The sequence below is a fragment of the Mycobacterium sp. 852002-50816_SCH5313054-b genome (assembly GCF_001667185.1).
GTDB lineage: Bacteria > Actinomycetota > Actinomycetes > Mycobacteriales > Mycobacteriaceae > Mycobacterium.
Genome location: NZ_LZIC01000082.1, coordinates 1 through 51,999 on the forward strand (window position 1 = coordinate 1; position 51,999 = coordinate 51,999).

44 protein-coding genes, 2 tRNA genes and 3 pseudogenes are annotated in these 51,999 nt (G+C 67.6%); 18 read left to right on the plus strand and 31 right to left on the minus strand.

Features of this window, described 5'->3' with window-relative positions:
* From A5787_RS17595 to A5787_RS28225, 14 genes and pseudogenes are all read right to left on the minus strand, one after another.
* Positions 1 to 529: pseudogene (locus tag A5787_RS17595) on the minus strand (type VII secretion-associated serine protease); the annotation flags it as partial.
* Entirely contained in the window at positions 514 to 2,043 is a 1,530-nt protein-coding gene (gene eccD / locus A5787_RS17600; protein WP_082977285.1) for a type VII secretion integral membrane protein EccD, read from the minus strand. The pseudogene A5787_RS17595 and the gene eccD, both read right to left, overlap by 16 nt.
* Entirely contained in the window at positions 2,040 to 3,068 is a 1,029-nt protein-coding gene (locus A5787_RS17605; RefSeq protein WP_156763996.1) for a MinD/ParA family protein, read from the minus strand. The genes eccD and A5787_RS17605 overlap by 4 nt, the downstream gene beginning before the upstream one ends.
* A gap of 126 nt (positions 3,069 to 3,194) precedes the next feature.
* On the minus strand, positions 3,195 to 4,025 hold the full coding sequence (locus tag A5787_RS17610; protein ID WP_066969262.1) for an ESX secretion-associated protein EspG: 831 nt from the start codon (positions 4,023 to 4,025) through the stop codon (positions 3,195 to 3,197).
* 118 nt (positions 4,026 to 4,143) lie between these two features.
* Positions 4,144 to 4,431 (minus strand): WXG100 family type VII secretion target, encoded by a 288-nt coding sequence (locus A5787_RS17615; protein ID WP_066969265.1) that lies wholly within the window; start codon positions 4,429 to 4,431, stop codon positions 4,144 to 4,146.
* 33 nt (positions 4,432 to 4,464) lie between these two features.
* On the minus strand, positions 4,465 to 4,788 hold the full coding sequence (locus A5787_RS17620; protein ID WP_082977286.1) for a WXG100 family type VII secretion target: 324 nt from the start codon (positions 4,786 to 4,788) through the stop codon (positions 4,465 to 4,467).
* Positions 4,789 to 4,916: 128 nt separating this feature from the next.
* The gene (locus A5787_RS17625; RefSeq protein WP_066969268.1) at positions 4,917 to 6,113 is read right to left on the minus strand and encodes a PPE domain-containing protein; all 1,197 of its coding nucleotides are present in this window, start codon (positions 6,111 to 6,113) and stop codon (positions 4,917 to 4,919) included.
* A 9-nt stretch (positions 6,114 to 6,122) separates the two neighbouring features.
* Positions 6,123 to 6,422, minus strand: a complete 300-nt coding sequence (locus tag A5787_RS17630) for a PE domain-containing protein (protein ID WP_066969270.1) — start codon at positions 6,420 to 6,422, stop codon at positions 6,123 to 6,125.
* A gap of 298 nt (positions 6,423 to 6,720) precedes the next feature.
* A complete protein-coding gene (gene eccCa, locus A5787_RS17635) occupies positions 6,721 to 10,935 on the minus strand; it encodes a type VII secretion protein EccCa (RefSeq protein WP_066969272.1) in 4,215 nt (1,404 codons plus the stop codon).
* Between the two features lie 2 nt (positions 10,936 to 10,937).
* Positions 10,938 to 12,425 carry a type VII secretion protein EccB gene (gene eccB, locus A5787_RS17640; RefSeq protein ID WP_066969274.1) on the minus strand — a complete coding sequence of 496 codons (1,488 nt, stop codon included), beginning with the start codon at positions 12,423 to 12,425 and terminating at the stop codon, positions 10,938 to 10,940.
* A 3-nt stretch (positions 12,426 to 12,428) separates the two neighbouring features.
* Complete coding sequence (locus tag A5787_RS17645; RefSeq protein WP_082977287.1) at positions 12,429 to 13,259, minus strand: transglycosylase; 831 nt, start codon at positions 13,257 to 13,259, stop codon at positions 12,429 to 12,431.
* Between the two features lie 7 nt (positions 13,260 to 13,266).
* Positions 13,267 to 13,587 (minus strand): DUF2710 family protein, encoded by a 321-nt coding sequence (locus A5787_RS17650; RefSeq protein ID WP_231994032.1) that lies wholly within the window; start codon positions 13,585 to 13,587, stop codon positions 13,267 to 13,269.
* 308 nt (positions 13,588 to 13,895) lie between these two features.
* Positions 13,896 to 14,816 (minus strand): hypothetical protein, encoded by a 921-nt coding sequence (locus A5787_RS17655; RefSeq protein ID WP_369829134.1) that lies wholly within the window; start codon positions 14,814 to 14,816, stop codon positions 13,896 to 13,898.
* 67 nt (positions 14,817 to 14,883) lie between these two features.
* Positions 14,884 to 15,534: a DUF5631 domain-containing protein gene (locus A5787_RS28225; RefSeq protein ID WP_156763997.1), complete on the minus strand. Its 651-nt coding sequence runs from the start codon at positions 15,532 to 15,534 to the stop codon at positions 14,884 to 14,886.
* Positions 15,535 to 15,790: 256 nt separating this feature from the next.
* On the opposite strand from A5787_RS28225, the gene A5787_RS28230 reads away from it, so the two are divergent.
* Positions 15,791 to 16,030 (plus strand): hypothetical protein, encoded by a 240-nt coding sequence (locus A5787_RS28230; RefSeq protein WP_156763998.1) that lies wholly within the window; start codon positions 15,791 to 15,793, stop codon positions 16,028 to 16,030.
* 124 nt (positions 16,031 to 16,154) lie between these two features.
* Here the strand turns inward: A5787_RS28230 and A5787_RS28235 are convergent, their stop codons facing one another.
* From A5787_RS28235 to A5787_RS17690, 6 genes are all read right to left on the minus strand, one after another.
* Positions 16,155 to 16,394 carry a hypothetical protein gene (locus A5787_RS28235; RefSeq protein WP_066969280.1) on the minus strand — a complete coding sequence of 80 codons (240 nt, stop codon included), beginning with the start codon at positions 16,392 to 16,394 and terminating at the stop codon, positions 16,155 to 16,157.
* 666 nt (positions 16,395 to 17,060) lie between these two features.
* Positions 17,061 to 17,591, minus strand: a complete 531-nt coding sequence (locus A5787_RS27410) for a hypothetical protein (protein ID WP_197507227.1) — start codon at positions 17,589 to 17,591, stop codon at positions 17,061 to 17,063.
* A gap of 71 nt (positions 17,592 to 17,662) precedes the next feature.
* On the minus strand, positions 17,663 to 19,519 hold the full coding sequence (locus tag A5787_RS17675) for an alpha/beta hydrolase (RefSeq protein WP_066969284.1): 1,857 nt from the start codon (positions 19,517 to 19,519) through the stop codon (positions 17,663 to 17,665).
* Entirely contained in the window at positions 19,486 to 19,815 is a 330-nt protein-coding gene (locus tag A5787_RS17680) for a DUF2563 family protein (protein ID WP_066969286.1), read from the minus strand. Before A5787_RS17680 ends, A5787_RS17675 begins: the two co-directional genes overlap by 34 nt.
* Positions 19,816 to 19,887: 72 nt before the next feature.
* A complete protein-coding gene (locus A5787_RS17685) occupies positions 19,888 to 20,397 on the minus strand; it encodes a pullulanase (protein WP_066969288.1) in 510 nt (169 codons plus the stop codon).
* A 24-nt stretch (positions 20,398 to 20,421) separates the two neighbouring features.
* The gene (locus A5787_RS17690; protein WP_066969290.1) at positions 20,422 to 21,864 is read right to left on the minus strand and encodes a CCA tRNA nucleotidyltransferase; all 1,443 of its coding nucleotides are present in this window, start codon (positions 21,862 to 21,864) and stop codon (positions 20,422 to 20,424) included.
* Positions 21,865 to 21,974: 110 nt separating this feature from the next.
* On the opposite strand from A5787_RS17690, the gene A5787_RS17695 reads away from it, so the two are divergent.
* The 8 genes from A5787_RS17695 to A5787_RS17730 all read left to right on the plus strand — a co-directional run bounded on the left by A5787_RS17695 (position 21,975) and on the right by A5787_RS17730 (position 33,007).
* Entirely contained in the window at positions 21,975 to 22,709 is a 735-nt protein-coding gene (locus A5787_RS17695) for an NUDIX hydrolase (protein WP_066969292.1), read from the plus strand.
* A complete protein-coding gene (locus A5787_RS17700; RefSeq protein ID WP_066969294.1) occupies positions 22,706 to 25,102 on the plus strand; it encodes a hypothetical protein in 2,397 nt (798 codons plus the stop codon). Before A5787_RS17695 ends, A5787_RS17700 begins: the two co-directional genes overlap by 4 nt.
* A 173-nt stretch (positions 25,103 to 25,275) precedes the next feature.
* Entirely contained in the window at positions 25,276 to 28,752 is a 3,477-nt protein-coding gene (locus tag A5787_RS17705; protein WP_369829135.1) for a murein biosynthesis integral membrane protein MurJ, read from the plus strand.
* Positions 28,753 to 28,815: 63 nt separating this feature from the next.
* Entirely contained in the window at positions 28,816 to 29,442 is a 627-nt protein-coding gene (sigM, locus tag A5787_RS17710; RefSeq protein ID WP_066969296.1) for an RNA polymerase sigma factor SigM, read from the plus strand.
* Complete coding sequence (locus A5787_RS17715) at positions 29,435 to 30,175, plus strand: hypothetical protein (RefSeq protein ID WP_066969298.1); 741 nt, start codon at positions 29,435 to 29,437, stop codon at positions 30,173 to 30,175. The genes sigM and A5787_RS17715 overlap by 8 nt, the downstream gene beginning before the upstream one ends.
* Before the next feature lie 133 nt (positions 30,176 to 30,308).
* Positions 30,309 to 31,310: a thioredoxin-disulfide reductase gene (trxB, locus tag A5787_RS17720; RefSeq protein WP_066969299.1), complete on the plus strand. Its 1,002-nt coding sequence runs from the start codon at positions 30,309 to 30,311 to the stop codon at positions 31,308 to 31,310.
* Positions 31,307 to 31,660 carry a thioredoxin gene (gene trxA, locus A5787_RS17725; protein WP_066969301.1) on the plus strand — a complete coding sequence of 118 codons (354 nt, stop codon included), beginning with the start codon at positions 31,307 to 31,309 and terminating at the stop codon, positions 31,658 to 31,660. The genes trxB and trxA overlap by 4 nt, the downstream gene beginning before the upstream one ends.
* 126 nt (positions 31,661 to 31,786) lie before the next feature.
* Positions 31,787 to 33,007: an N-acetylmuramoyl-L-alanine amidase gene (locus A5787_RS17730; protein WP_066969303.1), complete on the plus strand. Its 1,221-nt coding sequence runs from the start codon at positions 31,787 to 31,789 to the stop codon at positions 33,005 to 33,007.
* Between the two features lie 19 nt (positions 33,008 to 33,026).
* On the opposite strand, the pseudogene A5787_RS17735 reads toward A5787_RS17730, so the two are convergent.
* The 9 genes and pseudogenes from A5787_RS17735 to rpmH all read right to left on the minus strand — a co-directional run.
* Positions 33,027 to 33,758: pseudogene (locus tag A5787_RS17735) on the minus strand (acetyltransferase); the annotation flags it as partial.
* Positions 33,759 to 34,045: 287 nt separating this feature from the next.
* Positions 34,046 to 35,029, minus strand: a complete 984-nt coding sequence (locus tag A5787_RS17740) for a ParB/RepB/Spo0J family partition protein (RefSeq protein ID WP_066969304.1) — start codon at positions 35,027 to 35,029, stop codon at positions 34,046 to 34,048.
* A pseudogene (locus A5787_RS17745) lies at positions 35,026 to 36,008 on the minus strand (ParA family protein). The gene A5787_RS17740 and the pseudogene A5787_RS17745 overlap by 4 nt, the downstream one beginning before the upstream one ends.
* Positions 36,002 to 36,739: a 16S rRNA (guanine(527)-N(7))-methyltransferase RsmG gene (gene rsmG / locus A5787_RS17750; RefSeq protein WP_066969336.1), complete on the minus strand. Its 738-nt coding sequence runs from the start codon at positions 36,737 to 36,739 to the stop codon at positions 36,002 to 36,004. The pseudogene A5787_RS17745 and the gene rsmG overlap by 7 nt, the downstream one beginning before the upstream one ends.
* A gap of 86 nt (positions 36,740 to 36,825) precedes the next feature.
* Positions 36,826 to 37,401: a R3H domain-containing nucleic acid-binding protein gene (locus tag A5787_RS17755; protein WP_066969306.1), complete on the minus strand. Its 576-nt coding sequence runs from the start codon at positions 37,399 to 37,401 to the stop codon at positions 36,826 to 36,828.
* 79 nt (positions 37,402 to 37,480) lie between these two features.
* Positions 37,481 to 38,605, minus strand: a complete 1,125-nt coding sequence (gene yidC / locus A5787_RS17760) for a membrane protein insertase YidC (protein WP_066969308.1) — start codon at positions 38,603 to 38,605, stop codon at positions 37,481 to 37,483.
* A complete protein-coding gene (gene yidD / locus A5787_RS26810) occupies positions 38,589 to 38,894 on the minus strand; it encodes a membrane protein insertion efficiency factor YidD (protein WP_156764001.1) in 306 nt (101 codons plus the stop codon). The genes yidC and yidD overlap by 17 nt, the downstream gene beginning before the upstream one ends.
* On the minus strand, positions 38,891 to 39,247 hold the full coding sequence (gene rnpA / locus A5787_RS17765; protein ID WP_082977292.1) for a ribonuclease P protein component: 357 nt from the start codon (positions 39,245 to 39,247) through the stop codon (positions 38,891 to 38,893). Before rnpA ends, yidD begins: the two co-directional genes overlap by 4 nt.
* Before the next feature lie 23 nt (positions 39,248 to 39,270).
* Positions 39,271 to 39,414 carry a 50S ribosomal protein L34 gene (gene rpmH, locus A5787_RS26815; protein ID WP_077100535.1) on the minus strand — a complete coding sequence of 48 codons (144 nt, stop codon included), beginning with the start codon at positions 39,412 to 39,414 and terminating at the stop codon, positions 39,271 to 39,273.
* A gap of 583 nt (positions 39,415 to 39,997) precedes the next feature.
* Between rpmH and dnaA the strand changes: the two genes are divergently transcribed.
* The 9 genes from dnaA (at position 39,998) to A5787_RS17810 (ending at position 51,080) form a co-directional block, all read left to right on the plus strand.
* Positions 39,998 to 41,551: a chromosomal replication initiator protein DnaA gene (gene dnaA, locus A5787_RS17770; RefSeq protein ID WP_066969310.1), complete on the plus strand. Its 1,554-nt coding sequence runs from the start codon at positions 39,998 to 40,000 to the stop codon at positions 41,549 to 41,551.
* Between the two features lie 471 nt (positions 41,552 to 42,022).
* A complete protein-coding gene (gene dnaN, locus A5787_RS17775; protein WP_066969311.1) occupies positions 42,023 to 43,222 on the plus strand; it encodes a DNA polymerase III subunit beta in 1,200 nt (399 codons plus the stop codon).
* Entirely contained in the window at positions 43,223 to 44,380 is a 1,158-nt protein-coding gene (recF, locus tag A5787_RS17780) for a DNA replication/repair protein RecF (protein ID WP_066969313.1), read from the plus strand.
* Positions 44,377 to 44,931, plus strand: coding sequence for a DUF721 family protein (locus A5787_RS17785; RefSeq protein WP_066969314.1), 555 nt, complete (start codon positions 44,377 to 44,379; stop codon positions 44,929 to 44,931). Before recF ends, A5787_RS17785 begins: the two co-directional genes overlap by 4 nt.
* Before the next feature lie 253 nt (positions 44,932 to 45,184).
* A complete protein-coding gene (gyrB, locus tag A5787_RS17790; protein ID WP_066969316.1) occupies positions 45,185 to 47,218 on the plus strand; it encodes a DNA topoisomerase (ATP-hydrolyzing) subunit B in 2,034 nt (677 codons plus the stop codon).
* A gap of 33 nt (positions 47,219 to 47,251) precedes the next feature.
* On the plus strand, positions 47,252 to 49,762 hold the full coding sequence (gyrA, locus tag A5787_RS17795) for a DNA gyrase subunit A (RefSeq protein WP_066969317.1): 2,511 nt from the start codon (positions 47,252 to 47,254) through the stop codon (positions 49,760 to 49,762).
* Positions 49,763 to 49,840: 78 nt separating this feature from the next.
* Positions 49,841 to 50,716, plus strand: coding sequence for a DUF3566 domain-containing protein (locus A5787_RS17800; protein ID WP_066969319.1), 876 nt, complete (start codon positions 49,841 to 49,843; stop codon positions 50,714 to 50,716).
* Positions 50,717 to 50,782: 66 nt separating this feature from the next.
* Positions 50,783 to 50,856 (plus strand) — tRNA-Ile (locus A5787_RS17805).
* Positions 50,857 to 51,007: 151 nt separating this feature from the next.
* A tRNA-Ala gene (locus tag A5787_RS17810) sits at positions 51,008 to 51,080 on the plus strand.
* A 5-nt stretch (positions 51,081 to 51,085) separates the two neighbouring features.
* Here the strand turns inward: A5787_RS17810 and A5787_RS17815 are convergent.
* Entirely contained in the window at positions 51,086 to 51,304 is a 219-nt protein-coding gene (locus tag A5787_RS17815) for a hypothetical protein (protein WP_066969321.1), read from the minus strand.
* Positions 51,285 to 51,854, minus strand: coding sequence for a TetR/AcrR family transcriptional regulator (locus A5787_RS17820; protein ID WP_066969324.1), 570 nt, complete (start codon positions 51,852 to 51,854; stop codon positions 51,285 to 51,287). The genes A5787_RS17815 and A5787_RS17820 overlap by 20 nt, the downstream gene beginning before the upstream one ends.
* Positions 51,855 to 51,999 lie beyond the last annotated feature (145 nt).

The following is a 51,999-nucleotide window of genomic DNA, read 5'->3' on the forward strand; positions in this document are numbered from 1 at the left end:
TCCTGGGCGCTGTGATCGCCGGTCTGCTCGTGGTGGCCACGGCCGTGCGGCTGCGGAGGGCACGAATGGGTCGCGGCATCGGGATAAGCCCTTGCGGCGCAGCGCCAATGATCGCGCCCACGACCGTGCCGTGCGCGTCGCAGTCCGACAGGCCGTCCTCGCCCATGATGTAGTCACCACCGGGGACCACGGGCAATCGCGGATTGGGCGAAATCCCGGTGTCGATGACGGCCACGGCCACGCCGTTGCCGGTGCTGTATTGCCACGCACGGCTGATGTTGAGCAGGTCGAAGCCGGGCGCCATCTGCGAGACGTCCGGGGTCTTGACGGTGATCGGCGCCGAGCAACTGTTGGCGCGGCGCATCGGTTGGTCCGGCCGCGGCGGCCCGTCCGGTGGCGCCAGTGCCGGATCGACCTTGGGGGGTGAAATGGCGTGGGCGGCAGGGATGTTGCCGGTGATAACGATTAGGATCAGGGCCGCGGCGATCGCGGCGGCCCGGGTGCACGCTGGTTTCAGTGGCGAAGCCACGTGAACAGCCCTCCCAGCGCGGCGGCGGCCGGCAATAACACGATCATGGCCAACACCTCAAGCCATTCGACGGTCAACCGGATCAACGGCCTGAACCGCGTCTCGGGCACCAAAAGCGCTGCGGCCAAACCCAATGCGGCGAAGGCCACCACCAGTGCAACCGGCCAGATCAGCCCGGTCTCGAGACTCCTCGGGCCGGCCAGCGCGTACTTCACGACACCTGCGCACACCGCCGCGCAGGCGCCGCAGACCAGGGCGACCGCCTGGTACTTGGCCGCGAACCCGCGGCCCTGCGTAATGAAGATGCCTACCACCAGGCCGGCCACCACCAGCGCCAGCCACGCCCAACGCCGGCCCGGCGCCAGGACGCCCCACACCGCGACCGGCAGCACGGCCGACACCCCGACGCACAGGCCCACCTGAACCGCATTGACCAACCGCGCCGACGCGGCGATCGCCGCGCCGCGGGCGGTGATGTCGGTGAGTTCGTCGTCCTCGTCCTCGGTTTCGTTCGCGCTCACCGGCGATACGGTGTCCACCGGCATGCCCTCGCGCCGCGCGAACAGGTCACGCCCCGTGATGGATCCGAAGTGCGGCGGTCGAACGCGCGCCACCCACAGCGCGATCGTCGGCGCCATTCGCACCAGCACGAGCACGCCGAACAGCACGCAGATCGACAGCACCTGCACCGACACCGGGCGGAACATCCGTGCGGCGGCCACCGCGGCCACGATCCCGCACACGGTCACCACGGCGGTCGCCGCCGCGGTCTGCCATCGTTTCCGGGTCGCCGCGCTGATCGCGATGGCGCCCAGGATCACCACCACGAGCCCGATCAGCGCGTGGGGGGCGCCCAGCTTCCCAGGCGGTGCGCAGCCGCCCGCGGCGGCCACCAAAAGCACCGTGAGCCAGGCGAACCCGCTGAACATGTCGCGCCGCTGCGGCCATCCCGCGAACACCACGGCGGCGGCGATCGCCAGGAGCACACCAACCCCGCCCGCGACGGCGGAGGGAATCAGGCTGTCGCTGAGGGCGCGTTCCCGCAGGGTCAGGCCCACCACCACACCGACCGCCATGGCCGCGATCACGATCGCCGTGTGCGCGGCGGTCAGCGCCGTCACCGGGGCGAACATCCGATCCCCGCCGTCGCGGCCGAGCCACTTGCCCATGGCCGCCAATGCCGTCGACAGCGATTCGTATTGCGGCTCAAAGGATTCGCCGTCGACGCGGGGCACCAGAACCAGCGTGTCGCCGTCCTGGACGCCGAGCTCGTCGAGGCTCTTGTTGATGTCCAGGCGCACCCCGTTGACCTTGTGCAGCTCGTAGCTGCCCGGCGGCAGCGCCACACCGTCGAATCCCTTGCGCTTCAGGTCGTCGCTGAGCAGCTCGACCATGCCCTCGAAGAAGCCTTCCACCGGTGTTCCCGCGGGGAACACCTGGGAGCACAGGTGCTTGTCGTAGGAAATGTTGACCGCGCACCGGGCCGGGAAGGCAACCTTGTGGGGCGATGTCACTGCTGGGCCCTCTCCGCTCCGGCCTCCGGCACGTATTTGTCGGCCAGCCCGGCGGTGATCTCGAACAGCCGCAGCCGCGACTTCTTCTTCAGCTCGTGGACCGTGTCAATGATCCCGCCCTTGGCGAGGTGCGGATCGAACGGCATCACCTCCACGGTCGCGCCGACCTTGGTGAACCGCTCGGTCAAGTAGGCCAAGGCGTCCTTGTCGACGGCGCTGTCGGCGTGGTTGATGATCACGGTGCTGTGCGACACCAACTCGTGATAGCCCTGGGCGCTGAGGAAGTCGATGGCACGCAGCACCGGACGGGAACGGTCCGCGGTGATCCCCGAAACGAACACCAGGGTGTCGGTGTTGTCCAGGACGGTTTTCATGACGGGGTGTTCGAGGTCCGGGGCGGTGTCGACCACCATGACGTTGTGGGTCCGTCGCAGCCGCGCCAGCACCCCGGCGAACATCGCCGGCACCAGCGGCCTGGGTTGGTCGGATGTCCGGTTACCGGCCAGCACGTCCAGTCCGACCACGTTTTGCCCCAGGTGTTCCCGGATGTCCGCGTAGCCCTGCACGTCGGTGTCGTTGATGATGGCGGTGTAGTCGCCGGGCGGCGACTCGTCGATGCGGTCCGCCAGGGTGCCGAAGCCAGGAACCGCGTCGATCGCGATCACGTTGGTCGGCCGGCATTCGCGGAAGACGCCACCGATGCACGCGGCCATCGTCGAGACCCCGACCCCGCCCTTGCCGGAGACCAAGGTGATCACGAATTGTCGACGAATGTGCCGCCGGATGCGTTCTTTTAATTCGCGATAATGGCGTTCGCCCGGCGATTCCCCGAGATTTATTTTATGGAACGAAAGGTTATAAATGAATTTCCGCCAACCCGAGCCCGGGGGAATTTTTCGGGGCGCGGCTAAATCGGTAATACGCATGGTGTCCGATACCGAATCCCGGTGGCGCACCGCTGGCGGATCCCCCCGCCCAAGCCTCTCTTCGTCAAACATATTGGGGTCATTCCAAGGTGTCGTCACGACCGTCGATGCTAACACGATTCACGATAGGCCGTTTCCGCGATCACTAAACCTCGGAGTGCATTAGAACCGGGTTCGGCTTCACCATTCCCATGATTGGTGTAACGGTCACTTTTGCCGCGTGGATCAGACGACGCGCCGGTAGGAGTACCACTCCTCGCCGGCGGGCAGGTTTTGGATGAGTCGCTGCACGGCCGCCGCGATGTCGCTGCGTGACCCCGGTGAGAGGACCTGGTAGCGCCGCCCGCCCGAAGTCATGCCTTCCACGCAGACCCGGCCGGCCGCGGTGTCGACGATGGCCACCGCCGACTCCCCTATCGCGAGGCGGGCCGTTCTGTCCGGGCCGACACCGGCTTGCACCGCGACGATGGCCGCGGATGCCGACCGTCCGGGATCGGCGGCCATGGTGACGATGTGCAGTTGGTCGACATCCAAACGCTGCTTGAGCAGAAACGATTTCAGGCTGCCGGCGTCGTGCACCGACTCCAGCAGCTCCTTGGTGTCCACGGTGACCGGTCGGAGCGGCGCGGCTTCGGCGACCCCGCACAGCCGCTCGACCTGCCCCACCACCAGCTCGGTGGCAGTCGCCGACTCGCTGGCGGTACCGGCCGGGTACAGACGCACCAGGTTGCCGTGGCGTTCCAAAACCACCCACCAGGTGGCGAACCGGCAGACGGCCGCCCGCGTCGGATCCCGGCCCGGCACATTGATGTTCAGCAGCAAACCGAGGTCGCGCCGCAAGAGCACGGTCAACCATTCCCGAATCATCGGATCGGCGTTGCCGGCCTCGTCGAGGGCGCCGCAGGCTTTCAGTTCCGCGACCACCGGGTGGCGCAGCGCGAGCTCCGGGGTTTCCAGCCGGGGCAGCAAGGGCCGCAACCCCAGCTCGGGGCACAGCTGCTCCACCCCGGTCACCGCCTGCAATACCCACAGGCCATCGATCGTCGTTGTCAGCACGCCACTTTCACCTCAGACAGGTCGCCGGCCACACCAAAGGTGGGGCACATGCAAGGCGTCGGCGCCCCACCTTGGTCTTCGCCCCGACGACACGACAGTGCCGCTGGGGCAGGCGATTTCAGAAAAGGCGGCTGATGTTGGTATCGGTCTGGATCGCTGCATCGAGCACGTGGCCGGTCGTCTGACCGTGCTGGCGCACCGTGTCGATGAGGCCTTGCAGGCCCGACAACATCTGGTATTGCGCGTCGAAGAACCCCGTCGCGCCGTGCCCTGCGAAGAACTCCTGAAGCGAGTTGGTCTTGTTCGCCACGTCCGCGTGGATTGCGTCGAGCTGACCGGCCCGGGATCCGACATCGGCCGCGAAGTCGGCCACGGGGCCCGGGTTGTAAGCGATGGGACCTGTCATGGTTTTTCCTTTCTGAAGCGAAATGGGTTGCGACTAAGCGAGATTTTGGGCGCTGCCACCGAACAGCGCGCGGAACGCGTGCTGCGAGTCGGCCTCGTGGCCTTCCATCAGCGCCGCGGCCTGCTTGAGGCCCTCGGCCAGCCGGGTGCCGCCCGTCAAGACCTTGTTGAGGTCATTCGATACTTCGGACGCCGTCATATGGGAGGCGACCACGGCGTCGCCCGACCAGGTCGACGGGTTCATGACGTTTTCTTGGTTGGCCAGGTAGCCCTGGGCGATCGCAATCGCATGTTCCATGTGCGCTTGAATCGCATCACTCGTGCTTCGCAGCATGTTTGCATCGACAACAATTGACACGGTTGGTATCTCCTAATCCGGTTATGCGGTTTCCTGTTTTGTTTTGTCCCCGTTGGTTTCTCGGGGGGATGCGTCGAAGTGTATGGCGGCGGTCGCGATGTGTCGATTCACCCGCTGAGCAGGCCTTTTCAGACTCTTTCGTCGACCACGCGCACCGTGGCTGGTTGTTCGGATTTCTTGTGGGACCCGCCGTGGCCGCCGGCCGAATGGCCCACCGGCATGCCGCCGACGCCGCTGCCGCCCGCCGCCGTTGTCGTCGTCGGGGACCGCACCGAGTCGACACCCAGCGCCCCGCTGGGACGCAGCCCCACCGGGCGGCCACCGCTGCCGGACTCGAACGCGCTGACCGGGCGAGTGAAGGTGGTCGCGGGCATCCCGGCACCGCCGAGCGAGGCTCCGCCACCGCCGACGCCGCCCGCCGCGCTTGGCGCCGCGGATACCGCACTGACCGCCGAGGCCGGTGCCCCGGCGCCGGCACCCAGTGCGCCGGGGTTGGCGAACATGCCCATCATCGACTGCAGCGGCTGCATCGCGCTCATCGGCGCCTGCATCAGCTGCGAGGGAGCCTGCAGAGCCTGCGGAACCGCGCCCATCAGCGACTGCACCGGCTGCATGAACGTACCCAACTGGCCGCCGATGTCCTGGCCGCCCGACGCCGCATGGCCCGCGCCTTGGGTCCCCGACTGGACTCCCTGGTAGGCCGCGCGCATCCCGTCGCCGGCCGCGGCGTCACCCGCAGCCTGACCGATCGTCGCGGCCGCCTCCGCCGGAGCGGCCGGCGAGGCGCCCATCGTCGCCAACGGGGGCGGGATCGCCAGGCTCTCGGCCAGCCCGGCGAGGATGGCGCCGTAACTCGCGCCGACCGCCGAGTTGTTGGGCCACATCACCCCGAAGTACTCGGTGTCGAGCGAGATGATCCGCGGGGTCAAGGTCCACAACACGCTGGGATTGGCGATGTTGTCGGCCGCCTCCTCGTCACGGTTGGCGTTGCACTCGGGCGCCGGACGCATGGCGGAGTTCGCCATCTGGTAGGCCGACACCGCGGCCGCGACCACCGCCGGCTTGACGTCCACCCAGCCGGCCAGCCCGTGCAGCGACGCGTTGAGCGCCGTGGCGCTCGCGGCAGAACCCGCCGACCCCAGCCCCTGCCAGCTTGCGGAGGTCACGACGGTGTTGATCATCGACGCGCTGGCCGAAGCATGGTGACTGGCGCCCAAGGCCGTCCAGGCCGCTTGGTTGGCCAACACGGTGGCCACCCCGGTGCCGGTCTTGAGCAGCAGGTCGTTTGCTTCGGGTGGACGCGCCGCCCACCCCGGGTCGGGCATAAGTGCCGCTTACAGCCCGAGCGTCAAGGCGCGCGCGGCCTCGGTAGCGGTGTAGACGCACGCCGAGATGCTCTGGGTTCCGGCGAACAATCCGCGCTGCACGGCGTGCTCCTGGACGACACCTAGGTAGGCGCCGCCGCACGCGTTCAGCGCCGTGGCGAACAGTGCCGAGTCGGGGTCATTGCCCATCGGTAGGGTGCCAAGCAATGCCGGCGCGGCCGCCGCGGCCGCCCCTTCAACTTCTGCGCTGACCGCCGATTCGGCCCCCGCTGAGCTCAAAACGGCTTCGGGCGGTACGACAAACGACATGATTCCCTCCGAACATCTCGCAGCCGGTCTCTGCGAATGTCGGCCAGTCTAGTGCCTACCCGCAGATCGCGTATTCACAATTCTTATCTGCTGATCTGGCCGCTATCAAATTCGTGAAGGATCGGCGTTCTGGCGCAATTATACTGGCGTCGAATTAATGCCACTTCTACCCCAGCTGCCGCTGTCGCCACTCCTGCAACGACCGTCACGCTCTGTTGCATATGGTGGGTGACAACTGCTGGCAGGCTGCCACTTTCGGGATGCACACGCTGAAATTGCCATTTTCAGAATTGGCCCGCTATTCGCCGGCAACCATCGACGGAAGGCCGACCAAAATCCCCTCGACGTCGGATTCGTCACTTACCAACAATCCACGCCCCGGCGGCAACGTTTGGGCGCGAAGAAGCCGATTGATCTTATTTTGCGGATCGTTGTCCATATAAAGCTGCGCGACCTTCGCCGACGTTTGATAGCGCCACCACGGGTCCATTTGCAGAGTCGCCCAGTTGGTGCTGTTGCGCGTTGTGAACACGTGCAGACCGACCTGCCGCGCGCGTTCCATCAGCATCCACAGCGCCGCTCCCACCGGCGCCGTCGCGGGGTAGCTCTGCGCCTGCGCCGGCCGCAGGTCTTGCACGTCGTCGATGAGCACGAAATGCCGGGTCCCTTCCCACGGCTTGAGCGCCCGCAACTCCTCCTGACTCAACCCCTTGGGCGGCAGCCGGGGCAGCAGGATCTCCTGGGCCAGTTCGGTGATGACGCGGTCGATCTCGTCCTGGTCGTAGGCGTACGCACGCACATAGCCGGGGGCGTGCAGGTCGCGCAGCCCGTGCGGGGCGGCCTTGGGGTCGATCAGCGTGAGTTGGGCCTCTTCCGGGCTGAACCGGCTCATCACTGCTTCGCCGATGGCGACCAGCGACGTGCTCTTGCCGCAACCTTGCCGACCCAGAATCATCAGCCCGGGGCTCTCCGCCAGCCGGAGGGGAACCGGACCGAGCTGGTGGCGCTCACCGATCGCGAACGCGATCGACAGATCGTCCGCGCCGGCGTGAGCCGCCAGAATCGCGCCGAGCTCAACGCGATCCGGTAGCCGCTGCAGGACAGCGTGTTTGGTGACCCCGGCGACTTCGGCGACGCGGGCGCCGACGTTTGGGGTGCCCACCAGCGTGCGGGTCGCCGGATCGACCATCGCGGGAAGGCCGACCAACAATTCGTGCAGCGAGTCCGTCAGACCGAAACCGGGACGGTCCACGGTCCGACGGGCCGCCTCGCGCGACTCGATCGCCGACTGGCCCATCTGGCTCTCCCCCGGCTCGGCCAGCCGCAGCTGGATTCGCGCGGTGGCGTTCTGCAGCAGCTTCTGCCGCTGCCCGTGAATCCAGCCCCCGGCGCTGCACATCACGTGCACGCCGTATTCGGGACCGCGGCTGCTCAGCGAGATGATCCGATCGCCCAGCACCATGTCTTTGGTGTACAGATCGTCGTAATCGTCGACCACGACGAAGACGTCGCCGAACGGGTCGTTCGGGTCGGTGCCGCCCAGCCCGTCGCTGCCGGGGCCGAACCGCCGCTCGCGGAACCCGTCGAGATCGATGTTCGCGCGGCGGAACGCGTCCTCGCGGGCGTCGATCAACGCGTCCATGCTGCTCAAGATCCGCTCGATGCCTTCGGTGTCCTTGGGCGAGACGATGTCCGCGATGTGCGGCAACGACCCGATCTGGGCCATGGTCGCTCCGCCGACGCAGAAGAACGTCACCCGCGACGGGGTGTACATCATGGACGCCGAGCACATCAGCGTCATCAGCGTGGTCGTCTTGCCGCGCTGCTTGGCCCCCACCACGATGATGTTGCTGCGCAACGCGTCAATGGAATGCACGACCTGTTTGGATTCCTCGGGGATGTCCATGATGCCCACCGGGAACACCAGGCCCGGGTTGCGGCCGTAGTCGACGTGCCACGGCTTGCCCCGCCAGCCGGCCACCACCGCGTCGACGGGCTCGGGGTTCTCCAGTGGCTCCAGCCACGGCCGGCGCGGCGCCCGGTGCGGCACTTTGTGCAGTGACTCGCGCAGCACGTCGACGATTTTCTTTTTCTTGAAACCGTCCTCGTGCAAAAGGAATTCGTCGGGTTCATCGTCGGCCGCCGAAGCGGCCTCCAACGCCGCGGCGTCCGCCTGGTCCAACGGCTGGTATTGCCAGTTGTAGAGCCGGGGCTGGGTCAGGGTCATGTCGACGGTCCGGACCACTTCTGCCCTCTTGGGCACGACGAACGGCGCGGACAGGTAGAAGCAGCGGAACGGCTCCAGGTCACGCGGGCCCACCTTCAGCAGCGCAAAACCGTTTTCTTTCGACGGCAGGTGGTAGGCGGCGTCGGTGCCGATCACTTCTCGGCTGTCGTCGCCGGATTCGGCGCGCAGCGCGATCCGAAAGGCGATGTTGGACTTGACCTTTTGCAGGGAGGACAGGTCCAGCCGCTGCCCGCCCAGCATGAAGAACACATTGGCGCCGCGGCCCTCCTGACCGATGTGGATGATGAGGTTGATCCACTTGTCGTGGTTGGCGAACAGCTCGAGGTATTCGTCGACGATCACCAGCAGCACCGGCACCGGCGGGAGGTCGCGACCGGCAAGGCGGATCTCTTCGTAGTCGTTGGCGTCGCGGGCACCCACCGACGTGAAAAGCTCATAGCGCTGCTTAATTTCGCCGTCGATGACCCTGCGCATCCGCTCGGCCAGGTGTCGTTCGTCCTTGCCGAGGTTCGACAACGCGGCCACCACGTGGGGGATGCCCAAGATGTCCTGGGCCGCCGACTCGAATTTCATGTCGACGAAGATGACGTTGAATGTCTCCGGTGAATGCGTCAGTGCGATGCCGTAGACCAGCGACAAGAAGAACTCTGACTTGCCCGAGCCGCTGGTGCCGATGACCACCGAGTGAAAACCGAAGCCGCCGAAGTCCTTTGCGCGGATGATCACGTTTTGTAACTCGCCGTTGGGTTTGGCGCCCACCGGGATCTCGCACCACCGCTCGTCGCCGCGGCCGCGCCGTTCGGTCCACAGCCGATCGACATCCAAGTCGCGAGGATCGCTGATCCCCAACGCGCGCAATAGCTCTGCCGCTCCGCTGGCGGAGTCGGCGATCTCGCTGCTGCTTGTCGGGGACCACCGGGCCATCGCGCGCGCATACCGGTAGGCGCGCGGGATCGACAGTTGATCGGCGTGGGCGAAGAACTTGCCGCCGGCGCGCAGCAGCGGTGCGGGGCGGCCATCATCGTCCTCGAGGGCGTCGCCATTCGGCGCCGCCTTCACGGAGCCGTTGGTCGAGCCGTCTGCCGCCGCCATGTGCCGCTCGCTCATCTCGTACAGCTGGTCGCGGTCGAACCCGACGCCGATGCCCGCTCGGGAAGCGATGCGCAGCACCGTGATTCCGGCCTTGCCGACCTGGCCTACGACGCTCTCCCACGCCTCGGGGCTGCCGGTGTTGTCGTCCACGATCACCCAGTGCGGCCCCAGGTCGGCCCCGCTGTCCGGTTGGCCGGTCTCCAAGGCCGAGCCGATCGTCGTCGGGCTGGCCGCCGCCAGCGGTGTCCACTGGCCACGCCGGCCTTTCATATGCAGCTCGGCTCCCAGCGCGCCCTCCAACTCCTCGGGTGTGGCGAAGATCAGCCGCCGCCACCCGCACGCGTCGAACAGCTCGTCGTGCAGGTTGTGCGGCAGCCACACCATCCACGACCACAACTCGGGGTTGCGGGTCACCACCATCAGCTTGACGTCGCGTGGATTGTGGAACACCGCCAGCGAGCACAGCACCGAACGCATCAACGACCGCACCCGGTTGAGGTCCTCACCGACGAAGCTGAACCCCGGGGCCGAGCGCAGGTTCACCACCTTGGCGATATCGCGAATCTTGCGCTGTTCCAAGATGAAATCGCGCAAAGCCTGGCCAGTGACGGGCTCCAGTTCCTCATCCGAGGAGATGTCGGGCCAGGTCACCGACAACACCGAATCCGGAGCGTGCTGAACCCCGGTGCCCAGCCGCACCTCCAGGAAGTCCACGTCGGCGCGCCCGCGCTCCCACATCCGCGGGCCGCCGATGATGGCGCCGAGCCCGCGCGGATCGGAATGCACCGCCTGCTGCCAGTTGCGCTGTGCGCACACCGCGTTCTGGATCTCGTCGCGGTTGCCGTCGAGGTCGCGCAGGTAGCGGCGCCGGCCCTTTTCCAGCTCCCCCCAAGTGATTTTTCGCGCCCGCCCCAGCCGGCCGGAAAACGCCAGCATGCTGAACGCGCCGATCCCCATCAGCGGGAAGAAACCCGTCGACAGGCTGCGCACCCCCGAGACGTACAGCATCACGATCGTGCCGATCAGCGCGACGATCAGCGCCGGCACCCCGATCATCACCCAGATGTTGCGCGGTTCGCGTTCGGGGAGAGCTATCGGCGCATTCGGGGCTACCCGAACGGGTTTCGGTGGCTGGATCTTGATGCGTTTGATCGGAAACGCCCTCTTCGACACTTTTAGCCTCCTCCCGCCCTTGCCGATGTCGTCAGCACGTTCGCCTGTCCGAGCGCCGGCACCGTGTCGCGCGCCACCAACGCGGCCTGTTGCGACAACGCCGGTCCCGCAGCAAAAGTCCGCAACAGCGGCCAGGGCGCCTGAACCGCCATCGCAGGATCCAGGCCCAGCGCACGCAGCGTCGAATCGTCGGAAGCGATGCCGAACCGCACGCCGTTGTCGGCCACCCAAAACAGCGACTCCCGCGAGTCGCTGGTCACCACACCGCTCGTCGACGCCACGAAGTTCGCCGCACCCGGTAGCACCAGCACCTGATTGGCCACAACCGACGCGGGATCGCGGTCGTCGCGGACGAGGCGCACGATCCGGTTGTCCATCGACGAGGGAACCGGTAGTCCCCGCCCGTTGTAGACGGCGACGCGAGCCTGCGGATCTGTCGACGCCTTCTCCCACCCCACGCAAGTGGCGGGATTGGCCGCGGAGTCAATGAAGTTCAGCCGCCCGGTCGGGTAGTAGTCCACCGTCAAGGAATTCACTTCGGGAATGTTGACCAAGACGTCCGGGGTCACCGTCCGTGGCGTCGCTGAACCATAGGAGTTTGCGCTGCGCAGCAGATCGGCGACGAAGCCGCCGATCTTTTGCACACCGTCGGCCAGCAGCACATAGAACTGGCTTCCCCCACCGGCCGTCTGGTTCTGCAGCACCGCACCCACCTGGGAGCCCGGCAGTAACTTCGACGGGGTTCCGGCCTCGGGCACCGTGGGCACACGGAGCGGCTCGGTGGCGGGCAGCCCGTCGAACAGCGCACGCGAAATCTCCACTGGCACAGTCACTCCCGGGTCAAGCCCCAGGCTCAAGGTCACCGCTCGGTCGGTGGGATCGACCTGCGAGCGCTTGCCGCCCCAGATCACGTAGGTCGCGCCCTCGAACGACACGAGGAGTCCGGCGTCCTTGGCCATCGGCATCGCCCGGCCACCCATGAGCTGGCCCGCGATGGAGGTCACCACCGGCTTGTCGGCCGTGCGCGGCCTGCCCGCCGTGTCGCACACGGCCCATGCGGACGCGGCACCACGGTTGACCGGCATCGCCGCGGGCGCGCCCGGAATGCCGACCAGCGGCCCCGTCGGATACTTGGCAATCTCGGGTGGCTTCACCCACGTGGGCTGCCCGGCGGTGCCCGTTGCCAGCCGTGCGGAAGTCAGATTCAGCGCCGGATACAGACGGCCGTCGATGCGCGCATAGATCGCTCCGGACTCCCGGTCTCCGATGATCGGCGAATCGCCCACCACCCCACTGGGTTTGAGGACGTTGAGCAGCACCATCCAACCCGAGGCGATGGCCACCAGCACCACCGACAGCGCCAAAGCCGCGGTCTGCTTGCGGTCGTCGTGCTTCATTCGCACCGAGAAGCGGGTCGTCGCCGCCCGGAGCCGCCGGTTGTAAAACAGATGGCCCGAATTCTGGTCGCGGTTGGACAGGCTCAATGGCATTGGTCAATAACCCCTCGGTCCGCGGCGGGGATCGGCCTGTGGGATCCGATTCGCCAGATCAGACGCGTCGGCGGTGACGCCGTACCGGCCCCGCGCGTAGTTGATGAACGCGCATGCCTGCGCTACCAAGTCATGGATGCTGGCCGACGTGCCCGGCTCGTGATACGCAGCGAACGTCGGAGCGATGAACTGCCAGGCCCCTTTGCTCGGTGTGCCCCTGGCAGCGTTGGAATCCCCGTTGTTTTCGGCGTACGCGTCGTAGTTCGACTCGCGGCGGGCCACCAGGTCCATGCCGCGCTCCCACCGGGCTCGCGCTACAGGGTCGTGAATACCCTTGATGTCCAGAGCTTTACGGATCGCGGCGCGGACGGCTAATGCGCGTGGGCGCGGATATCGCAGCCGCCGCAGCCGCAGCGCCAGCAGCCGCGCCCGGGCATGCGACCCGACGATGTGGCCGTGCTGGGCGCGCAGCCGCGCAGCCATTCGAGCCATCGTCTGGCGTCGACCCATCGGTGTATCGGCCGCCGGCATGGCATCGGCAATCGCGGCGTCCAGGTTCAGCCGCGTCGCGGCGCTCGCGGCCGCGTGATCGGCGCGCGCTCTCGCCTGGATCGCGTCCAGCCTGCCGTCGGCCTCCGCCAGCCGGCGCAGCGTTGCCGCCGAGGCTCCCGACCGCACTGCCGCCCGCGGCGGACACCCGCCTCCCTGGGCGGCCCGTCGTATCCCGTCGGCGCGCGCCTGCACCCCCGCGGGGACGTCACCGAGACCGCGGCTGGCGTCGGCGCCGACGAAAAGGCTGTGGCCACGTGACAGGGCCGCCACCGCCTGCGTCATCGCGGGATCACTCAACGATTCCCCCACCGTAATTCCGATCGAAATCGGCCTGCGCCTCTTCGCGCAACGCCTCGAACACCATATTGAGCCGATCCATCAACTCCCGACAGGTGTAGGACGTCATCACGTGCGGGGCCAAGGACAGCCCGGTGAGCCGCCCGTCGGAATTGCACACCGCATAGACGTCGCCGACGTCGGCGGTAAAAGTCACCGCCTCTTGGGCGGCCAGCACCGCCTCCCACTTTTCGAAATTCGCCTTTAGGTCGGCCAGAACCTGATCGACTAATGCCTTATCCCCTGCCGCATCCGTATCGGACACCTCAGCCACAACTCCCATAACTTCTGGCCCATGTACCGGTTACCGGTCGGCTGGCTCGATGGTCCGCTGTGCCGCAAGGGTTTTCGGCAGCATCTGCGTAGCCGACACCGACCTCACGGAACCCAATCCGGCGGCGTTTCGATAATGGCCACACGGCAATGACATTACTGCGTCCGGTACGGCCCGACCACTCAGTTCTGATCGCACTATTAGTGGCCATCATTGGTCGCGGGACTGAGCGCATTAAGTTCCTGAATACAATTTGGGGGCCCGCGGTCTGAAATCGGCATTTTCAGTGACCCCGGAGCAGGCGGCGGCTAATCCTGCTGCGGCTCTTCGTCCGTCGGCACGATCACGATCCGCCGGTTGGGTCTGGTAACGACGGGCGGTTTGCCCTCCGACTTGGCGACCGGAACGCTAGGCGGTGCGGTCAAGCGGCCCTTCACCGGCTGGCCATTGGGGATACCCGGGACGGTCAACCGCTTTTCGGCGGGCTTGTCCTTACTGGCGCCCTCACCGCCGGCGCCCATGGCACCGGGCATCATCGGCATGCCGGTCATGCCCATCGGCCCGGACTGCGTCGGCGTCCCACCGGTCTGCGTCACCGTGACCGGCTTAGCCGAGGCCGCCGCGGGTGTCGTGGGAGGCGACGACGACGGCACGGGTGGCGGGCCCATGAAGCCGGTCGGCGTCGTGCCGCCGCCGCCGCCGATGCCGCCACCGCCACCGGAGCCGCCCCCGCCCTGGGCGCCGCTGTCCAGCACGGCCTCGTCACCCGACATGCCGGTCAGTGCGGCCTCCGCAGCTCCGCCGCCCTTCGCCGCTCCCATCAGCGGCTGGATGGCGCTCTCCGCGGCCTGCATTGCCTGTTGCGGGAACTGGGTGAGCGGTTGCATGATGCCGCCCAGCGCGCCGGTGATCGCACCTGCGATACCCGAGGCCATTTGCGGAATCATTTGTGCCAGCTGCTGGAACTGCTGACTCGATTCGGCCTCGTTGGCCGGGAACTTCTGCGCCGCGTCGAGGGCATGCGCCCGACGATCGGCTTCAGCTGCAACGCTGGCCGCCTGATCACCGGGCACGCCGAGATTGCCCAGCTGAGCTAGTCCCGCGGCCGCCAAATCAGTCTCTGTTCCGCCGCCGCCGGGCATCGGGTTCGGCCCTACCGTCGGCGGAAAGTGAGGCGCCGTGGGCAGGGTCGGACCATCGATGGATATCGGCCGTCCCCCCGTAGTCATGAGCGCACCTCAACCCTCGAACCATCCCGTGTGTCGAATGGTAGAGCCCCAGCGGCGTGATTTGTAGTCACCGCGATTTTGCCGAAACGGCTTCGTACCAGGCCACGTGGTAGTGCGCGAGGGATTCATGCCCCGCAATAAGGGCGTCGATGGCGGCCAGAAGCATCCAGTCAGCAGCCGCCGACAACTCGTGTGGATCCTCCATCGCTTTCTGGTAGGCGACCTGCTGCTCGTGCTGCAGCACGTCGATTTCGTTGTCGGTAACTCCGGTTCCTCGGCTCGCGGCCCGTGCCAGAGTCTGGGCGATCCGCGGCAACCCGTCACGTCGCCGCACTGCCTCGACGAGCGCGGGGCCCAGCTCGTCCACTTCTGGCCCTGCGCGTGCCACGCGATCGCCGGTAAGAGCCGGGTCGTCGGGCCCTGGCCTCGCGATGAATCCGTTGGCTTTGTGCACCGCTGCGGCCGTGACGACGCCCAGCAGGTCGACGACGCTGGCGTCTGCTCTGCGAAGGGCCGGCTCCAGCAGCCGATTCACCCCGACGGGGATCTTCACGTTCGGCGGGATCCAACCGCAACCGATGCTGCTGACCAGAAGCGTGGTGCCATCGTCACGCAGTCCGGCGGCCCACGACAGGCCGGGAGCCTGCCGGGCTACCGCCTCGACGAGGCGCTGCAGCCGCTGCTGTTCAGCGGCACGACTTGAGACATCGCCCGCCACGGCACCCGCCGTAGCCGCCAACGCCGACGCGCTCGCGGGGGATGCTGCGCTTGCTCCGGCCTGGCTGGCTGCTGCGCCCCGCTGGACCGTCGACATCATTGGGCTGCCAGCCGAAGGCGACGTTGACGGCGACGGTGCGACCGGTGCACCAGACACTGGAGTAGTCGGCGGCGACACCGACGGCGCGGCGACGACCGGGGGGCGCAGGTCGGAACCGTAGGCGGGCAGTGGACCCGCCGGGGCGGCGGGGCCGCCAGTGACCGGGGCCATCGGGGTGGACACCGGCATGGCTGCCGCGACGGGCAAGGCCCCGCCCGTCGACGCCAGTGGTGCGCCGGAGGCGGCGGGGGCCTGTGCGCCCGAGGCATGGTCGACGGCTGCGGATTCGACACCGGAAGCACCAATCGTCGGGGCGGATAACGGGGGCGCGACGGGAGCCTGGGGTGGCGCCGACGACGACGAAGCAGCGTTGGCCAGCCCCTCCGACAAGTTATGAGCACCCGCCGCTGCTGGCTGACCCGTCATCATCCCCTGGGCGAATGAGTTCCCCAGCTGATTCGGTGAGAGGCCCCCAAGGCTGGCAGCTGGTGAGAGCCCACCGCCCGCGGGTAGTGGCGAACTCACCGCTGGAGCACCTGGGAGGTGCCCACCACCAGGAGGGGCGGCAATCGGAACGCCAGTGCCCGCACTGATTCCAGATTCGCCCCCAGCCCCATGCGAACCTGCCACCGGGCCCCCATCCGCCGTGTAGCTGCTGCCTCCGGGCGTTCGACCACCAGCACCACGGGCACCCGCCGGCGGGCCGCCATGGCCAGTGGTACCGCCGCCAGCACCGCGGGCGCCCGCCGGCGGGCCGGCATCTGCAATCGCACCCTTCGGCTGACCGCCCGGGCCTGTCCCCTGATTCTTGAGGAATTCCTGCGGCGATATCGACAGGCCTTCAGCGGTGAGAATTCTCTGAATAGCATCCGTGATTGCCGCCACGGCTGCAGCTGACTTATGTGCGGCGAATCCGTTGGCCTCGGCGATTAGGTTCTCGATTTCCGCGGCCTTCACCGGTGCCGGCTCTTTCGAATTTTCAACATTGGCAATTCGCTGATTGTAATCGTCGGCGATACCTCGAAGACCCTCGCGCAAACTATCGATCGCATCCGCGCCCTTCTCAAAGGCGTCGGCTTTCGCTTTGTATTTCTCAGCTAAATCCAGGTGGTGTTTCTCGCCCTGTTGAAAGCGGGAGACGAGATCGTCCACGGTATGACCCTGGTTATGGGCCGCCAGTTGTGTCCACTGGCCACGCAGATCCTGTGCGTATTGTTCCTGCTGCTGCTGCTGCGTTCTCCAATGCGCGGCACCGGCTCTCAGAGTGGCCGACGACTGCGGCCACCAGGCGCCGATGAGCTCCGCCGTGTGTTTCCCCGCCGGCAGGTCAGCTCCCATCAAATCTCCTAAACAGACACTAGTTCGTCACAAGACGATCCGGTCCCGGCCTACAATGCCGTCATTTTGCGCACAGCCACGGCGTGTCCCTAACGGCAGATCGCCGCCATTGCAGCGTCAGTTTTAGTTATGTCGTCAAGCGTCATCTGATATAGCGGTGATGAAGCATCGGTATCGCTACTTACTGCATTGGAAGTGCGATAGGCCGAAGCCAGCGCTCGTGCAGCATCGCGATCATTCGCACTCAGCGCTGGATTGGTCGCTGCCGCGTCAAGCAGCCCTGCTCCATTAACCAGTGAAATGCGAGCGAGGGCCCTATCTGACAAATTCGTATCAAAATGGACGGAGCGGGCGGCGAGTTGATAGGCCGCACACAGCTCTTTTTTAGCGCCGGCGACCTGGTCGGGAGTGAAGCTCGGGGTCGGCGTAGCGGGCGTCGGAGCCTTGCCGGCGGCGTCCGTGGCCGGTCGAGTGAGAGCGACGATGCCAACAATGAGTGCGGCCGTCGCAATCAGTCCAATGACGACCAACCCGACAGCAGTAAGCCGACCAGAGGCGGGCTTCCGTATTTGCGCGGGTGGTGTCCACTGCGCCGCAGGAGGCGGCTGGGGATTCATCACCTGATCAAGGCTAATCGCCAGCACGACGATGTCACTTCAGACCAGGCCGACGCCTAGCCCGATAAGCCGCGTCAATGGCGATGCCCAGACGTCGCCGGTCGCGCGACTTCCGGGTCGACCCATCCGCCCACGCCGTATTCGCCGCGGTGCCGCGCGGTCATGCCGTCGTGTCGCAGCGCATCGCCGTGGCCGGACACCACGTCGGCGATGCTGAATAGCGATTCCGACCCCTCGTCGAAGTAATGCGTGTGGTCGTAGAGCGGATTCGCGACATTACCCGGCACCTCGGCTTTGAACCGGGTGGAACCGTAGCCGTCCTCAGCAGGATCGTCTCCCAGCCCGCCGAAGTTCAGGCCGATGAGCCCGGGCCCGGTCACACGGCCGGGCGACCAGGTGACCGCGTCGCCCGAGGCCGCACCGACATACAGGTGGCCGCCGGAAGACAGATGGAAGTCGGCCGCCGAATGCGCAAGATCGGTGCCCGGGGAGCCGACCAGCACGGCGTCGTCGGTGTGCATCCCGTAGGTCGCCGCATCCGCAACGACCGTGGACCCATACGAGTGGCCGACCACGGTCAGGTGTGTCGGCGCACCCTCGTGGGTGACGGTCAAAGCGTTCATGTCGGCGGTCAACGTCTGCGCGCCGGCGCGCGCCATGTCCGGTTCCCGAAGGCCGGCGTCGTACCAGTTGTCGGGTGCGTCGTAGCCGACCCATGTCACCACCGCGGTCGGCTTGCCCCCGTCAGCGCGGACGGACTCCTGGTACAACCGCACGCCCTCCGTCTTGGCGAGCGTTCCCTCGCGGACACCAGCGCCGGCCCCCTTCACCAGCACCGCGGTGTTGGCCGCCGTGTCCGGGTTTCCCACAGCGATGGCCGCGGCGCCTTCGCCGCCGAACGCCTCGGGCTGATATTTCAACAGAAATACCTCCGGACGGGTCTGCCCCAGGGCGGCCTCCGAGGCTTTCAGGCCTTGCTGGGTGCGCCAAGCATTGGAGTAACGGGTGCTCGCGAGGGACGTCAGTCCGTAGTTACCGGGGCAGCGGACCGCCTCGGCCACCGACACGCCGTTCCGCGCGGCAACGTCCTCCACGCGACGAAGGTCATCGCCCATCACCGCCTGGTTGACCGCGCTCCGCGCGGCGACCGGAACACCGTTGAGGTTTCCCAGTTCTGGTCGATGGTCGGCGATCAACCGGCTTCGCTGCGCAGGCTCGAGCGTTCGCCACCACCGGTTGACCTCGTCGGCGCTCGACTCCGGCGGGGGAATCGGCACGGACGCGTCGGGCTTCCCCGCTTCCGAACCGTCCACCAGGTACAGAACCGTCGGGGCGTAGCCGTCGGTGCGCAAGGTGGTCAGCGACGTGTCCAAGGACCGCGAGTAGTTGCTGCGTTCGGACCGCAGCCGGCCCACCGCCGCCGCGGTGTCGTCAATGGCTTCCTGCTCCAGAGTGCGGATCAGAGCGTCGAGCGCGGATCGATCCTCCGCCGTGAGCCCGATGTCGCCCTCGAGAGTCAGCGCCTGGCCCAGTAGATCGTCGACCTGCCGCAGCCGATCCTCCAAGGCCGAGATCTCCTGTGCGGCTGCGCGTTGCGCTTCGGCCAGGGCCGCCGCGACGCTTTCCAAGTCCGCGCCGACCTTGGGCAGCTGCAGGGACTGGGTACCGACGGACTGCATAGTGCGCCGCATTTCGGCGAGGTCGTTGATCGGATTCTCGCCGTTCGCCCGATTCCAGGACGCCTCGAAGCGGCGGCGCGCCTCCTCGAAGGCCGCCGCGGATTCCGCGGTGCACCGGCCGGCGTCGTGAAATGCCTGCGCCAAAGCGGCGATGTGCGCCGGCTGCCCCGCCTGCAGGCTTGCGTTGATCGCCCAGGGGTCGCCGCCGGCTTCGGCTATCAGGTCCCGGCTGCTGATGTGTCGGAAGTCCATCGCACCGCTCGCTCTTGTGCAGCGTTGCGGTCGTCCATGTTGGTGAAGCCGTTGGCGGCGGAGTGAGCGTTGTGGCCGAGCCCGGTCAGTGTCTCGTGGTGAGCCTGCAAGTTTTTGACGTGCTGCCCCTGCGCTGCGGTCACCGCCTCGCGGAACGCCTCGGCCGCGGGGAAGCCGCCGAACATGCCCGACGCGAGGGGCGCCCGCGCCAGCTGGTCGGCCCCCTCTCGGGCGTGCCCGCCGGCGCGGTGAGACTGATCGGCCCCCGAGTGCAGCAAGTCCGTGTCGACGAACATCGCTAACCCCCTTCTTGACTCGTTGTAAAGCTATTAACGCCTCGGTTGCCGGTCAACTCAGTCCTTGCGCGGTTACAAGTTGCTGGCTCCGTCGGCCAGCCCGTCGCCGTCGGCGTCGGTCAGACTGACGTTCCACTTGCCGTCGCCGTCGGTGTCGATGTACCCCGTCACCCCGCCGTCGGCGGCGCACAGCACCCGGTCGGCCACTCCGTCACCGTCGGTGTCGAGCAGCCGGTCGTCGGGCCGACCCTGGCCGTCGAAGTCGACGAGCGGACCACCGGTGTGCTCGACACCGTCGAGCCCGAACCACCGCAGCTGCCCACCGCGGTCAACGGCCACTCCCCACGTGCCCGAGCCCTCGTCGGTAAACCACGCCTCGGGTCTGCCGTCATTATCGAGATCGAGGGCGGCGTGGTCGGCCATGCCGTCGCCGTCGAAATCCGCCAGCGCGTCGTCCTGCATCCCATCACCGTCGAGATCCAAGCCGATCGCGTCGAGCCGGCCGTCCCCGTCCAAGTCGAGGTTGGGCTGGCCGTTCCAGATGGCCGCTGCGCCATCATCATTCGCCAGGCAGTAGTCCACGCCTACTCGGACGCGGGGCCGGCGCTACTCGTTCCCGCGGGACCGCCACCAGGACAGCAGCTCCGCGGTCGCCTCCTCGTTCGTCATCGGGCCACGCTCGAGCCGCCGCTCCTTGAGATGCCGCCACGCCTCGCCGACCTGCGGGCCCGCCGGGATCCCGAGCAGCTCCATGATCTGGTTGCCGTCCAGGTCCGGGCGCACCCGCGCCAGGTCCTCCCGGGCGGCCAGCTCGGCGATCCGCTCCTCGAGCCGGTCGTAGCTGGCCTGCAGCCGCGCGGCCCGGCGCTTGTTGCGCGTCGTGCAGTCCGCGCGCACCAGCTTGTGCAGCCGAGGCAGCAGCGGCCCCGCGTCGGTGACGTAGCGGCGCACCGCCGAATCGGTCCACTTGCCGTCGCCGTAGCCGTGGAACCGCAGGTGCAGGAACACCAGCTGCGAGACGTCGTCCACCATCTGCTTGGAGTACTTCAGCGCCCGCAGCCGCTTTCGGACCATCTTGGCGCCGACCACCTCGTGGTGGTGAAAACTCACCCCGCCGTCGGGCTCGTGTCGCCGCGTCGCGGGCTTGCCGATGTCGTGCAGCAGGGCGGCCCACCGCAGCACCAGATCGGGCCCGTCGTCCTCCAGCGCGATCGCCTGGCGCAGCACCGTCAGCGAATGCTGGTAGACGTCTTTGTGCTGGTGGTGTTCGTCGATGGCCATCCGCATGCCGCCGACCTCGGGCAGCACCACCTCGCCCATCCCGGTCTCCACCAGCAGGTCGATGCCGGCCACCGGGTCGTCGCCGAGCAGCATCTTGTCCAGTTCGGCGGCCACCCGCTCGGCGCTGATCCGCTCCAGCTGCGGGGCCATCTCCTCGATCGCCGCCCGCACCCGCGGCGCGACGGTGAAGCCGAGTTGCGACACGAACCGCGCGGCGCGCAGCATCCGCAACGGGTCGTCGCCGAAGGACACCGACGGCGCCGCCGGCGTGTCCAGCGCGCGCTCCCGCAATGCCGCCAAACCGCCCAGCGGATCAACGAATTCGCCTGGGCCCGCCGCCGTGACGCGCACGGCCATCGCGTTGGCCGTGAAATCGCGGCGCACCAAATCGTCCTCGAGGCGATCGCCGAAACGCACCTCGGGTTTGCGTGACACCTGGTCATAGGCGTCGGCGCGGAACGTGGTGATCTCCAGGCGGTAGTCGCCCTTGCCGACGCCGATGGTGCCGAACCGGATCCCGGTCTCCCACACCGCGTCGGCCCACCGGCCGACCATCTCTTGCACCTGTTCGGGGCGGGCGTCGGTGGTGAAGTCCAGGTCGGGGCTGAGCCTGCCCAGCAACGCGTCGCGCACCGAACCGCCGACGAGGTACAACTCGTGGCCGGCGGCGTCGAAGATGGAACCCAGCTCGCGCAGCACGGGGGCGTGCTTGTTCAGGGCGACCGCGGCGGCGGTCAGCAGCTCGGCATCCTGGGCGGCGTCAGGCACGTTCGATCAGCGTAGTCGGGTGACGCGCATGACACCGACGCTGCCGTCGCACGGCGGCCCAGCGGCGAGTATGTCCTGAAGAAGGACCCCCGCCAGCTACTATCGCTTGGGTGTCCGACGCCGAACAAGCCAGACCACGTCGCCGCCGGGGGCGCCGCCGGCGTCGTGGCGTCGGCGGCGCGGCGGAGAATCCCACCGACACCCCCACGAACGGCGACGCTCCAGCGACCAAACCGCGGCGACCCCGCCCGCCTCGCCGCGTGCCGGAGCGACTGAAGACCGTCCACGAAACGTCCGCCGGTGGCCTGGTCATCGACGGTATCGACGGCCCGCGCGACGAGCAGGTCGCCGCGCTGATCGGTCGCGTGGACCGGCGCGGACGGATGCTGTGGTCGCTGCCCAAGGGGCACATCGAGGTCGGCGAGACCGCCGAACAGACCGCGATCCGTGAGGTCGCCGAGGAAACGGGTATCCGCGGCAGCGTGCTGGCCGCGCTGGGGCGCATCGACTACTGGTTCGTCACCGACGGCCGCCGCGTGCACAAGACGGTGCATCATTACTTGATGCGCTTCTCGGGCGGCGAGCTGTCCGACGAGGACCTCGAGGTGGCCGAGGTGGCCTGGGTGCCGATCCACGAACTGCCGTCGCGACTGGCCTACGCCGACGAGCGCCGGCTGGCCCAGGTGGCCGACGAGCTGATCGACAAGCTGCAGAACGACGGTCTCGACGCGCTTCCGTCGCTGCCACCCAGCACGCCCCGGCGGCACCCGCAGACGCATTCGCGTACCCGGCATTCAGACAAGCGCGTCGCGGGCCGGAAGAACGGTCACGGGCCCGGGCCGTGACGTCGCCGCCACTCTGCTGGACCGGCTTGTTGCGCCTCGCCGCAGTGGTTGCCATCGTGGCCGGTTCTGCGGCGCTCGTCGGACCCGCCCCGCGCGTGGCCGCGGGTGAGCCCGGGGATACGCCGTTCGTCCGGGTCCGCATCGATCAGGTGACCCCCGACGTGGTCACCACGACGAGCCCGCCCGTCGTCACCGTCAGCGGCATGGTCACCAACATCGGCGACCGCCCCGTCCGCGACGTCATGGTCCGGCTCGAGCACGCGCCGGCGGTCGCCGACTCGGCGGCGCTGCGCACCTCGCTGGACGGCAGCACCGATCAGTACCAGCCGGCCGCCGACTTCCTCACGGTGGCCCCCGAGCTGCAGCGCGGGCAGCAGGCCGGCTTCACCCTGTCGGCCCCGCTGCGCTCGACGAACAAGCCGTCGTTCGGGATGGAGAAGCCCGGGATCTATCCCGTCCTGGTCAACGTCAACGGCACACCCGACTACGGCGCCCCCGCCCGGCTCGACAACGCGCGGTTCCTGCTGCCCGTGGTAGGCGTGCCGCCCGACCACGCCGACGACGTGAACTCCGCCGTCGCGCCCGACACCTCCAAACCCGTGTTGATCACCATGCTGTGGCCGCTGGCCGACCGGCCGCGCCTCTCCCCCGGCGTCCCGGGCGGCACCATCCCGGTCCGGTTGGTCGACGACGACCTGGCCACCTCGCTGGCCACCGGCGGCCGGCTCGACATCCTGCTGTCCGCGGCCGAGGTCGCCACCAGCCACGACGTCGACCCGGACGGGGCCGTCAGCCACGCGCTGTGCCTGGCCGTCGATCCCGATCTGCTGGTCACCGTCAACGCGATGACCGGCGGCTACGTGGTGTCCAATTCGCCCGACGGCCCCGCCCAGCTACCGGGCACCCCGACGCATCCGGGCACCGGCCAGGCCGCCGCGACCGAGTGGTTGAACCGGCTGCGCACGCTGGCCCACCACACCTGCGTGGCGCCGCTGCCCTACGCCCAAGCCGACCTGGACGCCCTGCAGCGCGTCAACGACCCCGGGCTGAGCACGACCGCCACCACCGGCGTCGGCGGCATCGTCGACCGGATCCTCGACGTCCAGTCGACCGGCGGGGCCACGCTGCTGCCCGACGGCCCCTTGACGGACCGCGCGGTCAGCCTGCTCAGCGCCAACGACAGCACGGTCGCGATCGCCGCCGGCAACCTCTCCGCCCAGGATCAGACGAGTGACACCGGCGCCGCCGTCGACACCGCGCCCAGACGGCTCTCGCCACAGGTGCTGGTCGCGCCGTTCGACCCCGCCGTCGGGGCCGCGCTGGCCGGCGCCGGCAACGATCCCGTCGCCCCCACCTACCTGGACTCGTCCCTGGCCGTTCGGCTCTCGCACGACTCGGAGACCGCCCGGCGCCAGGACGCGCTGGGCTCCATCTTCTGGCATTCCCTGCAGCGCGACGCCGCGCCGCGCACCCAGCTCCTGGTCCCGCCCGCGACATGGAGCCTGCGGGCCGACGACGCGCAGGTCATCCTCACCGCGCTGGCCACCACCATCCGGTCCGGTTTGGCGGTGCCGCGACCGCTGCCGGCGGTCATCGCGGAGGCCAACCAGCCTGGTAAGGCCCCCGCCGAGCCGGCCCAGCAGGCGGGCCTCGACGGCTCCGCGCGCGGCCGCATCAGCGACGACGTGACCGGCGGCATCGCGGGCCAGGTCGGCCGGCTGTGGGGGCTGACCTCCGCGCTGAGCACCGACGAGCGCACCGGGTTGACCGGCGTCCAGTACACGGCGCCGCTGCGCGAGGACATGCTGCGCGCGTTGAGCCAATCCGAACCGCCGGACACCCGCAACGGGCTGGCCCAGGAGCGCCTCGCCGTGGTCGGCAAGACGATCAACGACTTGTTCGGCGCCGTCACGATCGTCAACCCGGGCGGCTCCTACACCCTGGCCACCGAGCACAGCCCGCTGCCGCTGGCGCTGCACAACGGCCTGGCCGTTCCGATCCGGGTGCGGCTGCAGGTCGACGCCCCGCCCGGGATGCGGGTAACCGACGTCGGCCAGATCGAATTGCCGCCCGGATACCTGCCACTGCGGGTGCCGATCGAAGTCAACTTCACCCAGCGCGTCGCCGTCGACGTGACGCTGCGGACCCCGGACGGGATGCGGCTGGGCGACCCGGTTCGGTTGTCGGTCCATTCCAACGCCTACGGCAAGGTGCTGTTCGCCATTACTCTGTCCGCCGCGGCGGTGCTGGTGCTACTGGCCGGACGCCGGCTGTGGCACCGGTTCCGCGGCCAGCCCGACCCCGCCGACCTGGACCGCCCGGACCCACCCCACGCCGGCCCCGCCGACCTGCGCAACGAGATCGACGACCGCGTCGATCAGCACAGAGTATGAGCCCCGCCCCTCGTCACGCGCAGGCCCAGGCACCGCGGCAGCCGCACCGCGTGCCACCGTCTGCGCGCCGGATCCGCCCCGGTCCGCCGACGGGTCCGCTGCCACCGGTGCCGGAGCTGGCGCGACGACGGCCCGAGCTGTCCGACGCCGCCCTGGTCTCGCGGTCGTGGGCGATGGCGTTCGCCACGCTGATCAGCCGCATCACCGGGTTCGCGCGGATCGTCGTGCTGGCCGCCATCCTGGGTGCCGCGCTGTCCAGCGCGTTCTCGGTGGCCAATCAGCTGCCGAACCTGGTCGCGGCGCTCGTGCTGGAGGCGACGTTCACCGCGATCTTCGTGCCGGTGCTGGCGCGCGCCGAGCAAAGCGACCCCGACGGCGGCGCGGCGTTCGTGCGGCGCCTCGTCACGCTGACGACCGCGCTGCTGGTGCTCGCCACGGCGCTGTCGGTGCTGGCCGCCCCGCTGTTGGTGCGGCTGATGCTGGGCCGCGCCCCGCAGGTCAATGAGCCGCTGACCACCGCGTTCGCCTACCTGCTGCTGCCGCAGGTGCTGGCGTACGGGCTGACCTCGGTGTTCATGGCGATCCTGAACACCCGCAACGTGTTCGGGCCGACGGCGTGGGCGCCGGTCGTCAACAACGTGGTGGCGCTGGCCACCCTGGGCGTGTATCTGGCCGTCCCCGGCGAGCTCTCGGTCGACCCGGTGCGGATGGGCAACGCCAAGCTGCTGGTGCTCGGCATCGGCACCACCCTGGGCGTGTTCGCGCAGACGGGGGTGCTGCTGGTGGCGCTGAAGCGTCAGCGGGTGAGCCTGCGCCCGCTGTGGGGAATCGACGAACGCCTCAAGCGATTCGGCACGATGGCCGCGGCGATGGTGCTCTACGTGCTGATCAGCCAGCTCGGTCTGGTGATCGGCAACCAGATCGCCAGCACCGCGGCGGCTTCGGGTCCGGCGATCTACAACTACACCTGGCTGGTCCTGCAGCTGCCGTTCGGCATGATCGGCGTGACGGTCCTGACCGTGGTGATGCCGCGGCTGAGCCGCAACGCCGCGGCCGACGACACCACGGCCGTGCTCGCCGACCTGTCGCTGGCCACCCGGCTGACGCTGATCACGCTGATCCCGATCGTGGCGTTCATGACCGTCGGCGGCCCCGCCATCGGCAGTGCGCTGTTCGCCTACGGACACTTCGGCGGGGTCGACGCCGGCTACCTGGGCGTCGCGATCGCGTTGTCGGCGTTCACGCTGATCCCCTACGGACTGGTGCTCTTGCAGCTGCGCGTCTTCTATGCGCGCGAGCAGCCCTGGATGCCGATCGTGATCATCCTCGTCATCACCGCCGTCAAGATCGCCGGCTCGGTGCTGGCTCCCCACCTCACCGGCGATCCGAAGCTGGTGGCCGGGTTCCTCGGCGTGGCCAACGGCGCCGGCTTCCTGGCCGGCGCGATCGTCGGTTACTACCTGTTACGCCGCGCGCTGCTGCCCAACGGCGGGCACCTGATCGGCGTGGGTGCGATGCGCACGATCCTCGTGACGATCGTCGCCTCGATGTTGGCCGGTTTGGTCGCGCATGTGGCCGATCGGCTGCTGGGGTTGAGCCGGCTCACGGCGCACGGCGGCGCCGGTTCGCTGCTGCGCTTGCTGGTGTTGGGGGCCATCATGCTGCCGATCGTGGCGACCGTTATGGTCCGCGCGCACGTGCCCGAGGCCGACGCGGCGCTGGCCGTCATCAGGCGCCGAATTCCGGTCCTCGGCGGCAATCGGATCGCGCAGCCACCGGCCCGCAAACCGGCTGCACCGGAGGGATCGTCTCGGCAGGGCCGCGTCACGTACCCTGAGCAGAGGAATTCGTCCCCGCCGGGGGTCGATGCGGTCCAGGAGCCGATCCGGCGCAGGCCTCCGGAGCGGGTAGCCAACACCCGCATAGCGAAAGGACCGGAGGTGACCGACCGCCCAGTGGAGAGCGCATCCAGCGCTGGATCCGGCTTGGGGTCAGGCGCCGAGACACCCCCGGACCGGCCACGGCCCGTCGCCGACGACTTCCAGCCCGACATTCCGCGCGAACCGGCGCCGCGCGCCGCCGACCGGCTGAACGGCGCTGTCTCGAGCGAAAACCCCCGCGGCGCAAGCGCATTCGACGCCCCCCACGACCGGGTCGGTGAATCCGGGCCGCCGGAGGATGTCCACCTTGTTCCCGGCGCCCGCATCTCCAATGGCCGGTATCGGCTGCTGGTCTTCCACGGCGGCGCACCGCCCTTGCAGTTCTGGCAGGCGCTGGACACCGCGCTGGACCGCCAGGTCGCGCTGACCTTCGTCGACCCGGACGGGGCGCTGCCCGACGAGGTGCTCCAAGACATCCTGTCCCGCACCCTGCGGCTGAGCCGCATCGACAAGCCCGGCATCGCCCGGGTGCTCGACGTGGTGCACTCCGGGTCCGGCGGCCTGGTCGTCTCCGAATGGATCCGCGGCGGTTCGTTGCAGGAGGTGGCCGACACCTCCCCGTCGCCCATCGGCGCCGTCCGGGCGATGCAATCGCTGGCCGCCGCCGCCGACGCGGCCCACCGCGCCGGCGTCGCCCTATCGATCGACCACCCCAACCGGGTGCGCGTCAGTATCGACGGCGACGTCGTGCTGGCCTACCCCGCGACCATGCCCGACGCCAACCCGCAAGACGACATCCGCGGCATCGGCGCCGCGCTCTACGCCCTCCTGGTCAACCGGTGGCCCCTGCCGGAGTCCGGGGTGCGAAGCGGGCTGGCGCAGGCCGAGCGGGATTCGGCGGGCACCCCCGTCGAGCCCATGGTCATCGACCGCGACATCCCCTTCCAGATTTCCGCGGTTGCCGTGCGCGCGGTCCAGGAAGATGGCGGAATACGCAGCGCCTCAACGCTTTTGAACCTGCTACAGCAGGCGACCGCGGTGGCCGACCGCACCGAGGTGCTCGGACCGATCGACGATTCGCCGCCACCACCCGCCGCCCGGCCCGCCACGGGCCGCGAGTATGCGGCCTTCGCGCGCCGGCGCCGCAACGTGCTGATCGGCGTCGGCGCCGCCCTCGCCGTCATCGTGGTGGCCCTGCTGGTCCTGGCGTCGGTGGTGAGCAAGATCTTCGGCAATGTCGGGGGCCTCAACAAAGACGAGCTGGGGCTGAACGGGCCGTCGTCGGCGTCATCGTCGGCCCCCAGTTCCGCGGCCGCCGGAAGCGTCGTCAAACCGACGAAGGCGAGCGTGTTCTCCCCGGACGGCGACCCCGACAACCCGGGTACGGCCGGGCAGGCGATCGATGGCGACCCGTCCACCGCTTGGGCGACAGAGGTCTATACCGATGCCGTTCCGTTCCCCAGCTTCAAGCAGGGCGAAGGGCTGATGCTGCAGCTGCCGAAGCCCACCGTGGTCGGCCAGGTCACCATCGACACGCCCAGCACGGGCACGAAGGTCGAGATTCGCTCGTCATCCACGGCGTCGCCATCGAAGCTGGAAGACACCACCGTGCTGGCGCCGGCCTTCACGCTCAAGCCCGGTCATAACGTCATACCGGTCCGGTCCGGCGCGCCGACGTCGAACCTGCTGGTGTGGATCTCCACCCTGGGAACCACCAGCGGCAAGAGCCAGGCCGGCTTGTCGGAGATCACCGTTCAGGCCGCCTCCTGACGGCGCTCACAGAACGCGCGTGAGTGAAGTGCCGCGCGACCCCCGATTGGTTAGTGTCCGGCCGTGGGTCTCGGGGGCGGGGAATTCGAGGGTAAGAGCCAAAGCGAACGCACTGACGCCGAGCTGCTGGCCGCCCACGTCGCCGGCGACCGCCGCGCCTTCGACGAGCTGTTCCACCGCCACCAACGTCAGCTGCACCGCCTGGCCCGGCTCACCACCCGGACCCGCGAGGACGCCGAAGACGCGCTGCAGGACGCGATGCTCTCGGCGCACCGCGGCGCGGGCTCGTTCCGGCACGACGCGGCGGTCGGCAGCTGGCTGCACCGCATCGTGATCAACGCCTGCCTGGACCGGCTGCGCCGCACCAAGGCGCACCCCACCGCCCCGCTGGAGGACGTCTATCCGGTCGCCGATCGCACGGCACAGGTCGAGACGGCCATCGCGGTGCACCGGGCCTTGATGCGCCTGCCCGTCGAGCAACGGGCGGCGGTGGTGGCCGTCGACATGCAGGGCTACTCGGTCGCCGACACCGCCGCGCTGCTGGGCATCGCCGAGGGCACCGTCAAGAGCCGATGCTCCCGCGCCCGCGTCCGCCTCGCCGGGTTGCTCGGCTACCTCAACGCCGGTCCCGACCTGGCCCCACCCATGGCCGTCAAGCAGCGCATGACGGACACTGGGGCGGATGGGTGAACCCGAAGAGGATGCCGCCGAGCCGCCCCTGACGGTCGAGCTGCTGGCCGACCTGCAGGCCGGTTTGCTCGACGACGATTCCGCGGCCCGCGTGCGCAAACGGGTACGTGAGGACCCGCAGGCGCAGAGCATGCTGCGCACCCTGAACCAGGTGCGGTGCGACGTGGCGACGCTCGGTGCCGACACGACGTGCGCGCCTGACGTGCCGCCCGAGGTGACGGCCCGGATCTCGGCGGCGCTGAAGTCAGAGGAACGCCGTGACCGGGTCGGTGTCGCCCACTCGGCCCGGCCGCATATGCGCCCCGCCCGACTGGCCGCCGGCGTGGCCGGCGTGGGGGCGGCGCTCGCGGCCATCGGGGTGGGCACCGCGGCGCTGCTCAACACACCCGAGCCCGCCCCCAGCACCCCGGCCACCGCGGAGCACATCACGGTGTCGACGCCTCCGATGGCCATTCCGCTGTCGCAGGCCGAGATCCTGGGACTGCTGACGAAGAGTCCCGATTACGGTCCGCTCGGCGACCCTTCGCTGCGTGCGTCCTGCCTCAGCGGACTCGGCTACCCGGCGTCCACCCGGGTGCTCGGCGCGCGGCAGGTCGACATCAACGCCCGCCCCGGTGTGCTGCTGGTGTTGCCCGGCGACACGCCCGACGACCTCGCGGTCGTCGCGGTGGCGCTCAATTGCAGCGCCGCCGACACCGGGTTGCTGGCCAACACGCAGGTCCGGCGGCCCTAGCGGTGATCGCACGCGCGGCGCAGCCGGGCGCGGCGGGTCGCCGCCATCCGCTTAGTCTGGTGCCCAGCACCCCGGGAACACCCGCGCCTACGCTGGCGTTCGTAGTCGTAGCTTCCGCACCCGAAAGGCTCGAATGACTGCCGATACCCCTGCTGACGACACCCACGACACCGTCCACGACGTCATCGTCATCGGTTCCGGTCCCGCCGGGTACACCGCGGCCCTCTACACCGCCCGCGCGCAGCTGAAGCCCCTCGTCTTCGAGGGCATCGCCTTCGGCGGCGCCCTGATGACCACCACCGAGGTGGAGAACTACCCCGGCTTTCGCGACGGCATCACCGGACCGGAACTGATGGAAGAGATGCGGGAGCAGGCGCTGCGCTTCGGGGCGGACCTCCGGATGGAAGACGTCGAGTCGGTCTCGCTGACGGGGCCGGTCAAGTCGGTTGTCACCGCCGACGGCGAAACCCATCGGGCCCGGGCCGTCATCCTGGCCATGGGCGCGGCGGCGCGCTACCTGCAGGTCCCCGGCGAACAGGAATTGCTGGGCCGCGGGGTGAGTTCGTGTGCCACCTGCGACGGGTTCTTCTTCCGCGACCAGGACATCGCGGTCATCGGTGGCGGCGACTCGGCGATGGAAGAAGCGCTTTTCCTGACCCGGTTCGCCAGCAGCGTGACGTTGGTGCACCGGCGCGACGAGTTCCGGGCGTCCAAGATCATGCTGAACCGCGCCCGCAACAACGAGAAGATCAAGTTCGTCACCAACGTGGCCGTGATGTCCGTCGAGGGCGACACGACGGTGACGGGATTGCGCTTGCGCGACAACGTAACCGGCGAAGAGTCGGTCCTTCCGGTCACCGGCGTCTTCGTGGCAATCGGTCACGAGCCGCGCTCGGGCCTGGTGCGCGATGTCGTCGACGTGGATCCCGACGGCTACGTACTGGTGCACGGACGCACCACCAGCACCTCGCTGGACGGCGTGTTCGCCGCCGGCGACCTGGTGGACCGCACCTACCGGCAGGCCATCACCGCCGCCGGCAGCGGCTGCGCGGCGGCCATCGACGCCGAGCGTTGGCTGGCCGAGCATGAAGCAAAAGCCGAAGGTACCGACACATTGATTGGAGCACCACGATGACCGACGCCGAAAAAGCCCACGCCACAATAGAAGTCTCCGACGCGTCCTTTTCTACCGAGGTGCTGTCGAGCAATACGCCTGTGCTGGTTGACTTTTGGGCGACGTGGTGCGGCCCGTGCAAGATGGTCGCGCCGGTTCTCGAAGAAATCGCCAGCGAGCGAGCCGGACAGCTCACCGTCGCAAAGCTCGACGTGGATGCCAACCCGGAAACCGCCCGCGACTTCCAGGTGGTTTCGATCCCCACGATGATCCTGTTCAAGGACGGCCAACCGGTGAAGCGAATCGTCGGCGCCAAGGGCAAGGCGGCGCTGCTGCGCGAGCTCTCTGACGCGGTACCGAACCTCACCTGAGGCGTTACCCGCCTCGCCACGCCGCGCGCCTCGCTCAGCCTGGGGTTTTCCGAAAATTGAGAAGCGTCTGCGACAATAACGGCTAGCTGTTGCCCGTATTCAGCCTTGTCCCGGAGGGCCCTTGGTATGCCGAGTCCGCGCCGCGAAGACGGCGACGCGCTGCGCTGTGGTGACCGCAGCGCTGCCGTGACCGAGATCCGGGCTACGCTGGCCACGCTGGGGATGCTGGACAATCCCGACGAAGACATGGCGACCGGCCGGCATGTGGCCCTCGAGGTCTTCGACGCCGAGCTCGATCAGGCGGTGCGCGCTTTCCAGCAGAATCGCGGGCTGCTGGTGGACGGCGTCGTCGGCGAGGCCACCTACCGCGCGCTGAAAGAGGCCTCGTACCGGCTCGGCGCGCGCACGCTGTATCACCAATTCGGTGCGCCCCTCTATGGCGACGACGTCGCAACCCTGCAGGCCCGGCTGCAGGACCTCGGTTTCTACACCGGCCTGGTCGACGGCCACTTCGGCTTGCAGACCCACAACGCTTTGATGTCATACCAGCGTGAGTATGGGCTCGCCGCCGACGGCATCTGCGGCCCAGAAACCTTGCGTTCCTTGTACTTTCTGAGCTCGCGGGTCAGCGGCGGCTCACCGCACGCCATCCGCGAGGAAGAGCTGGTCCGCCGGTCCGGGCCCAAACTGTCGGGCAAGCGGATCATCATCGATCCGGGCCGCGGCGGCACCGACCACGGACTGATCATGCAGGCGCCGACCGGACCCGTCAGCGAAGCAGATGTGTTGTGGGACTTGGCGAGCCGACTCGAGGGCCGGATGACCGCAATCGGTATGGAAACCTTCTTGTCCCGGCCGACCAATCGCAGCCCGTCGGACACGGAACGTGCCGCCACGGCGAACAACGTCGGCGCGGACCTCATGATCAGCCTGCGCTGCGAATCCCAGCGCAGCCCGTCGGCCAACGGCGTGGCTTCCTTCCATTTCGGCAACTCGCACGGTTCCGTCTCGACGATCGGCCGCAACCTCGCCGACTTCATTCAGCGAGAAGTGGTGGCTCGCACCGGATTACGGGATTGCCGCACGCATGGCCGGACGTGGGACCTGCTGCGGCTGACCCGGATGCCGACCGTTCAGGTCGACGTCGGCTATATCACCAATCCGCGTGACCAGGCGATGCTGATCTCGACGCAGACCCGAGACGCCATCGCCGAGGGCATCCTCGCCGCGGTCAAGCGGCTCTACCTGCTCGGCAAGAACGACCGGCCTACCGGCACCTTCACCTTCGCCGAACTGCTGGCTCACGAGTTGTCGGTGGAGCGGGCCTCCCGGCTGGGCGGTTCTTAGCCGCCCCGTTGATCTGCAACGTATTTGATGCGCTGGCGGAGCCCGCCCCGACGGGTTCCTGCAGCTGGGCACTGGACAACAGGCGCTCCAGCGCCGCCTCGACTTCGGCCTTCCAGCCCAGGCCCTTGTCCAACTCCAGCCGCAGCCGCGGGAAGTACGGGTGCGGCGCCACCACAACGAATCCCACGTCCTTCAAGAACTCCGCGTCGATGATGCAGTGCTCGACCGAGCAGTCGCCCAGGGCCTCGAGCACCGGCCGCACATCCGGGTCCACCGTTCGCGGGTCCTGCAACTCGGCGGCCGCCGGTGTGCGCCCGAAAGCCTCCAACGCCCGCACGCCGCGCCGCACCAGCTCATCGATGACGCGGGCGATCAGCCCATGCGGCAGATCGTCGGAGGCCTGCCCCGACTCGATGTTCATTGACGTCAACAGCACGGCATCGGCGGACACGGGCGCCGTGGGAAAGCGCTGCGCCCGCGGCACCGCGCGAGGCGGCGCGTAGAGGACGTACCCCAGGCACGCCGGTTCGGCGTGACTGCGCTCGTCCGGAATCGCCGTCGCGATCTGACCGCATGAGCCCCACTCCAGCATCACCATCGACAGCCAGGCTTCTTTTTCAAACTCGGGGTCGGCGAGGTGGTCCTGGTTACCCAGGGTCGCGGGATCGACCTCCCAGAACACGCAGCGGCGCGCATGCTTGGGAAGCTGCTCGAAAGCCTCGAGCCGCAGCGGCATGATTCGAGCAGACACTAGCCTCCTGGCTTCCGTCCGGTCCTGCGGCCACCACATTTTGGGGCCACCAGCAACCTCTCCAGAATAGGAGAGTTTGTCGTCATCGGACCAGTGTTTGCTGCGCCACTTGGGGCGGGCCGGCGAACGTTCCCGCGCGGTGCGGCACGGCCGGTGACATAGCGAAAGGCGTTGAGGCGCACTGGAACTCTGCTCGCAGACGGCGTCGGGGACGGCTCATTTGGGTCTCATTTGGGCGTCAAAAACCCGCGCGGCGTCACAGTGACGTAATTACAGCGTGTGGGCGATCATGCCTTGGGCGGGGTCATCACGTCTACGATGCGCTGGAGATCCTCCACCGAGCCGAACTCCACCACGATCCGTCCCTTCCGTTTGCCAAGGCTGACCGTCACCCGGGTATCGAAGGTGTTGGACAGCCGATCGGCGACGTCCTGGAGGCCGGGCATCTGAATCGGCTTGCGGCGCTGGGGCGCCGGGGTGGTCGCGTCGCCGCGGTTGGCCAGGGTGACCGCCTCCTCGGTGGCCCGCACCGACAGGCCCTCGGCGACGATCCGGCTCGCCAGCTCCTCCTGCGCCTCCGGCCCGCCTTCGAGGGACAGCAACGCTCGGGCATGGCCCGCGGACAGGACGCCCGCCGCGACCCGCCGCTGCACCGGGATCGGCAGCTTCAGCAAGCGGATCATGTTGGTGATCAGCGGCCGCGACCGGCCGATACGGGACGCCAGCTCGTCGTGGGTCACGTCGAATTCGTCGAGCAGCTGCTGGTAAGCCGCCGCCTCCTCCAGCGGGTTCAGCTGGACCCGATGGATGTTTTCGAGCAGGGCGTCGCGCAGCAGGTCGTCGTCGCCGGTTTCGCGCACGATGGCAGGGATGGTGGCCAGGCCCGCTTCCTGGGCGGCGCGCCACCGCCGCTCCCCCATCACGATTTGGTACCGCGCCCCGCCCGGCGTTCCGCTCACCGGCCGGACGACGATCGGCTGCAAAAGCCCGAATTCGCGAATGGAGTGCACCAGCTCGGACAGCGCCTCCTCGTCGAACACCTGCCGGGGCTGGCGTGGGTTGCGCTCGATATCGGCCGGCGCGATCTCGCGGTAGACCGCGCCCACCGACGCGGAGCCCTGAGCCGGTCCGCCGATCAGCACATCGGCGGCCGCGTCGCCCATCCGCGGGCCCAGCGTCGCCGGACCGGAGTCGCCCTCCGCCGGACCCGTGGGGATCAGCGAAGCCAGGCCCCGGCCGAGGCCGCCCTTCTTGCGTAACGGCTGCGTCATGGTCGTCCCTTCACGATGGTGGTCAATCGCGTTCGGCGAGTTCGCGACTCGCATCGAGATAGCTCATCGCTCCCCGGGAACCGGGGTCGTAATCGATGATTGTCATGCTGTAGCCGGGCGCCTCCGAGACCTTGACGCTGCGCGGAATCACGCTGCGCAGCACCTTGGTTCCGAAGTACCGGCGTACCTCTTCGGCCACCTGGTCGGCCAGCTTGGTCCGCCCGTCGTACATCGTCAGGATGACGGTCGTCACGTCCAGCTGGGGATTCAGGTGGGCCTTCACCATCTCGATATTGCGCATCAGCTGCGACACACCCTCCAGCGCGTAGTACTCGCACTGGATCGGGATCATCACCTCGGGCGCAGCCACCAGCGCGTTGATCGTCAGCAGCCCGAGCGACGGCGGGCAGTCGATGAAGACGTAGTCGAAGTCGAACTGGTCGAGCTCGGCCAGGGCGGTGCGCAGGCGGTTCTCGCGCGCGACCATGCTGACCAATTCGATCTCGGCGCCGGCGAGATCGATGGTCGCCGGCACGCAGAACAGCCGCGAGCTGTGGGGGCTGGGCCGCAACGCCTCCCGCAGCGACACCTCGCCGATGAGGACTTCGTACGACGACGGCGTGCCCGCCTGCCGGTCGTGGATGCCGAGGGCCGTGCTCGCGTTGCCCTGGGGATCGAGGTCGATGACGAGGGTCTTGAGTCCCTGCACGGCCAGCGCGGCCGCGAGGTTGACGGCGGTCGTGGTCTTGCCGACGCCACCCTTCTGGTTGGCGACGGTGAACAGCCGCCGGTGGGCCGGGCGGCGCAGCGGCGGGTAGGCCGTGTGCAGAACCCGCATCGCACGCTCGGCGGCGGCGCCGATCGGGGTGTCGAATTCGTCCGATGTTTCACGTGAAACATGGCCCGGCTCCGGCGCGGCGTCGGCGACGCTCGGTGCCGGCGGCGGCCCGCCGGGCGAGTTGATTGGAGAACTCACCATGTCCCCCTGTCTGCCATACGTCCCGATCTTTGGCGCGGCCGCTTTCCGCGTCGCGCTAACACCACGGTTGACGGCGGATGCAAGTAGTTCCCGCCACATGTGACCACCCTGGCATCAAGGGCGCCTGATGCCGCCATCACACGCCGGTGGGCTTCCACTTCCTCGGGAGCGCGCTCCCCTTTGATGGCGACCATCCGCCCGTCGGGCCGTAGCAACGGCATGCTCCACTTCGTCAACTTGTCCAGCGGTGCGACCGCTCGTGACACCGCGACATCCCGGGCTCCGAACTGCTCGCGCACCCACGGGTCCTCCGCACGGCCGCGCACCACCTCGACCGCCAACCCTAGTTCGGCCACCACCTCGATGAGAAACTCACTCCGCCGCAGCATCGGCTCCAGCAGCACGACGTCGAGGTCGGGCCGCGCGATCGCCAGCGGTATCCCCGGCAGCCCGGCCCCGCTGCCGATGTCGATCACCCGCTCGCCGTGCTCGAGGAGCTCGCCGACCGCCGCACTGTTCAATAGGTGGCGATCCCACAGCCGGCCGACCTCCCGCGGCCCGAGGAGCCCTCGCTCTACCCCCGGGCCGGCCAGCAATTCGGCGTACCTTCGGGCGATACCCAACCGCGGCCCGAAGACGGCGGCGGCGGCACCGGCCAGGGATCCCGGATCTGCCGTCACCGCGGACGCCCCCTCGACCGCCTCTCCGTCGCCATGTTTCACGTGAAACATCTCGTCTTCTTGTTTCACGTGAAACATCCTCGATCCCTGGGGCCGTCCGGGTCGTCTCTGAATTACACGGCTGTGACTCGGCGGCGCTAGTCGAGCAAGACGACAACGCGGCGGGACGGCTCCTGGCCCTCGCTCTCGCTGTGCACGCCCGGCACCGCCGCGACGGCGTCGTGAACGATCTTGCGTTCGAACGGTGTCATCGGAGAAAGCTCCTCGCGTTCGCCGCTGTCGAGCACCCGGCGCGCCACCTTGTCGCCCAACGCGGCCAGCTCCTCGCGCCGCCGGCGCCGCCAGCTCGCGATGTCAAGCATCAACCGGCTCCGCACACCGGTCTTCTGGTGCACCGCCAGCCGGGTCAGCTCCTGCAGCGCATCCAGCACCTCGCCGGCGCGACCGACCAACTTGTTCAGGTCGCTGCTGCCGTCGATGCTCACCACGGCGCGGTCGCCCTCCACGTCTAGATCGATGTCGCCGTCGAAGTCCAACAGGTCCAGCAGCTCCTCGAGATAGTCGCCGGCGATCTCCCCCTCGGCAACCAGTCGGTCCTCCAGCTCGTCGCCTTCGTCACCACCGCCTTCCGTCGCCGCGTCGTCCTCTGGGGCCGGCGTTTGCGTGTCGAGTTCAGCGTCAACGTCGCGTTCGGTCGTTTCGGCGTCTGTCATCTCGTTTTCTCTCCCTCATCCAGGGGTTCCCGTCCAGTCGGGTCACTCGCCCGGGGTCCCCTTAAGCTCTGGCGTCGCGTCAGCGTTTCCGCTTCTTCGGTCGCGCCCCGGGTCGCGGGGTGCGGTTGGTCGGCCCGTCGTTGCGTCCCGCCGCGCTCGGCTTGTCCGGTTCCGCCGTGGCCGACCCCTCTTCGGCGGCACCTCCGTCGAAGCCCTCGGAATCCGAGTCCTCGCCGTCGTCGTTTCGCGTCGCGGATCCGTTACCGCTCGCCGCCGAGGTCTTGGGGTTGCGCTTCGGTTTGGCGCCCGGCGCCGGAGCATTGGCAGCCCGCCGCTGAACGACCTCCTGCCTCTTGGCCTCGTCCTCTTTTTCGATCATGCCGAACACGTAGTGCTGCTGTGCGAACGTCCAGATGTTGTTGGCGAACCAGTACAGGATGATCGCGAGCGGAAGGAACGGTCCGCCGACAACGACGCCGAGCGGAAACACGTACAGCGCCAGCTTGTTCATCATCGCGGTCTGCGGGTTGGCGGCGGCCTCCGCGCTCTGGCGCGCCACCGACGCGCGGCTGTTGAAGTAGGTGGCGACGCCCGCCAGGATCATCACCGGGGCACCCACCGCGATCACCGCGGGGCGGCTGAAGTGGGTGAAGGCGTCCAATCCGGCGTGTTGCGTCATGAACGCGCCGATCGGCGCACCGAAAAGGTTGGCGTCCAGGAAGTGCGCCACGTCGGTCGGGCTGAAGAAATAGTTGCCCGTCGCCCGGTTCTGGGCCACCGACAGGTGCGGCTGACCAAAGCCTCCGGTGGTCCGGTTGAACGACCGCAAGACGTGATACAGCCCAAGGAACACCGGGATCTGGGCGAGCATCGGCAGGCAGCCGAGGATCGGGTTGAAGCCGTGCTCGCGTTGCAGCTTCTGCATCTCGAGCGCCATCCGCTGGCGGTCTTTGGAGTACTTCTTTTGCAGCGCCTTGATCTGCGGCTGCAACTCCTGCATCTGCCGGGTGGTACGAATCTGGCGCACGAACGGCTTGTACAGCAGGGCCCGCAAGCTGAACACCAGGAACATCACCGACAGGGCCCAGGCGAAGAAGTTCGACGGTCCGAGCAACGCCGCGAACAGCTTGTACCAAGCCCACATGATCCACGACACCGGGTAGTAGATGACGTCGAGGCTGAAGAAATCAAACAAAAGATTCACTCTCCCGTTGCTCCGGCGCGGGGTCTCCCGCGGCGCCGGCGCCTTCGAAGCTCGCCCGGCATGCGTGTCGATCCGGTATCGGATCCCATCCTCCCCGATGCCACGGTCCGCATTTGGCGAGCCGGGCTGCGGCCAACCAGCTGCCCCGGATCAAGCCGTATTCGGTCAGAGCGTCGACGGCGTACTGGCTGCACGTTGGCATGAAGCGGCATGTCGCCGGGCGCAGCGGTGACACCATGTGCCGGTACAGCTGAATCAGGAAGATCAGTCCCCGCGCCGCCTTGTTCACCGGTCAGTTCCCGCCGACTCGAAGGCGCGGCGCAAGCCACGCCGCAGCTGTTGTTCCAGCCGCGCGGATGACACCTGGCTACTGCCGGGCAGCGCCCGAATCACCACCCGGTCGGATCGATGGAGATCCCCCAACATGGTTCGCGCGACGTGACGTAGCCGGCGCGCCACCCGATGACGCTCCACGGCCGATCCAACGGACTTGGCGATGATCAGGCCGACACGGGGTCCCGTGTCGTCCTCGGAGTCGCGCCGCATATGTACGACGACGTCGGGCTGCACCGCGCGCACGCCAGACTTCACGGCGGCGTCAAACTCAGTTGACCGCCTCATGCGGTTGCGTGCGGGAAGCACCGCTGAAGAACCCGACGTTGCGATCAGGCAGTTAACGCGCGACGGCCTTTGCGGCGCCGGCTGGAGACGATCGATCGCCCGGCGCGGGTGCGCATCCGCAAGCGGAAGCCATGCACGCGGGCTCGGCGCCGGTTATTCGGCTGGAAGGTCCGCTTGCCCTTGGCCACGGCGTTCTCCTCGTCTTCGAACCATCCGGCCGCATTCGTCCGCGACGCGGTCGGAGGTGGGTCTTGCTGCTGGCCGGCGCGGTCCCCGAGCTTTCTCCGGGTCGCAGCCGTATCGCCGACTTTCGGGCGACTGTTTGAGGGTACTGATGCGGATTCGCTGGGTCAAACTTGGTCTCCCGCAACGGACCCAACTCACACATCCGCGAAAACGCAAGTTCTCGAAGACGTCCTTGCGGCACCATAGGACAACGAGCGACAAGCAGGGCCCAGATGACCCTAAAGAGGCCGATTGGAATGCAGCAGAACTGTTGGCAGCCGAACGGAAAACTGTTAGCTTCGGGCAATGCCGTTTCAGAGTGGAGCGGCGCTCGACGACGAAGCGAGGATGGCGGATCGACTAGCTGTCTAGACGACCTCCACGGGTTGTCATCAGCGCGGAGATCGCGGGCCGTCGCCGGTAGGCTGCGGCTCGTCTACGATCATCCTGTCCACACCTGTGCATAACTATGTGGACAGTTGTTTCGTCACCAAGCGTGGCTGCCCCTCGACCCGGGATCTGCGAGAAACCAGGGAGATTACGTCGTTGACCGATGACCCCGGTTCAGGATTCACAACAGTTTGGAACGCGGTCGTCTCCGAGCTCAACGGCGAGTCGGCCTCGGACGGAATGGCCACCAATCGCACCGCCCTCGCCACCCCACTGACCCCTCAGCAACGGGCGTGGTTGAACCTCGTCCAGCCGCTCACCATCGTCGAGGGATTTGCCCTGTTGTCGGTGCCGAGCAGCTTCGTGCAAAACGAGATCGAACGTCACCTTCGTGCCCCGATCACCGACGCCCTGAGCCGCCGGCTCGGACAGCAGATCCAACTCGGGGTGCGCATCGCCCCGCCCCCTGACGACGTTGACGACGCTGCCTTCACCGCAGCGGAGCCCTTCCCGCCCGGCCTGGAAGACCAATCCCTCGCTCAGGCCGACGATTCCCTCATCGACATGTCGATCGACGTCGACGAGGGTGACGAAAACGGTGAGCTCGTCACCGCCGAGCAGAGCTGGCCGAACTACTTCACCGAACGTCCCCACGCGGCCGACCCGGCAATCGCCGGCGGAACCAGCCTCAACCGCAGGTACACGTTCGACACCTTCGTCATCGGCGCCTCCAACCGGTTCGCGCACGCCGCGGCGCTGGCCATCGCCGAAGCCCCGGCCCGCGCCTACAACCCGCTGTTCATCTGGGGAGAATCCGGCCTCGGTAAGACCCACCTGCTGCACGCCGCCGGCAACTACGCGCAGCGGTTGTTCCCCGGCATGCGCGTCAAGTACGTCTCGACCGAGGAATTCACCAACGACTTCATCAACTCGCTGCGCGACGACCGCAAGGTCGCGTTCAAACGCAGTTACCGCGACGTCGACGTGCTGCTGGTGGACGACATCCAGTTCATCGAGGGCAAAGAAGGTATCCAGGAGGAGTTCTTCCATACCTTCAACACGCTGCACAACGCCAACAAACAGATCGTCATCTCCTCTGACCGGCCGCCCAAGCAACTCGCCACCCTCGAGGACCGGCTGCGCACGCGGTTCGAGTGGGGCCTGATCACCGACGTGCAGCCTCCGGAGCTGGAGACCCGCATCGCCATTCTGCGCAAGAAGGCACAGATGGACCGGCTGGCCGTACCTGACGACGTTCTCGAACTGATCGCCAGCAGCATCGAACGCAATATCCGCGAGCTCGAAGGGGCGCTGATCCGGGTGACCGCGTTCGCGTCGTTGAACAAGACTCCGATAGACAAGGCTTTGGCGGAAATCGTCCTTCGCGACCTGATCGCCGACGCCAGCACCATGCAAATCAGCGCGGCCACCATCATGGCCGCCACCGCCGAGTACTTCGACACCACCGTCGAAGAGTTGCGTGGTCCGGGCAAGACGCGGGCGCTGGCCCAGTCGCGCCAAATCGCGATGTACCTATGCCGTGAGTTGACCGATTTGTCGCTGCCCAAGATCGGCCAGGCATTCGGCCGCGACCACACCACCGTCATGTACGCGCAGCGAAAGATCTTGTCCGAGATGGCCGAGCGCCGTGAGGTCTTCGATCACGTCAAGGAACTCACCACCCGCATCCGACAGCGCTCCAAGCGCTGATTCGGCCGCTCCTACCAACTTTTTTTCAAAAAACTTCTCACTCCCCTGTCACAGCCGTCACACCATCGCGGTGTGGGTAGCGCTGTGCACAAGCCGTCCAAACACCGGTGCAGCAATGACGCTTACGTACACATCCCGCCACCATCCCCAGCGCCACGCGGCCGCACACACGGTTATCAACCTGGTCATCCACAACCACACCGCTCGCCTAGCTGCGACAAGGTCCCGCTGTCCCCAGATTGCACAGTCCTTATTACTAGTACTGAGATCTCTCCCTAGATTGTTCTTTGAAGTACAGCGTTGGGGACGCTCGTCGCCGGGGCGCCGGTAGCCGCGTCGATGACGCCTTTTGTCGGGCGGTGCGATTAGCTTTCAAGATGGCCGCAGACGATCTACGGTTGTTCAGCGACCGCTAGCGACGGGCGGCTAGCCACTTTGGTTTTTCGGACACTCGGCACGTAAAGGGACGCTATGGACGCGGCGACGACAACAGCTGGCCTCACCGACTTGAAGTTTCGTCTGGTGCGAGAGTCTTTCGCCGACGCGGTGTCGTGGGTGGCGAAGAACCTGCCCACCAGGCCGGCGGTGCCGGTGCTGTCCGGGGTGTTGTTGTCCGGTTCCGACGCGGGACTGACGATTTCCGGGTTTGACTACGAGGTCTCCGCCGAAGCGCAGGTTGCGGCCGAAATAGCTTCTCCCGGAAGCGTTTTGGTATCCGGAAGGTTATTGTCGGACATCACGCGGGCGTTGCCGAACAAGCCGGTCGACTTCTACGTGGACGGCAACCGGGTCGCGCTGACGTGCGGAAGCGCCAGGTTTTCGCTGCCGACGATGCCGGTCGAGGACTACCCGACGCTGCCCGCGCTGCCGGAAGGCACCGGGACCCTGCCGGCGGACCTGTTCGCGGAGGCGATCGGTCAGGTCGCCATCGCCGCCGGCCGTGATGACACGCTGCCCATGCTGACCGGGATCCGGGTCGAGATTTCGGGCGACAAGGTGGTTTTGGCCGCGACCGACAGGTTCAGGTTGGCGGTTCGCGAGTTGACGTGGTCGGCGTTGTCGCCCGACATCGAAGCCGCGGTGCTGGTGCCGGCCAAGACGTTGGCCGAAGCGGCCAAAGCCGGGGCCGACGGATCTGAGGTTCAACTGTCGTTGGGCGCCGGCGCGGGGGTCGGCAAGGACGGGTTGCTGGGCATCAGCGGTAACGGCAAGCGCAGCACCACGCGGCTGCTGGACGCGGAGTTCCCCAAGTTTCGGCAGCTGTTGCCGGCCGAGCACACGGCCGTCGCCACCATCGATGTCGCGGAGCTGACCGAGGCCATCAAGCTTGTCGCCCTGGTCGCCGACCGGGGGGCGCAGGTGCGGATGGAATTCTCGGAGGGATCGTTGCGGCTTTCTGCGGGGGCCGATGACGTGGGTCGGGCCGAAGAAGACCTTCAGGTGGATTTCGTTGGCGAACCGCTGACCATCGCCTTCAATCCGACGTATCTGACCGACGGGCTTGCGTCGGTGCACTCAGAACGGGTGTCGTTCGGTTTCACGACGCCCGGCAAGCCCGCGTTGCTGCGGCCGGCTTCCAGCGACGACACCTCCCCCAGTGGCAGCGGGCCGTTCACCGCCGTGGCAACGGATTACGTGTACCTGTTGATGCCAGTTCGGTTGCCTGGCTAGGTGTACGTTCGGCATTTGGGGCTGCGTGATTTCCGGTCCTGGGCGCACGCCGACCTCGAATTGCAACCGGGCCGGACGGTGTTCGTTGGTCCAAACGGCTTCGGCAAGACGAATCTTGTTGAGGCGCTGTGGTATTCGACCACCTTGGGTTCTCATCGGGTCGGGACGGACGCGCCGCTGATCCGGGCCGGCGCCGAACGCGCGGTGGTTTCGACGATCGTGGTCAATGAGGGCCGTGAATGCGCGATCGATATCGAGATCGCGGCGGGCCGGGCAAACAAGGCGCGGCTGAATCGCTCGCCCGTGCGCAGCACGCGCGAGGTGGTCGGTGTGCTGCGCGCCGTGCTTTTTGCCCCCGAAGACCTGGCCTTGGTGCGTGGTGATCCGTCGGAGCGGCGTCGCTACCTCGATGATTTGGCGACGGTGCGGCGGCCCGCGATCGCCGGTGTGCGCGCCGACTACGACAAAGTCCTGCGGCAGCGCACGGCGCTGTTGAAGTCCCTGTCCGGCGCCCGATACCGCGGCGCCCGCGGCGCCCTGGACACCCTCGACGTGTGGGACAGCCGGCTCGCCGAGCACGGCGCGGAGTTGATGGCCGCCAGGATCGATCTGGTGAACGAGCTGGCGCCAGAGGTGGAGAAGGCTTATCAGTTGGTGGCGCCCGGATCGCGGCCCGCGTCGGTCGCCTATCGCGCCAGCCTCGGCGAGCACGCCCCGCGAGATTTCGACGGCAACGACCGCGAATTCCTGGAAGCCGCGCTGTTGGCCGCGTTGTCGGCGCGGCGGGACGCCGAACTGGAACGCGGGATGTGTCTGGTGGGTCCGCACCGCGATGACCTCGAATTGCGTCTCGGCGATCAACCCGCCAAAGGCTTTGCCAGCCACGGGGAATCGTGGTCGTTCGCGGTGGGGCTGCGGTTGGCGGCGTATGAATTGTTGCGGGCCGACGGCACCGAGCCCGTGTTGTTGCTCGACGACGTGTTCGCCGAACTCGACGCCACGCGCCGTCGCGCCCTGGCGACGGTGGCCGAATCGGCCGAGCAGGTTTTGGTGACGGCGGCGGTGCCGGAAGACATTCCGGCGGACTGGGACGCTAAACGGGTGCACATCGATATGCGCGACGAGGACTCGGGCCGGATGTCGGAGGTGCGACCATGACCGGCGCCGGAGATGGAAAAGACGTCGATCGCCTGGGCGGGTTGACCGGGATCGATTTGGTGCGGCGCACTCTCGAGGAGGCGCGCGCCGCGGCGCGCGCCCAGGGTAAGGACGCCGGTCGCGGCCGGTCGGCTCCGGCGCTGCCGCGGCGCGTGGCGGGGCAAAGACGGAGCTGGTCGGGCCCGGGGCCCGACGGGCGGGATCCCCAACCGCTGGGCCGGCTGGCGCGCGACCTGGCGAAAAAGCGGGGTTGGTCGACGCACGTCGCCGAAGGCACGGTGTTGGGCCACTGGCCGGCGGTGGTGGGACACCAGATCGCCGACCACGCGACCCCCACGGCGCTGAGCGAGGGTGTGCTCAGCGTGACGGCGGAATCGACGGCCTGGGCGACCCAGCTGCGGATGATGCAGGCGCAGCTTTTGGCCAAGATCGCCGCGGCGGTGGGCAACGGCGTCGTGACCTCGCTGAAAATCACCGGGCCGAGCGCGCCGTCGTGGCGTAAGGGTCCACGGCACATCTCCGGGCGGGGGCCCCGCGACACCTACGGCTGAATCGTCCGGAGCCCAAATAGTCCCCAGTCACGCCTCTATCAACAGGCGCCTGAGAGCCGCCAGAACGAAACGGACTTACATAACGCACGTCGGGACGCGCCCTGAACGCGGAAATCGTGTGCACGGCGCGGTTAGCTGGGTAGAAACGCGCCCAGAGAATCGGTGCTGGGGGTCCTTCACGGTAGAGTGGTGGGGTGCGCCTGTCGCGGTGACCGGACCGCCCGCATGAAACCCCGAGGAGAGCATTCCGACCGTGGCTGCCCAGAAGAAGAAGCCTCACGAAGGATACGGCGCTTCATCCATCACCGTGCTCGAAGGGCTGGAGGCCGTCCGCAAACGCCCGGGCATGTATATCGGCTCCACCGGTGAGCGTGGTTTACACCACCTCATCTGGGAGGTGGTCGACAACGCCGTGGACGAGGCGATGGCCGGTTACGCCACCCAAGTCGACGTGCGGCTACTCGACGACGGCAGCGTGGAAGTCGCCGACAACGGCCGCGGCATTCCGGTGGCGATGCACTCGACCGGTGCCCCGACCGTCGACGTGGTGATGACCCAGCTGCACGCCGGCGGCAAGTTCGGTGGCGACGACAGCGCCTATGCGGTTTCCGGTGGCCTGCACGGCGTGGGTGTATCAGTCGTCAACGCGCTGTCCACTCGACTCGAAGTCGAGATCTGCGTCGACGGCTATGAGTGGTTCCAGCATTACGACCGCTCCGTGCCCGGCACTCTCAAGCAAGGCGACAAGACCAAGAAGACGGGTACGACGGTCCGGTTCTGGGCCGACCCAGGCATCTTCGAGACCACGAACTACGACTTCGAGACGGTGGCCCGTCGGCTGCAGGAAATGGCCTTCCTCAACAAAGGCCTGACGATCAACCTCACGGACGAGCGGGTGCAGCAGGACGAGGTCGTCGACGAGGTCGTCAGCGACACCGCCGAGGCCCCCAAGACCGCCGAGGAAAAGGCGGCCGAATCCAGCGCGCCGCACAAGGTCAAGCACCGCACCTTCCACTACCCCGGCGGCCTGGTGGACTTCGTCAAGCACATCAACCGCACCAAAAGCCCGATCCAGCAGAGCATCATCGACTTCGACGGAAAAGGCACCGGCCACGAAGTCGAGATCGCCATGCAGTGGAACGGCGGCTATTCGGAGTCGGTGCACACCTTCGCCAACACCATCAACACCCACGAGGGCGGCACCCACGAAGAGGGCTTCCGCAGCGCGCTGACGTCGGTGGTGAACAAGTACGCCAAAGACAAGAAGCTGCTCAAAGAGAAGGACGCCAACCTAACCGGCGACGACATCCGGGAAGGCCTGGCGGCCGTCATCTCCGTGAAGGTCAGGGAGCCGCAGTTCGAGGGGCAGACCAAGACCAAGCTGGGCAACACCGAGGTCAAATCTTTCGTGCAGAAGGTGTGCAACGAACAGCTGACGCACTGGTTCGAGGCCAACCCCTCGGAGGCGAAAACCGTTGTGAACAAGGCGGTGTCGTCGGCCCAGGCGCGGATCGCGGCCCGCAAGGCGCGAGAGCTGGTGCGCCGTAAGAGCGCAACGGACCTCGGCGGGTTGCCGGGCAAGCTCGCCGATTGCCGGTCCACCGACCCGCGAAAGTCCGAACTGTATGTGGTCGAGGGCGATTCGGCCGGCGGCTCGGCCAAGAGCGGCCGCGATTCGATGTTCCAGGCCATCCTTCCGTTGCGCGGCAAGATCATCAACGTCGAGAAGGCGCGCATCGACCGGGTCCTGAAGAACACTGAAGTGCAGGCGATCATCACCGCGCTCGGGACGGGGATCCACGACGAATTCGACCTGAGCAAGCTGCGCTACCACAAGATCGTGCTGATGGCCGACGCCGACGTTGACGGCCAACACATCTCGACGCTGCTGTTGACCTTGCTGTTCCGCTTCATGCGCCCGCTCATCGAAAACGGGCACGTGTTCTTGGCGCAGCCCCCGCTGTACAAGTTGAAGTGGCAGCGCAGCGATCCCGAGTTCGCCTACTCCGACCGCGAGCGCGACGGCCTGTTGGAGGCCGGGCAGAAGGCCGGCAAGAAGATCAACAAGGAAGACGGCATCCAGCGCTACAAGGGTCTGGGCGAAATGGACGCCAAGGAACTGTGGGAGACCACGATGGACCCGTCCGTGCGGGTGTTGCGCCAAGTCACCCTGGACGACGCGGCGTCCGCCGACGAGCTGTTCTCCATTTTGATGGGTGAGGACGTCGACGCGCGCCGCAGCTTTATCACCCGCAACGCCAAGGACGTTCGCTTCCTGGATGTCTGATGAGTCAGGCACTCCGAAACAAACGAGGAATAGATGACTGACACCACGCTGCCACCCGGCGACGAGGCCGGCGACCGCATCGAACCGGTTGACATTCAGCAGGAGATGCAGCGCAGCTACATCGACTACGCGATGAGCGTGATCGTGGGTCGCGCGCTGCCGGAGGTGCGTGACGGCCTCAAGCCGGTGCACCGCCGCGTGCTCTACGCGATGTACGACTCCGGGTTCCGCCCAGACCGCAGCCACGCCAAGTCGGCGCGCTCGGTGGCCGAGACGATGGGTAACTACCACCCGCACGGCGACGCGTCGATCTACGACACCCTGGTGCGCATGGCCCAGCCGTGGTCGCTGCGGTATCCGCTCGTCGACGGCCAGGGCAACTTCGGCTCACCGGGCAACGATCCACCAGCGGCGATGCGCTACACCGAGGCGCGGCTGACTCCGCTGGCGATGGAGATGCTACGCGAAATCGACGAGGAGACAGTCGATTTCATCCCCAACTACGACGGTCGGGTGCAGGAACCGACGGTGCTGCCCAGCCGGTTCCCCAACCTGCTGGCCAACGGTTCGGGTGGCATCGCGGTCGGCATGGCGACCAACATCCCGCCGCACAACCTGCGCGAGCTCGCCGAGGCGGTCTTCTGGTGCCTGGAAAACCACGAGGCCGACGAGGAAGCGACGCTGGCCGCCGTCATGGAGCGGTTCAAAGGCCCGGACTTCCCGACCTCCGGGCTGATCGTCGGCTCGCAGGGCATTAACGATGCGTACAAAACCGGCCGCGGGTCCGTCCGGATGCGCGGTGTGGTGGAGGTCGAAGAGGCCAGGGGCCGAACGTCTTTGGTGATCACCGAGTTGCCGTATCAGGTCAACCACGACAACTTCATCACCTCGATCGCCGAGCAGGTCCGCGACGGCAGGCTCGCCGGCATCGCCAACATAGAAGACCAATCCAGCGACCGGGTCGGCCTGCGGATCGTCATCGAGCTCAAGCGCGACGCGGTGGCCAAGGTGGTGCTCAACAACCTCTACAAGCACACCCAGCTGCAGACCAGCTTCGGCGCGAACATGCTGTCGATCGTCGACGGGGTGCCGCGCACGCTGCGGCTCGACCAGATGATCCGCTACTACGTCGAGCACCAACTCGACGTGATCATCCGGCGCACCACCTACCGGTTGCGCAAGGCCAACGAACGCGCGCACATCTTGCGCGGTTTGGTGAAAGCCCTTGACGCGCTGGATGAAGTGATCGCGTTGATCCGCGCGTCGGAGACCGTCGACATCGCCAGGGCCGGCCTGATCGAGCTGCTCGACATCGACGAAATCCAGGCCCAGGCGATCCTGGACATGCAACTGCGGCGGCTGGCTGCCCTGGAGCGCCAGCGCATCGTCGACGACCTGGCCAAGATCGAGGCCGAGATCGCCGACCTCGAAGACATCCTGGCCAAGCCGGAGCGGCAGCGCGCGATCGTGCACGACGAACTCAAGGAGCTCGTCGACAAACATGGCGACGACCGTCGTACCCGGATCATTGCCGCCGACGGCGACGTCAACGACGAGGACCTGATCGCGCGTGAGGACGTCGTCGTCACCATCACCGAGACCGGCTATGCCAAGCGCACCAAGACCGACCTGTATCGCAGCCAGAAGCGCGGCGGCAAGGGCGTGCAGGGCGCCGGGCTCAAGCAGGACGACATCGTGCGGCACTTCTTCGTCTGCTCGACGCACGACTGGATCCTGTTCTTCACCACCCAGGGCCGGGTCTATCGGGCCAAGGCTTACGACCTGCCGGAGGCGTCGCGGATAGCGCGCGGCCAGCACGTCGCCAACCTGTTGGCTTTCCAGCCGGAGGAGCGCATCGCGCAGGTCATCCAGATCAAGGGCTACGAGGATGCGCCGTATCTGGTGCTGGCCACCCGCAATGGCCTGGTCAAGAAGACCAAGCTGACCGACTTCGACTCGAACCGGTCCGGTGGCATCGTGGCGGTCAATCTGCGCGACGGCGACGAACTGGTCGGGGCGGTGCTGTGCTCCTCCGACGAGGATCTGCTGCTGGTGTCGGCCAATGGCCAGTCGATCCGGTTCTCGGCGACGGACGACGCGCTGCGGCCGATGGGCCGGGCGACCTCCGGTGTGCAGGGCATGCGGTTCAATGCCGACGATTACCTGTTGTCGTTGAACGTGATCCGCGAGGGCACCTACCTGCTGGTTGCCACTTCCGGCGGTTACGCCAAGCGCACCGCGATCGAGGAATACCCGGTGCAGGGCCGCGGCGGCAAGGGAGTGCTGACCGTCCAGTACGACCGTCGCCGTGGCAGGCTGGTGGGCGCGCTGATCGTCGACGATGACAGCGAGCTGTACGCGATCACCTCCGGTGGCGGCGTCATCCGCACGGCGGCACGCCAGGTCCGCAAGGCGGGACGTCAGACCAAGGGCGTGCGGCTGATGAACCTCGGCGAGGACAACACGCTGTTGGCCATCGCGCGCAACGCCGAGGAAGCAGGAGACGAAGCCGTCGAGGAGGCCGAGGGCGCTGAGGAGTCCTAAGGCTTAAACTCGGTCCGACCAGACATAACCCAACAGCCACCGCGCAGGCGGCCATCGCAAAAGACCTAAGGAGTCGGGGTGACCTCACCGAACGAGCCGGGCGCCCCCAATAAGGGCGACGGCCTCAATGGCGACGGTTCGGTCGAGCGCGCCGGCGCCCACCGCGCGTCGCCCGCGCAGGCGGGCGGGCTCCAGGGCGGCGCTCGGCCGTCCCACTCGGCGCCCCGCGAGCACGAATCCCAGAGCGCGCCGCGACCGGCGGGCGCGCCCACCGGCGGCGATGCGCGGCCGAACCGCCTCGTCTTCGGCACCGCCGCGCCGGGTAGCGGCGCGGGTGCGCGCCCGAAGCACCCGCCGTACGAGTTCGACGCCGGGCCGGGGCGCGGCGACGGCCCACCCGCCGAGGCCTATGCCAGCGAGTTGCCGGATCTTTCCGGGCCGCTTCCGCGGCCCCCACACCGCAAACCCGCGCCGGAGCGCAGCGCCGAGACGCCGGCCCCCACGGCGTCGTCAGCCCGGTCGGCGACCGCAGAAAGCCGGGAGAACCGCGAGGGCCGCGAAAACCGGGTCCAGGTGTCGCGGCGCACCCGCGGCCCCGTTCGGGCCAGCATGCAGATCCGCCGGATCGATCCGTGGAGCACGCTGAAGGTGTCGCTGCTGCTGTCGGTGGCCTTGTTCTTCGTGTGGATGATCGCGGTGGCGTTCCTGTACCTCGTGCTCGGTGGCATGGGCGTGTGGGCCAAGTTGAACAGCAACGTCGGCGACCTGCTGAACAACACCAGCGGCAGCAGCGGCGAGCTGGTCTCGAGCGGCACCATCTTCGGCGGCGCCGTGCTGATCGGCCTGGTGAACATCGTCCTGCTGACCGCGATGGCCACCATCGCCGCGTTCGTATACAACCTGGCGACCGATCTGATCGGCGGCATCGAGGTCACGCTGGCGGATCGCGACTAGCAGGATGTGATTTTGTGGGTGGGGCGGCGATTGCGGTAATCTCGTCGCTCGGCCCTACGCGAGTAAGGGCCTGTAGCTCAGGCGGTTAGAGCGCTTCGCTGATAACGAAGAGGTCGGAGGTTCGAGTCCTCCCAGGCCCACAACCATGTGCCCGTCCAGACGTTGCGTAAGGCTTGCATTGCCACTGGCGCTGGTCGCTGTAGCGGCGGCGGTGGTGCGGTCACGACGCGGGGTCGAGGTGTGGCACGTGGCGGTGGCTGACCCACCCGATCACCCGCCGAGCCACGACGAGGGGCCTTAGCTCAGTTGGTAGAGCACCGCCTTTGCAAGGCGGGTGTCAGGGGTTCGATTCCCCTAGGCTCCACAACCCTAAAGGTCGTCACCTTCGGCCAAGTAGGTGAATTGGTACCAACGGTTCGATGCCCCCGCGCCGGTGTCGTAGCTGTCGGTCGCAAGCACCGACTCCAGGCGGACGTCCGTCAGATGTGGATTCTGGACGCGAACCTGGTCTTCGAGTGCCGCCTCCAGCGCGTCGCCCGTGAGGGCGATGTCCGCGAGCGCCCTGCCCTCATACCTCGTCCAGGTCACGCCCTACATCCTCCACGGAACCGAGGAAGCGTTGCACCAGGGCACGTTCGTCGGCCGGGTCCTTGAGGGGCCAGGACCACAGCGCCAGGAAGACGCGGATCAGTCCCTGCGCGGCGAGCGGGTCGTCGTTGTCAGGGCCGAGCATTTCGGCGGCCAAGCCCGTAACGGTGGGCGAGCTGATGACCCATTCGCTGACAGGAGTCGCGTGGATGGACTGCATAAGGTGGGTGAGCGGATCCGATCGCAGGCGTTGCAGGGCGATGATCGTGGCCGCCACCACCCGATCCGGGCCGCGCAGGTCCTGGATGGCTTCCCGGGTGGCGTCGACGATGCGAGCCGCGTGGATAGCGACGACGGCGTCGCGGATGGCCGCCTTGCCGCCGGCGTGCCGGTAGATCGTCGCCGGTGAGCAGTGCACCCTGGCCGCCAGGGCTTCGATCGTGAATCCCTCGTAGCCCTTGCGCGAGATGAGATCGGCGGCCGCGGCGTAGATCCGATCGGTGGCTTCACTGCGGCGATCACGTCCCACCAGCCAGTCGTCGCGCGCCATTCAGGCTCCTCCGTGTAGCGGCCGACAGAAATACTTCTCTCATTGTGAGAATTTGCAAGCACAATTTGTCACGACAACGCGCTGCTGGCGCCAGACGGCCGCCGGCGAGCCGGAGCGACCAGGGCCGGACCCGCCCCTCAACTTC

Bases quoted from the DNA above. Each gene is read 5' to 3' on its own strand.
- A5787_RS17615 (WP_066969265.1), bottom strand. From the start codon at position 4,431: ATGACAGGTCCCATCGCTTACAACCCGGGCCCCGTGGCCGACTTCGCG.
- A5787_RS17625 (WP_066969268.1), bottom strand. From the start codon at position 6,113: ATGCCCGACCCGGGGTGGGCGGCGCGTCCACCCGAAGCAAACGACCTG.
- A5787_RS17630 (WP_066969270.1), bottom strand. From the start codon at position 6,422: ATGTCGTTTGTCGTACCGCCCGAAGCCGTTTTGAGCTCAGCGGGGGCC.
- eccB (WP_066969274.1), bottom strand. From the start codon at position 12,425: ATGCCATTGAGCCTGTCCAACCGCGACCAGAATTCGGGCCATCTGTTT.
- A5787_RS17645 (WP_082977287.1), bottom strand. From the start codon at position 13,259: ATGACGCAGGCGGTGGCGGCCCTGTCACGTGGCCACAGCCTTTTCGTC.
- A5787_RS17655 (WP_369829134.1), bottom strand. From the start codon at position 14,816: ATGACTACGGGGGGACGGCCGATATCCATCGATGGTCCGACCCTGCCC.
- A5787_RS28235 (WP_066969280.1), bottom strand. From the start codon at position 16,394: ATGCCGGCCCGCCGGCGGGCGCCCGCGGTGCTGGCGGCGGTACCACTG.
- A5787_RS17675 (WP_066969284.1), bottom strand. From the start codon at position 19,519: ATGGACTTCCGACACATCAGCAGCCGGGACCTGATAGCCGAAGCCGGC.
- A5787_RS17680 (WP_066969286.1), bottom strand. From the start codon at position 19,815: ATGTTCGTCGACACGGACTTGCTGCACTCGGGGGCCGATCAGTCTCAC.
- A5787_RS17705 (WP_369829135.1), top strand. From the start codon at position 25,276: ATGGCGTTCGCCACGCTGATCAGCCGCATCACCGGGTTCGCGCGGATC.
- A5787_RS17715 (WP_066969298.1), top strand. From the start codon at position 29,435: ATGGGTGAACCCGAAGAGGATGCCGCCGAGCCGCCCCTGACGGTCGAG.
- trxB (WP_066969299.1), top strand. From the start codon at position 30,309: ATGACTGCCGATACCCCTGCTGACGACACCCACGACACCGTCCACGAC.
- trxA (WP_066969301.1), top strand. From the start codon at position 31,307: ATGACCGACGCCGAAAAAGCCCACGCCACAATAGAAGTCTCCGACGCG.
- A5787_RS17730 (WP_066969303.1), top strand. From the start codon at position 31,787: ATGCCGAGTCCGCGCCGCGAAGACGGCGACGCGCTGCGCTGTGGTGAC.
- A5787_RS17740 (WP_066969304.1), bottom strand. From the start codon at position 35,029: ATGACGCAGCCGTTACGCAAGAAGGGCGGCCTCGGCCGGGGCCTGGCT.
- rsmG (WP_066969336.1), bottom strand. From the start codon at position 36,739: ATGTTTCACGTGAAACATGGCGACGGAGAGGCGGTCGAGGGGGCGTCC.
- A5787_RS17755 (WP_066969306.1), bottom strand. From the start codon at position 37,401: ATGACAGACGCCGAAACGACCGAACGCGACGTTGACGCTGAACTCGAC.
- dnaN (WP_066969311.1), top strand. From the start codon at position 42,023: ATGGACGCGGCGACGACAACAGCTGGCCTCACCGACTTGAAGTTTCGT.
- A5787_RS17785 (WP_066969314.1), top strand. From the start codon at position 44,377: ATGACCGGCGCCGGAGATGGAAAAGACGTCGATCGCCTGGGCGGGTTG.
- gyrA (WP_066969317.1), top strand. From the start codon at position 47,252: ATGACTGACACCACGCTGCCACCCGGCGACGAGGCCGGCGACCGCATC.
- A5787_RS17820 (WP_066969324.1), bottom strand. From the start codon at position 51,854: ATGGCGCGCGACGACTGGCTGGTGGGACGTGATCGCCGCAGTGAAGCC.